46 protein-coding genes, 2 pseudogenes and 1 riboswitch (1 of these 49 running past the window's edge) are annotated in these 57,671 nt (G+C 47.6%); of the genes and pseudogenes, 33 read left to right on the top strand and 15 right to left on the bottom strand.

What is annotated here, in order from left to right:
• The 3 genes from hflX to AC1TPC_RS16485 all read right to left on the bottom strand — a co-directional run.
• Window positions 1-548, bottom strand: the 5' portion of a protein-coding gene (gene hflX, locus AC1TPC_RS16495) for a GTPase HflX (RefSeq protein WP_482067915.1). Its footprint begins 718 nt before the window's first position; the window shows 548 of its 1,266 coding nt (coding positions 1-548); its start codon is at window positions 546-548; the stop codon falls past the left edge of the window.
• Window positions 549-1,020: 472 nt separating this feature from the next.
• Window positions 1,021-3,969 carry a DEAD/DEAH box helicase gene (locus AC1TPC_RS16490; protein ID WP_482067914.1) on the bottom strand — a complete coding sequence of 983 codons (2,949 nt, stop codon included), beginning with the start codon at window positions 3,967-3,969 and terminating at the stop codon, window positions 1,021-1,023.
• Window positions 3,966-5,177 (bottom strand): SWIM zinc finger family protein, encoded by a 1,212-nt coding sequence (locus AC1TPC_RS16485; RefSeq protein WP_482067913.1) that lies wholly within the window; start codon window positions 5,175-5,177, stop codon window positions 3,966-3,968. Before AC1TPC_RS16485 ends, AC1TPC_RS16490 begins: the two co-directional genes overlap by 4 nt.
• Before the next feature lie 211 nt (window positions 5,178-5,388).
• On the opposite strand from AC1TPC_RS16485, the gene AC1TPC_RS16480 reads away from it, so the two are divergent.
• From AC1TPC_RS16480 to AC1TPC_RS16445, 8 genes are all read left to right on the top strand, one after another.
• Window positions 5,389-6,648: an ATP-binding protein gene (locus tag AC1TPC_RS16480; RefSeq protein ID WP_482067912.1), complete on the top strand. Its 1,260-nt coding sequence runs from the start codon at window positions 5,389-5,391 to the stop codon at window positions 6,646-6,648.
• A gap of 111 nt (window positions 6,649-6,759) precedes the next feature.
• Window positions 6,760-6,990 (top strand): hypothetical protein, encoded by a 231-nt coding sequence (locus AC1TPC_RS16475; RefSeq protein WP_053373130.1) that lies wholly within the window; start codon window positions 6,760-6,762, stop codon window positions 6,988-6,990.
• Window positions 6,991-7,140: 150 nt separating this feature from the next.
• On the top strand, window positions 7,141-7,404 hold the full coding sequence (locus AC1TPC_RS16470; protein ID WP_482067911.1) for a hypothetical protein: 264 nt from the start codon (window positions 7,141-7,143) through the stop codon (window positions 7,402-7,404).
• 8 nt (window positions 7,405-7,412) lie between these two features.
• Window positions 7,413-8,534, top strand: coding sequence for a GerAB/ArcD/ProY family transporter (locus tag AC1TPC_RS16465; protein WP_482067910.1), 1,122 nt, complete (start codon window positions 7,413-7,415; stop codon window positions 8,532-8,534).
• Window positions 8,494-9,975 carry a spore germination protein gene (locus tag AC1TPC_RS16460; RefSeq protein WP_482067909.1) on the top strand — a complete coding sequence of 494 codons (1,482 nt, stop codon included), beginning with the start codon at window positions 8,494-8,496 and terminating at the stop codon, window positions 9,973-9,975. Before AC1TPC_RS16465 ends, AC1TPC_RS16460 begins: the two co-directional genes overlap by 41 nt.
• The gene (locus tag AC1TPC_RS16455; RefSeq protein ID WP_482067908.1) at window positions 9,968-11,167 is read left to right on the top strand and encodes a Ger(x)C family spore germination protein; all 1,200 of its coding nucleotides are present in this window, start codon (window positions 9,968-9,970) and stop codon (window positions 11,165-11,167) included. Before AC1TPC_RS16460 ends, AC1TPC_RS16455 begins: the two co-directional genes overlap by 8 nt.
• Window positions 11,168-11,368: 201 nt before the next feature.
• Window positions 11,369-11,548 carry a hypothetical protein gene (locus tag AC1TPC_RS16450; protein ID WP_482068016.1) on the top strand — a complete coding sequence of 60 codons (180 nt, stop codon included), beginning with the start codon at window positions 11,369-11,371 and terminating at the stop codon, window positions 11,546-11,548.
• A 173-nt stretch (window positions 11,549-11,721) separates the two neighbouring features.
• The gene (locus AC1TPC_RS16445; RefSeq protein WP_482067907.1) at window positions 11,722-12,393 is read left to right on the top strand and encodes a polysaccharide deacetylase family protein; all 672 of its coding nucleotides are present in this window, start codon (window positions 11,722-11,724) and stop codon (window positions 12,391-12,393) included.
• On the opposite strand, the gene AC1TPC_RS16440 is transcribed toward AC1TPC_RS16445, so the two are convergent.
• Together AC1TPC_RS16440 and AC1TPC_RS16435 are read right to left on the bottom strand one after the other, a co-directional pair.
• The gene (locus tag AC1TPC_RS16440; protein WP_482067906.1) at window positions 12,390-13,154 is read right to left on the bottom strand and encodes an ABC transporter ATP-binding protein; all 765 of its coding nucleotides are present in this window, start codon (window positions 13,152-13,154) and stop codon (window positions 12,390-12,392) included. The genes AC1TPC_RS16445 and AC1TPC_RS16440 overlap by 4 nt on opposite strands.
• On the bottom strand, window positions 13,154-14,806 hold the full coding sequence (locus AC1TPC_RS16435) for a hypothetical protein (RefSeq protein WP_482067905.1): 1,653 nt from the start codon (window positions 14,804-14,806) through the stop codon (window positions 13,154-13,156). Before AC1TPC_RS16435 ends, AC1TPC_RS16440 begins: the two co-directional genes overlap by 1 nt.
• Window positions 14,807-15,158: 352 nt before the next feature.
• Here AC1TPC_RS16435 and AC1TPC_RS16430 point away from each other — a divergent pair, with 352 nt between their 5' ends.
• Complete coding sequence (locus tag AC1TPC_RS16430; protein WP_482067904.1) at window positions 15,159-15,548, top strand: hypothetical protein; 390 nt, start codon at window positions 15,159-15,161, stop codon at window positions 15,546-15,548.
• A gap of 114 nt (window positions 15,549-15,662) precedes the next feature.
• On the opposite strand, the gene AC1TPC_RS16425 is transcribed toward AC1TPC_RS16430, so the two are convergent.
• The 4 genes from AC1TPC_RS16425 to pyk all read right to left on the bottom strand — a co-directional run bounded on the left by AC1TPC_RS16425 (window position 15,663) and on the right by pyk (window position 18,959).
• Complete coding sequence (locus AC1TPC_RS16425; protein ID WP_482067903.1) at window positions 15,663-16,202, bottom strand: DinB family protein; 540 nt, start codon at window positions 16,200-16,202, stop codon at window positions 15,663-15,665.
• Between the two features lie 231 nt (window positions 16,203-16,433).
• On the bottom strand, window positions 16,434-16,808 hold the full coding sequence (locus AC1TPC_RS16420; RefSeq protein WP_482067902.1) for a hypothetical protein: 375 nt from the start codon (window positions 16,806-16,808) through the stop codon (window positions 16,434-16,436).
• Between the two features lie 266 nt (window positions 16,809-17,074).
• On the bottom strand, window positions 17,075-17,371 hold the full coding sequence (locus AC1TPC_RS16415) for a hypothetical protein (protein WP_482067901.1): 297 nt from the start codon (window positions 17,369-17,371) through the stop codon (window positions 17,075-17,077).
• 172 nt (window positions 17,372-17,543) lie between these two features.
• On the bottom strand, window positions 17,544-18,959 hold the full coding sequence (gene pyk, locus AC1TPC_RS16410; RefSeq protein ID WP_482067900.1) for a pyruvate kinase: 1,416 nt from the start codon (window positions 18,957-18,959) through the stop codon (window positions 17,544-17,546).
• A 105-nt stretch (window positions 18,960-19,064) separates the two neighbouring features.
• Between pyk and AC1TPC_RS16405 the strand changes: the two genes are divergently transcribed.
• From AC1TPC_RS16405 to AC1TPC_RS16385, 5 genes are all read left to right on the top strand, one after another.
• Entirely contained in the window at window positions 19,065-19,847 is a 783-nt protein-coding gene (locus tag AC1TPC_RS16405) for a helix-turn-helix domain-containing protein (RefSeq protein ID WP_482067899.1), read from the top strand.
• A gap of 388 nt (window positions 19,848-20,235) precedes the next feature.
• Window positions 20,236-22,149 carry a threonine--tRNA ligase gene (gene thrS, locus AC1TPC_RS16400; protein WP_482068011.1) on the top strand — a complete coding sequence of 638 codons (1,914 nt, stop codon included), beginning with the start codon at window positions 20,236-20,238 and terminating at the stop codon, window positions 22,147-22,149.
• Between the two features lie 829 nt (window positions 22,150-22,978).
• A complete protein-coding gene (locus AC1TPC_RS16395; RefSeq protein ID WP_482067898.1) occupies window positions 22,979-23,809 on the top strand; it encodes a MetQ/NlpA family ABC transporter substrate-binding protein in 831 nt (276 codons plus the stop codon).
• A 73-nt stretch (window positions 23,810-23,882) separates the two neighbouring features.
• Window positions 23,883-24,911, top strand: a complete 1,029-nt coding sequence (locus AC1TPC_RS16390; RefSeq protein WP_482067897.1) for a methionine ABC transporter ATP-binding protein — start codon at window positions 23,883-23,885, stop codon at window positions 24,909-24,911.
• Window positions 24,901-25,575, top strand: coding sequence for a methionine ABC transporter permease (locus AC1TPC_RS16385; RefSeq protein WP_482067896.1), 675 nt, complete (start codon window positions 24,901-24,903; stop codon window positions 25,573-25,575). The genes AC1TPC_RS16390 and AC1TPC_RS16385 overlap by 11 nt, the downstream gene beginning before the upstream one ends.
• A gap of 89 nt (window positions 25,576-25,664) precedes the next feature.
• Here AC1TPC_RS16385 and AC1TPC_RS16380 read toward each other — a convergent pair whose 3' ends face one another.
• A complete protein-coding gene (locus AC1TPC_RS16380) occupies window positions 25,665-27,107 on the bottom strand; it encodes a DHA2 family efflux MFS transporter permease subunit (protein ID WP_482067895.1) in 1,443 nt (480 codons plus the stop codon).
• Between the two features lie 290 nt (window positions 27,108-27,397).
• Here AC1TPC_RS16380 and AC1TPC_RS16375 point away from each other — a divergent pair, with 290 nt between their 5' ends.
• The 3 genes from AC1TPC_RS16375 to AC1TPC_RS16365 all read left to right on the top strand — a co-directional run bounded on the left by AC1TPC_RS16375 (window position 27,398) and on the right by AC1TPC_RS16365 (window position 31,344).
• The gene (locus tag AC1TPC_RS16375) at window positions 27,398-28,318 is read left to right on the top strand and encodes a PLP-dependent cysteine synthase family protein (RefSeq protein WP_482067894.1); all 921 of its coding nucleotides are present in this window, start codon (window positions 27,398-27,400) and stop codon (window positions 28,316-28,318) included.
• 1 nt (window position 28,319) lies between these two features.
• Window positions 28,320-29,456, top strand: coding sequence for a bifunctional cystathionine gamma-lyase/homocysteine desulfhydrase (locus AC1TPC_RS16370; RefSeq protein WP_482068010.1), 1,137 nt, complete (start codon window positions 28,320-28,322; stop codon window positions 29,454-29,456).
• A 289-nt stretch (window positions 29,457-29,745) separates the two neighbouring features.
• A complete protein-coding gene (locus AC1TPC_RS16365) occupies window positions 29,746-31,344 on the top strand; it encodes an ATP-binding protein (RefSeq protein WP_482067893.1) in 1,599 nt (532 codons plus the stop codon).
• 58 nt (window positions 31,345-31,402) lie between these two features.
• On the opposite strand, the gene AC1TPC_RS16360 is transcribed toward AC1TPC_RS16365, so the two are convergent.
• Both AC1TPC_RS16360 and AC1TPC_RS16355 read right to left on the bottom strand, forming a co-directional pair.
• Window positions 31,403-32,233 (bottom strand): hypothetical protein, encoded by an 831-nt coding sequence (locus tag AC1TPC_RS16360; protein ID WP_482067892.1) that lies wholly within the window; start codon window positions 32,231-32,233, stop codon window positions 31,403-31,405.
• 163 nt (window positions 32,234-32,396) lie between these two features.
• The gene (locus AC1TPC_RS16355) at window positions 32,397-33,203 is read right to left on the bottom strand and encodes a DUF6597 domain-containing transcriptional factor (protein ID WP_482067891.1); all 807 of its coding nucleotides are present in this window, start codon (window positions 33,201-33,203) and stop codon (window positions 32,397-32,399) included.
• Between the two features lie 132 nt (window positions 33,204-33,335).
• Here AC1TPC_RS16355 and AC1TPC_RS16350 point away from each other — a divergent pair, with 132 nt between their 5' ends.
• The 12 genes and pseudogenes from AC1TPC_RS16350 (at window position 33,336) to AC1TPC_RS16295 (ending at window position 46,743) form a co-directional block, all read left to right on the top strand.
• Window positions 33,336-33,785 carry an SRPBCC family protein gene (locus tag AC1TPC_RS16350; RefSeq protein ID WP_482067890.1) on the top strand — a complete coding sequence of 150 codons (450 nt, stop codon included), beginning with the start codon at window positions 33,336-33,338 and terminating at the stop codon, window positions 33,783-33,785.
• Window positions 33,786-33,955: 170 nt separating this feature from the next.
• The gene (locus AC1TPC_RS16345) at window positions 33,956-34,735 is read left to right on the top strand and encodes a Cof-type HAD-IIB family hydrolase (protein WP_482067889.1); all 780 of its coding nucleotides are present in this window, start codon (window positions 33,956-33,958) and stop codon (window positions 34,733-34,735) included.
• A 162-nt stretch (window positions 34,736-34,897) separates the two neighbouring features.
• Window positions 34,898-35,158, top strand: coding sequence for an ATP-binding cassette domain-containing protein (locus tag AC1TPC_RS16340; RefSeq protein ID WP_482067888.1), 261 nt, complete (start codon window positions 34,898-34,900; stop codon window positions 35,156-35,158).
• 399 nt (window positions 35,159-35,557) lie between these two features.
• A riboswitch (cyclic di-GMP riboswitch) is annotated at window positions 35,558-35,643 on the top strand.
• A gap of 116 nt (window positions 35,644-35,759) precedes the next feature.
• Window positions 35,760-37,448, top strand: a complete 1,689-nt coding sequence (locus tag AC1TPC_RS16335) for a pyridoxal phosphate-dependent decarboxylase family protein (protein WP_482067887.1) — start codon at window positions 35,760-35,762, stop codon at window positions 37,446-37,448.
• Window positions 37,429-39,159, top strand: coding sequence for a methyl-accepting chemotaxis protein (locus tag AC1TPC_RS16330; RefSeq protein WP_482067886.1), 1,731 nt, complete (start codon window positions 37,429-37,431; stop codon window positions 39,157-39,159). Before AC1TPC_RS16335 ends, AC1TPC_RS16330 begins: the two co-directional genes overlap by 20 nt.
• A 302-nt stretch (window positions 39,160-39,461) precedes the next feature.
• The gene (locus AC1TPC_RS16325) at window positions 39,462-40,280 is read left to right on the top strand and encodes a protein-glutamine gamma-glutamyltransferase (RefSeq protein WP_482067885.1); all 819 of its coding nucleotides are present in this window, start codon (window positions 39,462-39,464) and stop codon (window positions 40,278-40,280) included.
• Window positions 40,281-40,327: 47 nt separating this feature from the next.
• Window positions 40,328-40,453: pseudogene (locus AC1TPC_RS16320) on the top strand (MMPL family transporter); the annotation flags it as partial.
• Window positions 40,454-40,684: 231 nt separating this feature from the next.
• Window positions 40,685-41,560: a helix-turn-helix domain-containing protein gene (locus AC1TPC_RS16315; protein WP_482067884.1), complete on the top strand. Its 876-nt coding sequence runs from the start codon at window positions 40,685-40,687 to the stop codon at window positions 41,558-41,560.
• A 132-nt stretch (window positions 41,561-41,692) separates the two neighbouring features.
• A complete protein-coding gene (locus AC1TPC_RS16310; protein ID WP_482067883.1) occupies window positions 41,693-42,646 on the top strand; it encodes an ABC transporter permease in 954 nt (317 codons plus the stop codon).
• Between the two features lie 22 nt (window positions 42,647-42,668).
• Window positions 42,669-43,561: pseudogene (locus tag AC1TPC_RS16305) on the top strand (carbohydrate ABC transporter permease).
• 59 nt (window positions 43,562-43,620) lie between these two features.
• On the top strand, window positions 43,621-45,270 hold the full coding sequence (locus tag AC1TPC_RS16300) for an extracellular solute-binding protein (RefSeq protein WP_482067882.1): 1,650 nt from the start codon (window positions 43,621-43,623) through the stop codon (window positions 45,268-45,270).
• 486 nt (window positions 45,271-45,756) lie between these two features.
• Window positions 45,757-46,743, top strand: coding sequence for a YhdH/YhfP family quinone oxidoreductase (locus AC1TPC_RS16295; RefSeq protein ID WP_482067881.1), 987 nt, complete (start codon window positions 45,757-45,759; stop codon window positions 46,741-46,743).
• Window positions 46,744-46,819: 76 nt separating this feature from the next.
• On the opposite strand, the gene AC1TPC_RS16290 is transcribed toward AC1TPC_RS16295, so the two are convergent.
• Window positions 46,820-47,230 carry a DUF4395 domain-containing protein gene (locus AC1TPC_RS16290; RefSeq protein WP_482067880.1) on the bottom strand — a complete coding sequence of 137 codons (411 nt, stop codon included), beginning with the start codon at window positions 47,228-47,230 and terminating at the stop codon, window positions 46,820-46,822.
• A gap of 499 nt (window positions 47,231-47,729) precedes the next feature.
• Here AC1TPC_RS16290 and AC1TPC_RS16285 point away from each other — a divergent pair, with 499 nt between their 5' ends.
• Genes AC1TPC_RS16285 through AC1TPC_RS16270 form a run of 4 tightly spaced genes read left to right on the top strand, consistent with a single transcriptional unit; the run spans window position 47,730 to window position 55,289 of the window.
• Complete coding sequence (locus AC1TPC_RS16285) at window positions 47,730-49,493, top strand: CHASE2 domain-containing protein (protein WP_482067879.1); 1,764 nt, start codon at window positions 47,730-47,732, stop codon at window positions 49,491-49,493.
• Window positions 49,490-52,936, top strand: coding sequence for a FecR family protein (locus AC1TPC_RS16280; RefSeq protein ID WP_482067878.1), 3,447 nt, complete (start codon window positions 49,490-49,492; stop codon window positions 52,934-52,936). The genes AC1TPC_RS16285 and AC1TPC_RS16280 overlap by 4 nt, the downstream gene beginning before the upstream one ends.
• 23 nt (window positions 52,937-52,959) lie before the next feature.
• The gene (locus AC1TPC_RS16275) at window positions 52,960-54,432 is read left to right on the top strand and encodes an SMP-30/gluconolactonase/LRE family protein (RefSeq protein WP_482067877.1); all 1,473 of its coding nucleotides are present in this window, start codon (window positions 52,960-52,962) and stop codon (window positions 54,430-54,432) included.
• A 35-nt stretch (window positions 54,433-54,467) separates the two neighbouring features.
• Entirely contained in the window at window positions 54,468-55,289 is an 822-nt protein-coding gene (locus tag AC1TPC_RS16270; RefSeq protein ID WP_482067876.1) for a class I SAM-dependent methyltransferase, read from the top strand.
• A gap of 432 nt (window positions 55,290-55,721) precedes the next feature.
• Here the strand turns inward: AC1TPC_RS16270 and AC1TPC_RS16265 are convergent, their stop codons facing one another.
• Both AC1TPC_RS16265 and AC1TPC_RS16260 read right to left on the bottom strand, forming a co-directional pair.
• Window positions 55,722-55,916, bottom strand: coding sequence for a sporulation protein Cse60 (locus tag AC1TPC_RS16265; RefSeq protein WP_482067875.1), 195 nt, complete (start codon window positions 55,914-55,916; stop codon window positions 55,722-55,724).
• A 151-nt stretch (window positions 55,917-56,067) separates the two neighbouring features.
• Complete coding sequence (locus tag AC1TPC_RS16260) at window positions 56,068-57,288, bottom strand: acyltransferase family protein (protein ID WP_482067874.1); 1,221 nt, start codon at window positions 57,286-57,288, stop codon at window positions 56,068-56,070.
• Window positions 57,289-57,671: the final 383 nt, after the last annotated feature.

Below are 57,671 nucleotides of genomic sequence, written 5' to 3'. Positions count from 1 at the left end.
GCGACAAGCTTATCCAGCTCAGCCTGCAGCGCGGTAATTCTCTCCTCGATGCGCCTGCGGTCAAGCTCCAGCTTCGTTTCGCCGGCGCCCCTATTTTTGAGACCAGCCCCGCCGCCTTGCCGTCCTAATGATGCGCGCAGACCGACCAAGCGGGGAAGCATATACTGGAGCCGAGCGACCTCGACCTGAAGCTGGGCTTCTCTTGTTTTGGCACGCTCCGCAAAAATATCTAGGATCAGAATCGTCCGGTCGATGACCGTCCGCTCCAAAGCGGCCTCTAGATTGCGAATTTGGGAGGGAGACAGCTCATCGTTAAAAATAACGACATGTGCGTCATGCGCTTCAAGCAGCGCAAGCAGCTCCTGTATTTTGCCGGTCCCGATATAATGGGAAGGGTTAATGCGTGCTGCCTTCTGGCTAAGCTCATCGACTACTTCTATATAACAGGCGGCAGCCAGATTGCGAAGTTCCTCCATGGAGTAAGCAAAATCAGTTTGATTTTGAAGCTGAACACCGACGATAATCGCCTTTTGCTGCGGTTGTTCCATTATTCATCATCCTCTTAAAGGTTATTTGGTCAAACAAAAAAAACACAGGCAGCTCTGCCTGTGTTCACAGTTATGGGTAAGAGGATATCAGATAAAAAAGGGTCATCCATGAGCAATAGAACAACGAAGCCGGCCCGAAGATTAGGCGAAAAATCACCTATCACAAGTGCTGCGGAGCTACGGTTCTTCTATGCATATGGAAATTCCGTTCCAAAGGCGAATACGCAAGAAAGGGCTGTTCCCTTCACGCTTTGTCGTATTCCTAAATTTATGGGTTCCTTTAAAATGGCAGACCTATCCTGAGTCCTCTGCACACAGGCAGAGCTTTGGCGCTATTCAATTAGCAGCTGCGCAAAGACCTAACTCGGATATAGTCTATCACACGAAACCCTCCGTTCATTTAAATTAGAAACAGTGTAGCACAATCAATCGCCAAACGGCAAGTCGTAACCGAATAAAATAATGGGATAATTTAGGAGTCGCTCCAATCCTGACGCAGCGTAAACAGCTCCTTCAGCGCTTCCGTCGATAGCTCCGTAATCCAGCCTTCGGAGCTTGCGATCACGTTTTCGCTAAGCTGCTGCTTGTTCTCCAGCATCTCATCGATACGTTCCTCAAGTGTACCGAGCGAAATGAATTTATGCACCTGGACATCGCGTGTTTGCCCCATGCGGTAAGCGCGATCGGTCGCCTGATTCTCGACGGCGGGATTCCACCAGCGATCGAAATGGAACACATGGTTAGCCGCTGTTAGATTAAGCCCGACTCCTCCGGCTTTGATGGACAAAATAAATACGTTTGGCTGCTCGGTAGGCGGCAGCGCATTCGATTGGAATTTCTCGATCATTCGATCCCTCGCCAGCTTGGACGTGCTGCCATTCAAGTAAAGGATCGGCTCCTGCAGCACTTGCTGCAGCACCGCTTTCAGCAGCTCTCCCATCCCGATATACTGCGTGAAAACAAGGCAGCGCTCCCCCTCGTCCCGTAGCTCTCTCACCATAGCGAGCAGCCGTTCGAGCTTTGCGGAACGGTTGATTAACGTCTCCGTATCCATCTCCGCGCCAGCCGAAGCGGATACCTCAACAATCTGCTCCTTCGCCAGAAGCATCGGATGATCGCATATTTGCTTAAGCTGCATAATCGCAGATAGTATGGCGCCTTTGCGTTCAATACCTTCAAGCTTTTGCATGCGGTCCATAAGCTGATTGACGGTTTGATTATAGAGTGCCCCCTGCTCGGCTGTCAGGTGAATGTAGGTTTTCATCTCGTTCTTATCCGGCAAATCGAGCTGGATTGCCGGGTCCTTCTTCTTGCGGCGAAGCATAAACGGCTTGACGAGCTTTTGCAGATCTGCGGTACGCTCTGCATTGTGTTCTTTCTCGATCGGGTTGCTGAATCGCTGCTGAAAACCATGGGCGCTGCCTAGAAATCCCGGGTTCATGAAGTCGTAGATCGACCACAGCTCAGAAAGGCGATTCTCAATCGGCGTGCCGGTCAGCGCGATCCGATGCTTGGCTGACAAGCTGCGCACCGCCGCGGACTGCTTGGTCTGCGCGTTTTTAATATTTTGCGCCTCGTCGAGGCAAATCGCTTCCCAAGTGAAGCTCTTAAGCAGCTCCTGATCAAGCGTTGCCGTTGCAAATGAAGTAAGAATGACATCAACATGCTGGATTTCCGCATGAAAAGCATCGCCCTCCAGGCGTCTGCTGCCATAGTGAAGCATAACGCTCAGCGATGGCGCGAATCGGCTGATCTCCTTCTGCCAGTTGCCGAGAACCGATGTCGGGCAAATGATTAGTGCAGGAAGCCGATTATCCGTATGTGCTGTGCTTTCCTTGAGATTCAATAAATAAGCGATAAGCTGCACGGTTTTGCCAAGTCCCATATCGTCAGCGAGACAGGCGCCAAGCCCGAAGCGCCGCAAGAAGGACAGCCAAGCAAAGCCCTCGCGCTGATAAGGACGCAGCTCTGCCTTCAGCCCAGCAGGGACATCAAGCTCAGGCCACTCCGACTTCTGGCTGAGCTGGCTGACGAGCTTCATCAGATGCTCGTTCAGCTCGACCTCCAGCTGGATGCGCTGCGCTTGCTCCAAGTCTTGTTCAGGCTGCTCATCCTCTTGCCCTTCGCTGCTGCTCAGCAAATGCAGCTGTAGCACATCTTGAAAGGACAGTCCCTCGGAGCGGTCTATACCAGCCATCGCTTTACGGATCTGCGCGAGCAACGCGGGATCAAGCGATATCCATTGACCGCGGAAGCGGACCAGACGCTCATTGCGGGCAACCAGCTCGTTGAATTCAGTCTCGGAGAGATCGGTCTCGCCGATCGCGATCCGCCAGTCAAAGTCAATCAGCGTATCAAGCCCGAACAAAGACTCGCCGGTACTCTCGGCACGGGTGCTGACCTTGGCGCGAAGCCGCGGCTTCTTGCGGCTCGCGGTTTCCCACCATGCGGGAAACAGCACCTGCCAGCCAGCTTCCAACAGCCGTGGACTGTCCACAGCTAGGAAGCGCCATGCAGCGTCATTTGCCATGGGGGCGTTCAGCAGATCCTCTGCATGCCCGGAAAGCAGCTCTTTAGGCAGGCTGGCGCGCAGTCGATTCAGCCAGCCGGCAGAGCGCTCGCGCACAGCATTCGTCCAGGAAGCGGGCCATGAACCGAATGCTTCCCCCGTTTCCGACAGCCGGACCGGCGCAAGCACCGCTTGGTCGAGCTTGTCCTGCAGAACGAGCTTAAGCTGCCAAGGTGTATCCATATCCTCTGGCTCTATGAGCTGCAGCAATGGACGGAATGGGGCTTGATCGGCTTTCCAGCCTATCGCGATGAGCCACGCCTGCGCATCCAAGCCCGCAGACGATGCTTGATTCTTCGCGAAGAGCAGCGGATATTCTCTTCGTAAATCGGCCGCAGTCGTTTCCGTCCCATACCAAACGTCGAATAGGGCAGCAGAGAATGCCGCTTGCAGCCCTTCCCGAGTCGCGTCGTCCGCGTTAGCAGCCTCAAGCGCTGCTTGTATTTGTTTCTGTAACGCCGCGTTATCCCAAGTCCATTGCAGCTTTCCCGCCCTGTAGGCAGAGAAGCTTGGCATATAGCGCTTGGCTTCGATTTCCGCAGCCAGCAAAGGCGCAAGCAGAACGAGCTGCTCCGCAAATTCTCCCCAAACCCACTCCACATGCTCAAGCAGCTTCATTTCCGCGAAGAAGGGAAGAACCTGCTCGGCAGGAAGCAGAACGAGCTCCAGTCCCTGAACCTGCTGAACCGCAAGCTCCGTACCGTAGAAGGAGGCCTCGTGCCAGGCGAACAAGCTTTGCTTTAAGCGGAGGCCGGTTAAATAGTCGTCCGTGCCGCTTATGCCATATAGAAGGGCGTCGCCATGCGTCGTTAAATTAACATGAACCGCAATGGATTTTGTATGTATGCTCATGGAATTAGTTTTCCTCTCCGGAGCTCCTCCTGCAAAGCGCGAAGCCGGCTGTTGCGTGAGGCGAAGGCCGTAATATACGTTTCCCAGCGCTCCTCGTCCTTCATTTTTTTGTATAGCTTAGCGAGCCGTTTAAACAGCTTTACCGCCGCTTTGTAGCCGTCTCTATTTTTGAGCAGAACATATCTCTCCGCTGCCTGATGAAAGAAGGGAAGCAGCAGCTCAGGCGCATGTTTCTCGATTGGCGCAAATACGCTGACGCGATACTCCAGCGGCTCGCTGCTTGTACTTAGCTGATAGTCGATCCACTGCTGCCATTTGGCGTGTCGGAGCAGCTTTTCTACATAGATGGCGTTCGTATAAGGCAGCATCTGAATAAGCGGCTCCCACATTTGCTGCTCCGCACCGGGAATATGTTCAATGACGCTATCCCAGTAGTGATAAAAGCTTGTCAAACTATTCAGCCGTTGATTCTCCATAAAAGGAGCAGCGGCAACAAGCCATTTCCTTAGGCGCTGCCACTCCTTTGCCTCTTGTATCACGGCTAGCATCGGGAACAGATCCTCGGGACGGACGGCGATGCTGCCGCTCATTTCCTTCAGTTGTGCAAGCGCTTCTTCATCGCGGCGCAAATAGAGACATATCCAGCTTTGAGCAAGCAGCCACGGGTAACGGGAAAGCGTTGAGCCAAGCTCATCCGGTGCCTGCTTAAGCAGCTGCAGCTCGTCCGCAAATAGACTTGAATCATGCTGATAGGGGGAAATCCAAAAGCGCCAAAGCGAGATATACGAATGGTAGAAATATAGTTTGGTGCTGGCTTCCGTCAGCATTTGCCCTCGCAAATAGGCGAGTATGTCGTTTATGCGCTGCCAGTAGCTCGGCTCATCGGCGACTTCAGCCTTATTTTCAAATATGCGCTCAAGCGCCTTCACCATATCGGAAATAGCGGCATGCGTGTGAAAGCCGATAAAAGAACCCGGCTTCGAAGCATGGTTCGGTGCCTTGTTCAGCAGCATCGCCAGAACATAAAGGTGGGCGCTCAGCTCGAACAGGCCACTGCTGGCAGGAGAAAGCGCAGGTTTTATTTGGTTAATGGACGATAAGGCTTCCTTAACAAAGGAAGGGTTCCGGGTATGATCAGCCAAGTAGGCGGTACGCTGCTCAAACAGCTCGTGCCACTTGGCAATGCTCATGGTATCAATTGGTTTCATGACGGATAGGTCTCCCGAGCGAATTAGGTTTATTTTCGAATAAGGTTATTATATCATTTATCTAAAGAAGCTAGGCGAGCTATTGAAGAAGTTGGACTTGCGGTATAATTATTTTTAATATCCAATTTCTCTTTATTTTATGATATATTAAGAAAAAAGTAATTTCTAAAAAAGTAATTTTTATGAAAAGTTGATGGGCATGGGGGTACTTATGCTAGGTTATTTTAAAGATTTTGTATTGAACATATTTATCATATGCTCCCCGCTAGCTTTATACCCGTATATCCATAAAACCAAGAGCAACGTGCTTCTTTATCGTTTTTTCGTGAGCATCCTCTTTTCGCTCGCCATTATGATGACGATGTCTTTTCCCATTAATTTAAATGGCTTAATCTATGATTTCAGGTCGATTCCACTCGCAATCGGCGCACTTTATGGCGGACTGCATGTATCGATATTTTTGTATGTGGTGCTCATGCTGTATCGCAATTTTCTTCACAGCCCAAATGAATGGGTGTATGTCATCTCAATAATCCCAAGCTTTGTCGTTTATCTTTTCCTGTACAAACGCTTTCGTTCATTACCAATCGTTCGGAAGATAGCTGTGGTCATCTTGTATTGCTCACTCATTAAGCTGTTAACCTTTTCGACGTATCATTTATTAACAGGGCAAATGGAGATGCTGTTTATAAAGCCAACGGCTACCTTGCAAACATATGTGCTCCAAGCTATAATTGCGGGGATTTGCGCATATATCATCCATATTCAGGATCAATTTTTTCTGATGCAGGAGGAGATGGTCAGGAGCGAGAAGATGAAAATTGTCGGTGACATGGCCGCATCCGTGGCGCATGAAATTCGAAACCCGCTTACCACCATTAGAGGGTTTATTCATTTATTTGCTACAGCTAATCTCGAAAATGAAAAGAAGGAAACGTATAGAAAAATATGCTTCGAGGAACTAGACCGTGCGGAGCTGATTATTGCGGATTACCTCTCGCTCGCCAAGCCTGATCCTGAGGTCGTCGAAGCGATCAATATCAATGAAGAAATTCATTACTTATCGAATGTACTTATGACCTATGCGAACTACCACAATATTCAAATTGATGTCGATACAACAGAAGAGCATGATTTTCACATACAAGGAGATCGATATAAGTTCCGTCAGGCACTCATCAATATTGGCAAAAATGCGATCGAAGCCATGCAGGGCGGCGGTTTATTAGAGCTTAAAACGGACATTCGCAATGATCATGCCCTTATCATATTAAGCGATAATGGGAGCGGAATGGCGCCGGAGCAAATGAAGAGGCTTGGCACGCCTTATTACTCCACTAAGGAGAAGGGAACAGGCCTTGGAACGATGGTTTCCTTTAGCATTATTAAGAAGATGAACGGAAAAATCGATATTAAGAGCGAGCTGGGAATAGGTACGGAGTTTTATCTCAGCTTCCCGAAAGCGAATTGAAATCTTTTTTTTGATAAAATTTTCATCCTGCTAAGATTATCGCGCCGTTCGTGCTATAATTAAGAGGTGCAGTCAATAAAAATCATTGACTATGGTAAAGGAGTCGGAAATATGCAGGTAGTATTTGAAGACTGGGATCAAAAGGTTAAAAAGACGTTTAATGCGACCAGCAAGCAGGTTGTATTGACCGTAACCGAGGCCGGTGATCTCTTGGGCCTTACAAAGGACCAGATGAAGGTGTATGTGCTTAAGCATAACCTGACGAAGGTTGCGATTAATCGCAGCGTCCACAGATATCTATTACTGAAAAGCGAAATAGATGAGATCCTAGGAAAAGCCTAATATGTACGATCAGCCACAACCTCCGCTGAGGTTGTGGTTTTTTGTTGTTTCATAAAACGCGAGGCATGCTGCAATTTTGTACATAATTACCATCGATTTTGTGAACTATAGGAATGGTACATACATGCATGGGGAATGGGGTTGTTCAAGATGACGACTATAGGCGTAGCAGCTGCGGCTATCTTGGCTTCGCTGCTTCTTGCTCTTCTTGACATGGGCGTATATCGCGAATCCTTTGGACTTGCGTTCCATAAGCAGTCTCTGGCTTATAATAGCTGGCAAACCTATTTGATCGTAATAGGTGCTTTTATCCTTGCCCAAATTCAAGATTGGCGAAGCCATAAACGTTCTAAAGGCAGGCAGCATTCGCAGCGAATAAGAGGCGAGCAGCACCGTGATAGGAATAAGCGATGACCAATAAAATGACTATGTTTCAAAGCTATAGCCTCATGCTTGTTTTACTATTAGGCACGTCAATCCTCTTTGGGACTCCAAAGCTGGTGCCGGATGTATGGCTGGTTCAAGTCATTACCATCGTTCCAGCGCTCTTATTGTTTCTGTTCTATACGACTATGGTTTCTTCAGAGTCGCCGAAAGGGCTGTACGCCCTCTTGGTTGCAGCTTGGGGCAGCATACTTGGAAAAGCGTTTGTACTGTGCTACACCATTTATTTTCTATATATTGCAGCACGGAATGTTAGGGATATGCTGGAATTAGTCATGACCACGCTATTGCGTATAACGCCACAGGAGATCGTTGTCGTGCTGTTTGTACTCGCAATCGCTTATGCAACGTATGGAGGCACGCTGGCATTAGGAAGGTTATCGGAAGTTATTATTGGACTGATTATTTTGTTTTTTATTGCAATAGCTGCTCTTTTGCTCTTGAGCGGGTCGCTAGACGTGCAAAAAATGCTTCCTTTTTTGTCCAAAGGAATCGTCCCCGTTATCAAGACTAGCTTCGAAAGCTCCTTGTGGTTTCCTTATGGGGAACTGATCGTGTTTCTCGTTTTGTGTCCGCGGATGGGCGGGAAAAGCTTATTTCGCAAGGCTGGAGTGAGGGCGGTTATAAGCGCAGGCATTATGTTAGCCTTCTCTGATTTGCTGCAAATATGGTCGATGGGGATGGAGTACGAGAAGTATTCGACTTTTCCGCTGCTGGATGCGGCAAGGCTCATTAATGTATTGGATTTTATAAACCGCATGGATGCTCTTGTTGCCTTGATCACTATTTTCGGCGTTTTTTTAAAATGCACCGTTTTTTTATATGCAGGCGCCAAAGGGTTGTCTTTCGTATTTCGGAGGTCAAGCCGGACTTACATCTATCCGCTCGCCATGTTGATTGGAGCAATGTCAATCATCGTCACGAAAAACTTTGCTGAGCATTCGGAGGAAGGGCTTCATTTTGTGATCTATTTCCTGCACATTCCGTTTCAGTTTGTGCTTCCGCTCCTTACGGGAGCTTTGATTTGGATTCGTTCTAAACGAAAGGGAGGCAATGCGAGTGAACCGATCAAACCAACCTTCACAAAGTCAGATGGATAGTCAGTCTATCCAGTCGATCGATCAAGTTCGCTCCTATGTAACGGATATTTTCGGGAGTACGGACGACCTTGCCGTTGTGGCGGTTCGTGTCGGAGAAACGAGCGGGCTGCTCTGCTATTTGGAGACGATGACGAGCGTCCCTTTTATTATGGATAATATCGTAAGGCCGCTATCGCATATGAATGCAAGTGAAGAGGTTAACAGCACCGAGGCGATGCTGGAAGGTTTGATGGAGCAGTATTACGCAGGGTTGTCCTGTGAGCTTATAAACGATCTGAAGGAGCTTGCGCATAAGCTGGTTGCCGGTTATGCCGGCTTAGCGATTGATGGAGCGTCTTCGATACTTATGTTAGACGTGAAGAAGATGGATAACCGAACGGTCGCTGAGCCTACTTCACAGGGCGTCGTAAGAGGGCCAAAGGATGGCTTTACCGAATCCGCGGAAACGAATATGAGCTTAATCCGCAGGCGTTTGATCAATGAGAAGCTGCGCTTTGAAAAATATGCAGTAGGCGCAAAATCGCGTACTGCCGTGTACATAGCCTACTTGGAGGGAGGAGTCGACTCCAAGGTGCTGGATAAGATCAGGAAAAGGCTGCAAATGAGTCAAATGACGAGCGTGATGGATTCCGGCAATTTAGAGGAGCTTCTTAGACCAAGAAGCTTCTCTTTGTTCCCGACTGTATCCAGCACCGAGCGGCCGGATGCGGTTTGTTCTTCCATCCTGGAGGCGAAGGCCGCTATTATTGTGAACGGCAGCCCGTTTGTGCTGGTTGTTCCTGCGGTTATGAACGATTTTTTCAAGTCGCCGGAGGACCATTATCAGTGGTTTGCTTTCGGTACCTTTACGAGGCTATTGCGGTACTTAGCTTTCTTCTTCTCGCTGTTCGTTCCTGCCATCTATATAGCGGTAACGACCTTTCATGCAGAATTGATACCAACGGTGCTGCTGACAAGCATAGTGGCGCAGCGGGAGGGCATCCCTTTCCCGGCCGTTATCGAAATCTTATTAATGGAAATTACGTTTGAAATCCTGCGCGAGGCAGGAACGCGTATGCCTCGGGTCGTCGGGCAAACGATATCCATCGTAGGAGCCTTAGTGCTCGGCGAGGCAGCCGTTCAAGCGGGAATCGTATCGAGCATCAACGTCATCGTGGTGTCGTTGACCGCTATCTCCGGCTTCGCTGCTCCTATTTACACCTTCGGCACCAACGTTCGCCTTTTGCGGTTTGGATTTATTTTTCTAGCTGGGCTGCTGGGGCTCTATGGCGTTATTTTGGGGGCTGTCTTCCTGTTGGTCCATTTGGTTAGAATACAATCCTTCGGCGTTGCTTATCTGTCTCCGCTCGCCCCGTTTCGGGCCAGCAATCAGAAGGATGCGATCTTGATCTTTCAGACACCCTTGCCCGATGAGGGGATTGGAGGGGAGAGCCGTGAATAAAGCAGCTGGACTTCTTCTTGCCGTATGTATGTCAGCCGCCTCGCTTTCTATAGCAGGCTGCTGGGACAGTACGGAGCTGAATAAAACATCCCTTATTACAGGGATTGCCTTGGAGCCCGGAAAACATGGCAAGCTGCGGCTCACCGTGGAGACGATGATTCCTAAACGGCCGGAAGAGAGCAAGGAAACAACGCCGTCCATCGTGCAATCCTTGGAAGGGAATTCGCTGCCCGATCTTTTGGTTCGGTTCAACGAAAGCTTGGATCGCAGCCTGCTTATCTCCCATATTGACGTTATTATCATCGATGAACGGTTGGCTCGCCAGGGGATTCAGCATTTATTGGACCCGCTGCAGCGCACGAGATTTATTCGGGAGGATGTCTTAGTCTTACTCTCGGAAGGCGTTCACGCCTCCCAAATTTACAAGGTTCTTTATCCTAGGAACTTGCAAGCCTCCTCCAAAATTGTCTCTCAAATAAAGAGCTACCGTTCCTCAAGGGGAGGTGTTCCCCAAAGCCGGCTATACGATGCCTCGGGAGCCTTTTTGGCCGAAGGAAGAGAGCTGATACTTGGTTCAATCTCGCTTAAGGGCTCCATGAAGGGTGCCGATAAAATAGAAAGCATTAAGATGGTTTCGCCGAAGGCATCCATCGTCATAACCGGAGCGGGCATCTTCTCAGAGGACAAGCTAAAGGGCTTCATTTCTGTCGAGGAAAGCAGAATGGTGATGATGGCGAGCAATCAGGTTAAGACGACGATCCTTGCCATTCCGTATCGTAAGCATGATGTGTCTATCCGCCTTCGTCATATTGATTCTGATATCAAAGCTTTCGTGGATGAGGGGAAAGTGAAGCTTCAGGTTAAGCTGGAGGCAGACGGCGCGGTTTCAAGCATTGACGAATCGATCGATATCACGAAGATTTCGGGCTACGAGTTGCTGGAGAAGCTGGGCTCGGATTATATGGAGCAGCAAATGAGCGAAGCGATTCGAAGCATACAGAAGAGGTTCGGCTTGGATGTATTCGGCTTCGGAGAGCACATGTATCGTATGCATTATGCGCAATTCGCTCCGCTCGCCGGAAGATGGAATGAAGTATTCGCGAGCACACCAGTAACGGTTAAAGTCAATATTCGGATTCGTCGCTCCGAATTGAAGACGAACCATATCAGAAACGAGGGAATTGGGCCTTAGCTCACATGATCTGGAAGAGATAGGGACGTTAAAAGGAGGATATGGCAGGATGTTTTCGAATAGCTGGCAGTAGTTTCCGCTCATTCCTCCTTAGACGGGATTATTAGATATAGCGCAGCCTGATGCGGTTTTCCAATAGGTTTAGCATTCGTTATACTTATATAGACCGATTGGAAAACATAAGCTGGAGGGTGATTTTACTTGACTTACATGGACATGTTAGGACGTCGGAGCATTATTTTGAAGCGGAATATTGGCAATTTAGTCATTAAAGACAACAAGCAAGGATTAAGCGCGCAGGAAAGCAATTTTTATCAAAATATGATTAAAGAATGGCATCAGAACGAGAGCGAATTGAACGCGGTTCGAAAGCACCCGTGATGGATAAGCAGGAATAAAGGCCATGGAAGGGGTTGTTTTGCAAGGCTATAGCCTTGTGAAGCAGCCCTCTTCATTTATATGGATAATAAGCAAAATCAACTTCGCGAGCAATATAAGGTATAATACATAGATGATGTGATTTGGCAGAAATAGATAAACGGAGGTTTCTTGCTATGTTGGCGGTTGATAGAGCGGCGTACCTCACGATGGATGACGGTCCTGCCGAAGATTTTATGGAGAAGGTCGAGTATTTGAACGGAAAAGGAATACGGGCGATTTGGTTTTGTGCCGGCGAAGCGCTGGAGAGGTTTTCGGAAGAGGCTAAGCATGCGATTAAGACGGGACATGTGATTGGCAGCCGCGGCTACGATTGTGCTGACTTCTCTGCAATCAGCTTATTGGATGTGAGAGGACAGCTGGAGCGATCCGATAGAATAATAGAACGGTTATATGCGGAGGCAGAGGTTGAGAGGCCGTCAAAAGTATTTCGATATCCGTATATGCAGGATGAGACGAAGGATGAGCATTTTGCAGCGATAGAGCAGCTGTTGGAGCAGCTCGGTTACCAGCACCCATCCTTTGAAAATATTCAATGCGCTGCGCCAAGCGAGGCGAGCCTGAAGCCGGGAATCCATGTTTCTTGCACGCTGGATACTTTTGATTTGGGATCGGACGGCGCTCTATGCGAATCGAGCGATTCACAAGCCTCTAACGGAAGTGAGATCATTATGATCCATGACTGGATCTCGGCGGGGCCTTTCAAGGCGCTCGTAGATAAGCTGCTTGCGAGGGGTGTGGCCTTTAGGCTGCCGAAGGAAATGAGCCTGAATGTACAATTGATTTAACACGAAGACTCCTCCGATTCGGAAGACATCTGCAGCAGAGCTTCTTCCAGTGTTTTTGAGTCATTCGCAAGCCTTTTGAGTTCAGTAATTTGACCGTTGAAAATGGTTCTTCCGTGATCGATAACAACTATGCGATGGCAAATATCCTCAACAACGTCGAGTCGATGGGAGGACAACAGCACGCCTGCCTTCTGATCATTGGCATACCGGGTAAGAAAAGATTTAGTCCCTTTAGTTGCGACTGCATCGTAGCCTGTCATTGGCTCATCCAATATTAATGCGGGAGGATAATGGATGACTCCGGTAATGAGCGCGACCTTCTGTTTCATCCCATTGGAAAGGGTCTTAATAAACTCATTCCGCTTATCGTTCAGTTGGAAGGCGTTCAGCAGAGCGTTCATCCTCTCTTGCACGATTCGGTCGTCAAGTCGATGCAAGCTGGCAGTAAAGCGAATCATCTCCTCCACAGTTAGCAAGGGATAGAGATAATAATCAGAAGGAACATAGCCTAATTTCCCACTGTCACAACCCGAGTTTTTCCTAGATGTGCCCTTGTTTTCAACAGGAGCGATAGTTATTGATCCTTCAGATGGCTGCATGAGTCCTGTTATGCATTTCAGCACTGTTGTCTTGCCTGCACCATTATGGCCAAGAAGGCCAACAATCTCTCCTTGCCCCACCTCGAATGCAACTTGTTCAACGGCAGGCTGCTTGGTCCCTTTATATTGAAATGAAATATTGCTTACTTGAATAGCTGGCATTATAGCTTCCACTCCTTCCACCAAGTTCTTCTGAGCAGCCATGCCGCTGTGGCGCTCCATAAGGTACAAGTTAGCACAAGTCCCAGCAGAGAAACCAAGAAAAACATACTTTCATCAAGTCGCTTGCCAAACAATAGGGCTCCGCTCGTTCCGATAATCGTGATGTTGAAGAGCTCGAAAGTTCGAGTCAGCAACGACTCCAACAATCCCGCTTTCTCGGAGGTGTTAATTCGAGATTCATCCTCCCAGTCGAATCTGGGGAACATAGCAGTTGAGACCACTGTGCCTAGGCTGGATATTACATTAATCAGCAGCATACTGATTAAACTTACGCCGAACATTGCAGGTGTAATATCCATAACGGCTGCGAGTATGAGAGTCGAGAACAAGACTAGACCGGTAATCAGGGAGAGATGAAGCACCAGTTTGGAGATAATTATGGCATGAGGCTTACGCAAGTGAGCGAGCAGCACGGACATCATCATGCCTTCCGCATCTACGCTTGTTACCCTGGCCACAAGATCGCTGGCGAATGATGCTAGGAATAACTGAGCAGCGAATAGAGCTGAGAAAGAGAAGGCGGAGTACTCTATCCATCCTAATTCGCGTACAGCAAGTCCAATTCCGCCGAGTGCCATGAGAACCATGATAAAGGCCTTTATCTGAGGGATGACTCGGTAGCTGTCGCGTGAGAGGAGAATAAGATCTTTGAGCACGAGATTGCGAACTCGATTGCTGCCGCTAAAGGTGACGGCAAGACGTCCTCGAGACCTCCGAAGCCCTTCCGGCAGATTCGTTTGCAAGGCTAGTAATTTGCCCTCATTCTTCGCTAATAGCAGCCAGACGAGCATCCACAAGATGAGGACTAGAAGGAAGAAGATAATCTCGCCTTTATATAACAACCAGTTGGTCGGAATGGCCATTGTCCTTATTAGTCCAAGCCACCCTGTCATACTGTTCATCTCAAACGGAAACAAGAAGGAAATATCTCTCTTCACCGTCCACTTCACGATCATATAACACACGGAGGAAACGAACAGTGACTTTGCAAGGAAGAATGCTAGCTCGGAGCCGAGGGAACGCTTACGGCTAGGGTTGTAATACAAGTAATTCAGCAGCAGTACGATGGTTCGAAGGGCTAATGCCCCAGCTGCTAAAGCAAACAATCCATATGTATACCAGCCTACTGGGATTGAATTAGCGAATATTTGATTGAAAGATATGGATGCTCCTAGTACAACTGGCACGAGAGAGAAAAGGAACTGCCAGGGAAAGACGTCTATCAGCTTAGCTAGCTGCATGATCGTAATACGTCCGTGATGAACGTTAATAAACGCCCAATCCTTGGAGTGGAAGGCTCGAATATAGGTCTCTTGATAAGTTCCGCAAGCGAACGTCACTCCGAGGAACAGGTAGATAAACGAGAAGGCAATGCTAATGTGGTCCCATTCCGGAACAAGACCTCCTGCTCTGCTTAACAGGAAGAGCGCGTGGAACAAATAATAGGATAATAAAACGACAAGAGTTGGCGCGCCAATGAATAAACATACAATGTGATAAGTATTGAACCGAGCTGATACGCTGAATTGGCATACAAACCAGCGGAAGTAAAGCAGGTGCTGGAGGTGAAGCATCGTTAATAATTCCCTCATTCTTTACCTCATCCTGACTAAAAAGTATAGTAAGCAGCGATAATCTTGAATGACGCATCCTGTCCAAGCTGCTTAAGAATATAGCTTCGTATAAATTCTGTATTTCATATTTCTTTTCCAGCCTCATTATATTACAGTAAGTTCCAGTAAACTACTGATATAATATGAATATTTTGTATGTAAAACCACTATCGTTACCTATTAATTTGGGATCTCAGGAGAAGCGGTTACAGCTGGTTTTCTATTTTGTATTCAGAGTACACGCACTCTTCTTTGATCTGACCGAAACAAAGTAAGCGCTTTATACGTTTAATAAGCAAGAACGTTTTTTATAGGAGAGGGGTTACCTCAGATGAGCTGGATTCCCGCGGAAAGAAGCAGTGGGTGGTGGCTGTTAGCCGGAGCATCTTCCTTGCTAGTCAGTATTTTATTGTGGATTATTCGCTTTCTCCTATTAGGTCAGCCATTTACCGGTATGCATGCTTTTCGATTTATGGTGCTAGCTATTATACTGTCCTTTTTATTCAGCTTTACTGGCTGGCTTGGGGCGAGGCGGCTATGGCTGATCTCTAACCTTGGCTTGCTGCTCGGTCTCATATTAATGGCTGTATATTCGCGAAATATGACGGGCTGGGAGGATCTGGTCAGCTTCCTTGTCTTCCTTGAAGCGGTGGCGGCAGGCTTTGTTATAGGCTTGATCATTGAGGGCGTCTTTCTCATTCGGAGATTCACTAAAAAATAGAGAGCAGTCCATATCGTGTACAGACAGCAGCACATGAGCCGACCTCGGGCGAGGTCGGCTTTATTTGTATTCACTTGACTGAATCGAAGCTTGGCGTATAAGACGTCCTTTGTTCTAAATGGAGGGAGCTGCGGGAAAGCTGGGGTTTGCTTCATCCTGGTACATAAACAGTCCATATTCCGTCATAACCGAGGAATAGCCCATTTGACGCAGCATAGCAGACAGATTGCCGCGGTGGTACGTTCCATGATTCACAACCTGTATAATAAATTCGGAATATCTGGTGTTCAAAATTCCGGCGTAAGGATTATCCAAGACAACCTCTTTCTCCAGATCCTCATGCTCGCTAATAAGCGTTTTGAATTTGACAGACAATTCGTTGTACTTCACTTCCAGCTCCTCAAGGCTGCAAGCCTCCGCATCCTCTTGGATTTGAATAGAAGCTTCCATAGCTTCATTCATGCTTTTACCCATTAGGATGTCCAGCCAACCGCAATCAACTTTGTATATATGGGCCATGACCTTCGAGACCGAAGAGAACACGCTTTGAATTTCTTGATTGTATAGATGGCGAGGAAGCTCCTTTAATCGATTAAAAATAATTTGATTTGCCCATACATGAAAGTCGTAAAATCTCACCGTGTGATGTGTCATTTTTATTACCTCCGGTTTTTAAATTTATGTATTTTACTTATGAATTCATCTTACTATGGTAACGCTGACAACATTATGTCAGGGTTGTAGAGCCGAAATGAAGAATTTATACGGCGAGAAATCAAAAAGACGACTTCAATTATGGCTGAGTTGAAAGTCGTCTTTAAGGTTTTATATAAGCAAATGGTTATGCCTTATGAATATGGTGGTCTTTTCTCGTTGTATCGCATGCTATAGCACTTGCACGCCTTCCAAGGCGACCTTAATTCTTCCATTCGTCTCCAGAACCTTGACCTTTACTTTGTGGCCAGGCTGATACTGTGGATTGTTCACCATATCAATGACTGTCTTAACGATAGCGCGGTAAGGCTCCGCATGCTCTCTTGGTATCGTTAAACCAATAAAAACCTCGGGATACCCGTTAATTTCCGTATTGGTTTGCCGAATGGAGCTTACAGTGGCATCGAATGGAATGCCGTTCTTCAAAATATGTTTGACTTCAAGGTTATCTTGGAATGATTGCCTGATGACCATGAAGGCGAGCAGGCAAAGCGGAAATGAAATTAGGATGACGACAACCAGGGATATGTTTTCACCAGTACTCACGAAGCACCAACTTTCATAGATCAAGATGGGCGTTGCTTCTTAAAATGTTATGGCTTATCTAATATCTTATCTAATACTATGAAAAGCATAGCATAACAAGCACCACTTGGAAATATTTCCAAGGTCTTATAATTGAATAGGTACTAAAGCAACTGTGAAAAAGGACAAAAGTCTATTCTGTTCAAAACAAAAAGACTGTTTCGTATGGTCATTTGACCTGAAACAGCCTTCTTGAAGACCAAATACCTATAAAATGACATGTCGTGTTAGAGGAAGGGGGTTCTTTTCACGAAGCTTTGAGCGAGATGGTCGGCATGCAAATCCTTATCGTTCTTCTTGTAATTTTCCAATACATCAATAAGATAATCGTCGGCGGGGTTGTTGGAGCGGAAAATAAACTGCTCGCTATTCTCGATATGCACATCATGGCCGCACTGCTTCAGACATGCCTCATAATCCTGAATCGTAGGCTGCGTATTTTCTTCTAAGTAGATGAGCCCGGTAAGCATCTTCGTTTCCGTGCCGTGAATAATTTTGAAATGGACGGTATATTCTCTTTTCACGCCTATTCCTCCTCGGATTCATAACGTAAAGTGTTGTTATTATTATATTAAGCTCTGCAAGCCGCGCGGAAGTATGTACATTGTGAAAGCTTCATGAATGTCTATCGATAGCAAAATAGAAAAAAGCTGCGCAGTCCTTGGACAACGCAGCTTCAAGCAGTTAGCGATAAAGTTAGACCTGTGCCACCTTGATTAGGTTGGTAGCGCCCGCTTGGCCGATTGGGACGCCTGCGGATAGGACAATGATGTCGCCTTCTTCAATCAGCCCGGTCAGCTTGGCATTGCGAGTCGCAGATTCGAACATTTCGTCCGTTGTCGTTACGACGTCGCCTTTTACCGGAATGACGCCCGATAGCAAGCAAATCTTCGGCAGCACATGGTCATGCTGCGTAATCGCAATGATCGGTGCCATCGGACGGTATTTGGATACCATGCGCGCAGTAAAGCCGCTTTCTGTCGACGTCAGAATCGCTTTCGCGCTGAGCTCAAGCGAGGAGCTTACGACGCCTTGGCTGATGACCTCGGTGATGTTTGTGCTTTGTTGTGCGCGTTTCTTGTCGAATTGCTCTTTGTAGTCGATCATGGATTCTGCTTTCTTCGCGATGGAAGCCATCGTCCGCACGGACGGAATCGGATATTTGCCGGCAGCTGTCTCGCCCGAAAGCATCACAACATCAGCGCCCTGGATAACCGCATTCGCAACGTCGCTCACTTCCGCTCTTGTTGGGCGCGGGTTAACCTGCATCGATTCCAGCATATGTGTAGCAACGATAACCGGCTTGCCTACGAGATTGCATTTGTTGATCATTTCACGCTGCATCATCGGAACATCTTCAATCGGCACCTCTACACCAAGATCACCGCGTGCGACCATAATACCGTCTGAAGCTTCAATGATCGCATCGAGGTTGAGCATGCCCTCTTCATTTTCGATTTTGGAAATAATTTGCACATGACCCGCATTCGCTTCCTCAAGAATGTTGCGGATCTCCAAAATATCCTCTGCTTTTCTAACGAACGAAGCGGCAATGATCTCAACATTATGCTGGATGCCAAAATGAATATGCACCACGTCGCGCTCCGTCACGCCTGGCAATGTCGTTTTGATACCTGGCAGGTTGACGCCTTTGCGCGGTTTCAGCGTGCCGCCGCTAATGATTTTGCAACGAATCTCCGCTCCTTCTACGGAAAGTACGGTAAGGTCAACGAGTCCGTCATCGATCAAAATCCGGTCATTCGCCTTCACAACAAGCGGCAGCTCGGCGTAATTAACGGGAAGACGAGTCGCATCGCCCAGCACATCTTCGGTCGTAAGTATCAGCTCTTCACCGATAACCAGCTCGCAAGAAGCTTCCTTCAGCTTGCCGATCCGCACCTCTGGTCCTTTTATGTCCATCATAATCGGCACGAAAGTGTTAAGCTCCCGCGCGGCTTGCCGTATATTATTCATTCGCATGACATGATCTTCTAATTCGCCGTGAGCCATATTCAGTCTGCCAACGGTCATTCCTGCTTGGATCATTTCTTTGATCGTCGAAACGGAGTCGCAAGCGGGACCCATTGTACAAATAATTTTTGTTTTTAGCATGTTGTAGGCCTCCTCGTTTTTTTCATTGTAACGCTTATGCTCGAAAGAGAATGAGAACTATAGTACAATGAATGTATTATAGTACAATGCTAGGGAGTGTGCATCATGATAGCCATTTCGGATGCTCATCAGGATAATGGAGCAGCTTGGTACGAGGAGGGAGGGGGGCGTGAGCACTCCTTTCACCTCTCGCTTGTGACGTATGGGAAATGTGTATATTGGGTGAACGAGGAGAAGGTTATTTTGGAAAAAGGCGACGTGCTCCTCATTCCAGACCATATTCCGTTCTATGGCAAAAGCATCCCAACGGTTGTGCATACGAAATACGTAATCAACTTTAGAAGAAACACGGCGGAATGCGGACTAACGCTGCTTCAGCTGCAAGAGCCGTATAAGCAAAGGCTTGGCTGCTTTGAGGTTGTGCAGGAGCGGCTGCGGGGAATTCTGAACCAGCACAAGGAAAAACCTGCCTACTATGAGCTGATGGCGGAGGCGCTGCTGATTGAAGCGCTAGTCTATTTGAATCAGGAGAAGGACCGAGGCATGATCTCCTCCGAGAAGCATCGGCGCGTAGACAGCATGAAGCAGTACATTTCCACTCATTATCGTGAGAAGGTAACGAAGGAAGAGCTGGGCGATGTCATTAACACGACACCCAATTATGCCGCTACCTTGTTCAAGTCGGTCACCAATCAGACGATCAGTGAATATGTACATAATCAACGGATGAAAACGGCGATTTACATGCTGACGGAATCCCAGCTGATGATCAGCGAAATCGCCGATTATTTAGGCTACAATGATGTTTCTTATTTTTACCGCATATTCAAGCGAAGCACGGGCAGCTCTCCGTCCGACTTCCTGCATGAGCGATCTTCCACCGAATAATAACGTGAACCTGCTGCGGTTGACAGATCAGAATGTTCAGATTACAATTTACCCATAAATAGGCATCGACCAAAGACATGATTATCAATGCGAGCTGTCCAGAGAGAGAGGCTAAGGCTGAGAGCTTCTCCAGCAATCGATTGTATAATTACCCCTTTGCAGCCGTGCTATGGAACCCGCTGATGGAATGAGCGGTTGTAAATAGCACCGTGTCATCCCCGTTATCGGATGCTCAATAAGGATCTTGCTTAAGCGAAGTGTCTGGCAGTCAGCCAGTTACATATAGCAGCAGATCGAATGAGGGTGGAACCACGAGCTGAACGCACTCGTCCCTTTGTGGGAGAGATGTGTTTTTTTGCGTTCTACTAATTCGATCGGAGGCTGCATGATGAGTATTGCAATTACATTACCGGATGGAACAGTTAAGGAGTATGAGCAAGGGACGACCGCCTTGCAAATCGCTGAGTCGATCAGCATCGGACTTAGAAAAAACGCAGTAGCGGGCAAAGTGAACGGCAAGCTTGTAGATTTGAACCAGCCTATTGACGCTAGCAGTCATGTAGAGATCGTTACGCTCGAGGGAGCAGATGGGCTTGCGCTTTATCGCCATAGTACAGCTCATGTTATGGCACAGGCCATTAAGCGTATTTATGGGGAGAAGGCTGTGAAGCTCGGAATAGGCCCTGTTATCGAAGATGGCTTCTACTATGATATCGACATTGAGAAGCCGCTGTCGATTGATGATCTTACAGCAATTGAAGCGGAAATGAGCAGAATCGTTCAAGAAAACCTGTCCATTACAAGGCGGGAAGTAAGCCGCGTGGAAGCGACGGCGTTTTTCGCCAGGATGGAAGAGTCGCTTAAGCTGGAGCTGATCCGCGATTTGCCTGAGGCGTCTGTCATAACGCTGTATGAGCAAGGCGAGTTTGTCGATTTATGCCGAGGGCCGCATTTGCCGTCCACTGGGTGGATCAAGGCGTTCAAGCTGCTTAATGTCGCCGGTGCATACTGGCGCGGAAATTCGGACAATAAGATGCTGCAGCGGATATACGGCACGTCCTTCCCGAAGAAAGCGCAGCTTGATGAGCATCTCCATCTGCTTGAGGAAGCGAAGAAGCGCGATCACCGCAAGCTCGGCAAGGAGCTTGAGCTGTTCATGTTCTCCGAGGAAGCGCCGGGCATGCCCTTCTATCTGCCAAACGGCATGACGATTCGTACGGAGCTGGAGAACTTTATCCGCGAGCTGCAGCGGCAGCGTGATTACGAGGAAGTACGGACGCCGTTTATGATGAACAGGCGGATGTGGGAGCAATCGGGCCACTGGGACCACTATAAAGACAATATGTATTTCACGGACGTTGACGATACGAGTTATGCGCTTAAGCCGATGAACTGTCCGGGGCATATGCTTATTTTCAAAAATAGTCTGCATTCCTACCGGGAGCTGCCGATTCGCATTTCAGAATTCGGTCAGGTTCATCGGCATGAATATTCAGGCGCACTAAATGGGATGATGCGCGTGAGGACATTTTGTCAGGATGATGCGCATATCTTTGCCCGCCCAGATCAGATTGAAGAGGAAATTAGCCGTGCGATTGCTTTGATCGATCACGTATATGGCGTATTCGGCTTCGAATACAAGATTGAGCTCTCGACAAGGCCGGAGGATTTCATGGGCTCAGAGGAGCTGTGGGATCAAGCGGAGCAATCGCTGAAGAGCGTGCTGGATAGCAGCGGCATTCCGTACCGGGTGAATGAAGGAGATGGCGCGTTTTATGGGCCGAAAATCGACTTTCACATTATGGATGCCCTGAAGCGCAGCTGGCAATGCGGCACGATTCAGCTTGATTTCCAAATGCCGGAGAAATTTGATCTGTCTTACATTGGCGAGGATAGCCAGAAGCATCGTCCCGTTGTCATTCACCGCGCCGTTTATGGCTCAATCGACCGCTTTATCGGGATGTTGACAGAGCACTTCGCAGGCGCGTTCCCGCTATGGCTGGCTCCTGTGCAGGTGAAGCTGCTGCCTGTCTCGGAGAAGTACATCGATTATGCTCTGCAAGTGAAGCAGGCGCTTGCCGAAGCGGGCATCCGGACGCAGGTGGATATTCGCAACGAGAAGCTTGGCTATAAAATCCGTGAGGCTGGGCTTGCGAAGGTGCCATACACGCTCGTACTAGGCGAGAATGAGAAAAATGCAGGCATGGCGGCGGTAAGGAAGAGGGGTGAGGGCGACCTCGGTACGGAGTCGGTCAGCGAGATCGTGCGGCGTATAAAGGAAGAAATTCTTGCTAGGTCATAAATGTCTTAAGCCGGTGATTGAAATAGCAACTTTCGCGCTTTGTGAAGGGTGCTGAGAAAGCAGTATTATCGGAAAACGAAATGCTATTTGAGGGATTTGAATAGGATCCCCGACATAAGAGCGAGCCTTTGAAGCGATTCAAGGGCTCGTTTTTTCGCACTCACCCGCTCACTTCCCGCCGAAAATTCTCTGGCTGCGAAACTAACGGGAAAAACTCCCGTTATTTCAAGGGATTTCAGGCTAAAATCAGAAATAGAGGGAATTTCTCCTGTTAATATTCTAATTTTTATCCTATTGGGGTAAAATTACTACTTTTAACGGGAGAATTTCCATCTAAATGGTCCGTTTTCCTCCATTTTGAAAATTTAACGGGAGAATTTCCTGCTAAATCTGTCCACTAGCAAAGGGTCTAACCTCATGGATAAAGAGGATACTGACCTACAAGGATACTGACCTACAAGGATGCTGACCTACAAGGATGCTGACCTACAAGGATACTGACCTATAATGATGCGGTCTTACAAGGATGCTGGCATATAAAGATGCCTGGTTAATTTGATTGCAGTAGGTTAGACTACACTTCTACCATTTACCCAAAACTGGAAGCGCTAGCATCTAAATGATAAATAAATCGTTGACAGAAGCCTTCTATTTAATCTATAGTAACTACATTGGAATAATGAGGAATTGAGCTGATTAGACGACTAAAAGCTCTTATTTTACAGAGAGGCCACACTGGCCGATTTCTGTTTAATAAGAGCTTTTTTGTTTGTCTGGAAGCTTAATGGTCTTGAACATCTTGAACATTATGAAGCAGGGGGAGTTTGGAATGAAGCAAAAAATGGTATTCATCGTGCTGACGCTGGCGTTAACGCTCGCACTTGCAGCATGCGGCAACAAATCGGGCGCGAATGAGGCGGCGGGCGATGGAAATGGTGAAAAGGCAACGTTAAAGGTAGGCATATCGGCAGGTGTCGAGGAAGAGATTTGGGCGCAGGTGAAAGAGGTTGCTGCAAAGGATAACCTCGATATCGAGCTCGTTGTATTTAATGACTACGTACAGCCAAATAAAGTGCTGGCAGAGGGCGAGCTTGATGCCAATGCGTTCCAGCATGAGCCGTATCTGGATCAATTCAAGAAGGATAACAACCTTGATATCGTGAAAATCGCCAATACGCTTAATTTTCCGATCGGCTTCTATTCCGAGAAAATCAAAGCGGTGTCGGAAATCAAAGAAGGCGACGTTATCGGCTTGCCGAATGATCCAACGAATGGCGCTAGGGCGTTAATTCTATTCGAAAATGCAGGCCTTATTAAGCTGAAGGAAGGCGTTGGCATTAAAGCGACCGTACGCGACATCGCGGAGAATAAGCTGAACCTGAAATTCGAGGAGCTGGATGCAGCGTTCATTCCGAAGGCGCTCGGCGACTTGACGGCAGCGGTTATTAACACGAACTACGCGGTGGAAGCGGGCTTTGTTCCAACGAAGGATGCGATCTTCATCGAGCCTAAGGATTCGCCTTGGGTCAATATTATCGCAGTAAGAACCGAGGACAAGGATAAGCCCGTATTCCAAAGACTCATCAAAGCGTATCATTCCGACCAGGTGAAAAAATATGTAGAAGAAAAATACGGCACTTATATCGTTGCGTCTTGGTAGTTAGGTAAAGGGTTAGGTCTCTTCTTAAACGAAGGGACCTTTTTTAACATTTTAGCAGAGGAGCATTCATACCGTGATCTGGATCGAGAGTGTAAGCAAATCGTATCAGCAAGGCAATCAAGCCGTCCACGCGGTGAAGGATGCCAATCTTCATATTCGCAAAGGCGAGATATTCGGCATTATCGGCTACAGCGGGGCAGGCAAAAGCTCGCTCCTGCGCTGCATCAACTATTTGGAGCGCCCTTCTACGGGCATCGTTCGCGTGAATGGAACGGAGCTGGCGAAGCTGAATGAGCAGCAGCTGCGGATGATGCGGCGCAAGATCGGCATGATTTTTCAAAATTTCAATTTACTGATGTCGAGCACCGTCTATCAAAATATAGCCGCACCGCTCGTGCTCGCAGGCGCGCCGAAGAAGCAAATTGAAGCGAGAGTAACCGAGCTGCTGTCGCTTGTCGGACTTGAGGATAAGAAGGGAGCGTTCCCCGCCCAATTGTCGGGAGGCCAGAAGCAGCGCGTAGCTATTGCAAGAGCGCTTGCCAATGAGCCGGAAATTTTATTATGCGATGAGGCTACGTCGGCGCTCGATCCGCAAACGACCGATTCCATATTGAATCTGCTGCAGGATATCCATCGCACTTACGGCATTACAATCGTGCTCATTACCCATGAGATGTATGTCGTAAAGAAGATCTGCGACCGAGTGGCGGTGATGGAGGATGGGGTGATCGTGGAGCAGGGTACCGTTCTGGAGCTGTTCACAAATCCGAAGACGGATACGACCAAAAAATTCACCAAAAGCGTATTTGATGTTGAATTGCCGAAGGAGCTTCTGCCGATAGTCTCAAGTCATGCAAAAAAGGGCCAGCTGCTGCGCATCTCTTTCGTCGGGGAGACGGTGAACGAGCCGATTTTAGCGGATTTGACGGTGCGCTTTCAGCTCCGGCCGAGTATTTTGTACGGCAATATTACGAAAATAAAAGACACCGTGTTTGGCTGTCTCATTATAAGCTTGCCTGGTGACCAGGCTATCGTACAGGAAGGCATCGCGTATATGGTCCAAAATGGCATGCAGGTGGAGGTGATTGAGCATGCTGAATAGCTTCCTGGACAGTCTTATTGAAAACCGGGATCTCTATACGGAGGCGTTAGGCGAAACGGCGGCGATGGTCGGCTATTCCTTGTTTTTCTCGACGATCATCGGCTTATTTCTTGGCGTGAGCCTTGTCGTGCTGCGACCGAATCATATTTATGCGAACAAAACGCTTTATTATTTGTTGAATACGTCAATAAATATCGTTCGTTCTGTACCCTTTATCATTATTTTGATAGCAATCATTCCGATTACGAAATGGCTTGTACATACGACGATCGGGGTCAAGGGAGCCATCGTTCCGCTTGTTTTCTATACGGCGCCTTATATTGCTAGACTTATTGAATCGGCTCTGCTGGAGGTTAACCCCGGCGTAATCGAAGCTTTTCAAGCGATGGGCGCGTCGCGGCGGCAAATTATTTGGAAGGTTATTTTGAAGGAAGCGAGGCCGGGCATTGTGCTGGGTCTGACCATCGCTACAATTGGTCTAATTGGAGCAACAGCGATGGCCGGGGTGATGGGTGCTGGAGGCCTCGGCGACGTGGCGATTCGTTACGGGTATCAGCGCTGGGAGCCCGATGTGATGTACGTATGCGTCAGTATTCTTATTCTGCTGGTGCAGCTGATGCAATCGCTCGGCAATCGAATATCGAAGAAGCTGCGCAAGCATTAAGCCTAGCACCCTCAGAAAATATAGGACTGTTTTGACGCTGCAGGTTCATACATCCGCCGCGTCAAAACAGTCCTGTTTGGGTTTGAAAATTAATCGCTGCGGGAAAGCTGCCGTTTGCGAAGCAGCAGGGCAAGCGGCAGCGCCGCTACAATAATGACAGCCGACAAGAGGAAAGCATCATTAATGCTCATCGTATAAGCCTGCAGGCCACTCGACTCACTTTCCGAGGAGCGAGCTTGATGAACAGCTAGCCGAGCATAGAACAACGAGGTGAACAATCCAAGCGCCATAGCGCTAAACACCTGCCTTAGCCAATTAATGAGCGCCGATGCATGGCCGGACAGCTCCTTCGGGACGGCCATCATGCCGGCGTTGGTTACAGGCGTCAGCGCGAGTCCAGTTCCAGTGTTGCGGATCGCGATGATGAGCATAATCGTAAGCAAGCTTGTGCTGAGCTGGAGACGGCTGAACATATACGTTGTCATAATGAGAATGGCGCTGCCAACGATCACAAGCGCAGCGGGACCGAATTTATGGTAATATCGGCCGGAGAAGAAGGTTGCGCAGGTTAAGCAAGCCGCCCCCGGCAAGAACAGGAGGCCGATATGGAATGAGCTTAGATCATGAATCTCTGCCAAATAAAGCGGGACGAAGTAAATGCCCGAATATAGCGCAACGGAAAGGATGAGCGAGATAATCAAGCTTGCCGTAAACGTCCTGTTGCGAAATAAGTGAAGCTGGAGCAATGGCGCTGGCGTGCGAAGCTGGTGTATAACGAACCATACCGCGCTTCCGGCACCCACAACTAGGCATATCCAAAACGCGGCGGACTGCCAGCCCCAAGCGTAGATATTGCCGAAGAGCAGCAATAGCGACAAGCTGCCAAGAGCAGCGAGCGCAAGGCCGAGACGATCCAGCCTGGTTTCCTTATTAATAGGATTGGAAGGGAGAATCCGAATGCCGATCATAATCGCTGCAATGCCAATAGGGACGGTCACAAGGAAGATGAGATGCCAGTCATAGTCCTGCAGCCAGCCGCTGATCGACGGGGCAAGCGCCGTTCCAAGGATGGTGGAGAACGACCAAATGCTTACCGCAATAGGCTGCTTCTCGGCCGGAACGGTCCGATAAATCATGGCCAGTGATACAGGCTGAATAAGTCCGCAGAAAATGCCCTGCAATATTCGAAACGCAATGAGCGCGTATATGTTCCATGAAAGGGCGCACAGCACAGACGTAATCGTAATGCCGGATAGACAAAATAGAAAAACCTTTTTTCCTCCAAACCGATCCCCCGCATAGCCGCTGACAGGCGCAATAACGCCGCAGGCGAGCGAGAACCCCGTCACAATCCACTGCACCTTTCCCAAATCCGTTTGAAAAATGTCAATGAAGCCGGATAACGATACATTAAGCGAAACGACATGATACATGCCGACGAATGAGCCGAAAAAGAGGGTCGCTAGTGCAGGCCAAAACGACTGCTTTGCAGAAAGGGGCTTGTTTAATTTCTCGGTTAGTCCCGCTGACAATCGTTCACCTCCTATTTTTATGAAGAAAAATCGATTGGCTCTGAAGCATAAAGGGAGTATAGCACATTGGAATAATGAGCCATTATTGAAAAGTTGTATTAAGCGATAGAACTATTTATGGTTCACCTTAAGAAAAGGCATTGCAGCTCTAGGCAGGGCCGTTTAAAGAAGGTTTGCAGGGCATAACACAAAGAGAAGCAGCTTCATATGATGAAGGGTATAGACCTAAGGTATGGACCAATCAACGGATGAGCGGAAGAGGAAATGGGATATCGCGGGAGGGACTGCGGATGGCTGTGTATCAAAATGTCCACGAGCTTATCGGCAATACGCCTCTGGTTGAGCTTAAAGGGTATGTGCTTCCAAACGGCGTACGCCTTTATGCGAAGCTTGAGTGCTTAAATCCGGGGGGAAGCGTCAAGGATCGCCTTGGCATTCAATTGTTGAATGAGGCATTCGCAAACGGGCAATTGCAGCCTGGGGGCACGGTTATAGAAGCAACGGCAGGCAATACAGGCATAGGGCTCGCTCTGGCAGCAATCGGACGCGGCGTGTCCACGATCTTTGTTGTGCCAGACAAGTTCAGCATCGAGAAGCAGCAGCTGATGAGGGCGCTTGGCGCTCATATCGTAAATACGCGAGCGGAGCTTGGCATAATAGGTGCGGTTCAGAAGGCGGAGGAGCTGTTGAAAGAAATTCCAGGCGCCTACTCGCCGAGACAGTTCTCGAATGAGGCTAACCCTGCAACCTATTATAAAACGCTCGGCCCAGAGCTATGGCGGGAGTTGAATGGGGAGATTGACGTTTTTGTCGCCGGAGCAGGCTCAGGCGGCACCTTCATGGGAACTGCAAGGTATTTGAAGGAGCAAAGTCCACATGTGAAGACGGTTATCGTGGAGCCGGAGGGCTCAATCCTTGGCGGCGGAGCGCCAGGCCCGCATAGAACGGAGGGAATCGGCGTCGAGAAGCTGGCCTCGTTCATGGACAGCTCGTATTTTGATGCGATTCATACGATTAAGGATGAGCATGCTTTTGCAAGGGTGAAGGAGTTGGCGCAGCTTGAAGGTTTGCTTGTCGGCAGCTCGTCGGGCGCCGCGCTGCATGCCGCATTGCTTGAGGCAGAGGCCGCTGCGCCCGGCAGCCGAATCGTTACCATTTTCCCAGACAGCAGCGAACGGTATTTAAGCAAACAGATTTATGGAGGTGCTTAAGCTGAAGCGGAAAACGAAGCTTATTCATGGAGGCAATCCCTTTGATCCGCATACCGGTGCGGTTAGCGTTCCGATCTACCAAGTGAGCACCTATAAGCAGGATGATATTGGCGTTCATAAGGGCTATGAATATTCGCGCACCGGCAATCCGACGCGCCATGCACTCGAGCAGTATATTGCCGATTTGGAGGAAGGTGCACGGGGCTTTGCCTTCAGCTCGGGAATGGCGGCGATCAACGCTGTTTTCTCGCTGCTGAACGCGGGGGACCATATTATTTTGACCGATGATGTGTACGGGGGAACGTATCGGATCGTTACGAAGGTGCTCAGCCGGCTAGGCATTGAAGCGACCTTCGTGGATACGACGAGGCTGGAGGACATCAAAGAAGCGGTTCGTCCGAATACGAAGGCGCTGTTCGTGGAGACGCCAACGAATCCGCTGCTTAAAGTGACAGACCTTGCAAAAGCAGCCGACTATGCCAAGGCCAACCATTTGCTGTTTATCGTCGACAATACGTTCAGCACACCCTATTGGCAGACGCCGATTGCGCTTGGGGCGGATATTGTGCTGCATTCAGCAACAAAGTACATTGGGGGACATAGCGATGTAGTGGCAGGTCTGGCTGTTGTGAATAGCGAGAAGCTGGGCGAAGAGCTTCATTTTGTGCAAAATGCAACAGGCGGCGTGCTTGGTCCCCAGGACTCGTGGCTGCTTATGCGCGGCTTAAAGACGCTTGGCCTTCGGATGGAAGCCCATGAGGAAAATGCACAGGCAATCGTTTCCTATTTGTCGGGACTTGATTCCATTAAGAGCATCCACTATCCTGGACTGCCGAGTCATCCGCAGCATGAGCTGGCAAGGCAGCAGGCGCGCGGGTTCGGCGGCATTATATCCTTTGACGTAGGGAGCGCGGAGCGAGCAGCGGAGGTCATCCGTAAGCTGAAATATTTTACGCTTGCCGAGAGCCTGGGGGCGGTGGAGAGTCTTATATCTGTACCTGCCAAAATGACACATGCCTCGATCCCCCGCGATCGGCGGGAGCAGCTAGGCATTACCGACGGTTTAATCCGCATATCAGCAGGCATTGAGGATAGCGAGGATCTGATTGCAGACCTTGCGCAAAGCTTGGAAGCATAAACCATCATTTATGAGAGCGGCAAAAGGGATAGGCGCATAGCTTTTGCCGCTAAGATTCATGCAGCTGCCCGAAAAAGCGGCTCCACTATGGCTCTCTAAGCCATAATGGAATCGCTTTTTGATGGCATTTTTTATAGACATGCCCGTTTCAAATGTTGAATTTTTTTTACTCTTTTCTCATTTTGGTGAATCCCGTTAAATATAAACGATTTTTAATAAATCTGGGAAGGATTGTGAACGGTATAGCTCGAATATTGGTTAATGTCCAACTATATGGAAGCATGCCCCTATGGAAAGGTTAATTGAAATGTCAAATAACGATAGAATCATAGAATCGCATAAACATTGCGTGCTGCTAGGCCTTAACCCAGATGAACTCCCCATTTATACAGAATGCTATTCTGATGCGGAGCTGGAAGCGCAGAGAGGCCAATATAGAGAAGTTATCGAGGTTATCGGTTTTTTTGTGGAAAAATTTCTGTCCTCCGTATCAGGAGACCCTTTCTTTATCGCCATTTCAGATCATGAGGGCTATATTCTTGAATTTAAAGGGAATTCCTCCATTATCGCTACGGTGCGTCAGTTAGGTATTGTTGAAGGATTGCGCTTCTCGCAAGAGATCGGTACGAATTCGGTCGATTTATGCATACGCAGCAATGGGCCTATTCAGCTCATTGGCGAGGATCATTTCCATAAGGCGCTGCATCAGCTCGCCTGTTATACGACACCAATCTACAATAAGGATAACGGGCAGCTGCTCGGAACCCTCTCCTTGATGACTGGTATACAATTCACCCATCCTCATCTGCTTGCTCTTTTATGTACGATCGTCGACTCCATTGAGCGTGAGCTGCTGCTTAGAAGAAATAATACCCAGCTTCAAATCTTGAATCAGGTTCTTCTGAACACCAATTATTATGGCGTGGTCATCACAGATGCGCTCGGAACGATTATTGACATGAATGATAACGGTGCCGCCATACTCGGCAAAGGTACGGACTGGAAAGACAGCTGTTTAGGGACAAGCGTATTTGAAAGAAGTAGTATTGGACCTTATTTCGAACAGGTTATTAGCAGCAGGGAGTCATGCATAGGAATAGAGGTTGCATTGCAGGTGGGAAATTTACAGCACCATTACATGCTCGATGTGGTGCTGATCTATGATAATGAGCGAAATCTTACAAGAGTGGTTGGCAGTTTGCGGGACATTACGGAGATGAAGACGACGGAGGAGCTGCTGCGCAATACGGAGAAGCTAGTGTTTGCAGGCCGGATTGCCGTCAGCATCGCGCATGAAATTCGCAATCCCATGACTACGGTTAAGGGGATGTTGCAATTGTCCAGTAAAACAACCAATCCTGATTATTACAATCTGATGATGTCTGAGCTTGAGCGGATGAACGCCATTGTCGGCGAGTTTTTAATATTAGGAAGACCGCAGGCGGTACAGTACAAAGATGAGCAATGCTCTATGATTTTGCAAGATGTGCTTTCCGTGTTTGAAATGCAGCTCGAAATGAACGGCATTCAAATCCATTGCGATATTCAGGAACGGAAGACGATTCAATGCGACCGTGATCAAGTAAAGCAGGTTATTTTAAATATTATGAAAAACGCGATAGAGGCTCTGCCCTTCGGTGGGGAGATTCGCATTCAGCTGGATGCGGTCAAAGGCTTTCAACGGATGCGGTTTGCCGATAACGGCGTTGGCATGACGGATGAAGTGCTGCAGCGTATTGGACAGCCCTTTCATACGACTAGGCGTGACGGGAACGGACTAGGCATGATGATCGTGGACAAAATTATTTCCTCTCATAATGGTCGCCTTGTCATATCAAGCGAGCTTGAGATAGGGACGACGGTTGAAGTATGGTTCCCGAGCGAATAAGACATAAGATTATGCAGAAAGCGCGTTTCGGTTGCCGAGACGCGCTTTCTGCTGCGCATCATTGCGATGGGGCGGCGATCTGCGCATCGACCTTTGCAAGGATGGCCATCGTCTGCTGCTCATATCCATATGTGTTTTGCTTGAGATCGTTAATCTGCTGCAAATAAGCGAGTATTCTTATAAAGGAGCTTTGTGTCGCTGTAACATCTCCTTTTTTGATCACTTGGTTTAAAATGGAGGTCTCTGTAGCAAACTGTTTTTTTGTACGGCTAACAGAGCTGTTGCCAGCTTTGATCTTTACTTTGATCGAATCGATGCCGCTCAACTGATCTCGAAGCTTTTTGATCATTTTAACCGTGTTTGCTTTCTCGCTCCTAAGCGCTGCTTCCTTGCTGCGTATATCAAGCTTGGCAAGCGAAACGGCAGCTTTAGTCGTTTCGACCTGAGGCCTCAGCACATTGACAATTGTTTTGTCCTTAAACGATTTAGCGATGCTCAGCTGTTGATTTAATGAATCATAAAGTCTAAATAAAGGCTCGTTTTTCATTTTGACCTGGGCAACTGCTTCTTCAAGCTTCAGCAGCTTGTCCGCGTTTACATCTTTTATTCGCTTGCGTGTTGCGAGTATGGCCTCTTCATTCTGATAATGCAGCTTGCTTATCCTCGCATCCCAGTCGATTGTCAGCCGCTGTATAGCTTGCAATTCGGTATATTGCGACGTTAGCTTGGCTGCGGTCGGTTTATCCGCAGCCCCTTTCATTTTGTCAAAGGCGGTTCTGACGGTAACACCAAACTCGAATGAAGCGGCTGCAAGGCTTGCTGGATTTACAAGCGGAAGCAGGAGTATAAGGGCAATCGATAATGCGGCAAACCTTGAGACAAAGCGCATAATGTGAAGCCTCCTTTGATTTTGGCAAACAACGCAAAAAAAGCACCTGCAAGATAGGCGCTATGCGCCATCTCTTACGGGTGCTTCCATCGTAAGCCGTACAATTTCATTGATTTCTATCAATATACAGGATGCTCCGGGCCGCCGTCAAGCGATTGGATAACTATAAGGCAGACGGTTTGGCATACATATCCGGCGTTTTGCCGATCATGGATTTAAAATCTTTAATGAAATGGGATTGATCGTAATAGCCGAGATCGGCAGACAGCTTAAGCGGGTCGGGATGGCTTCCAGAATCTATGGCTTCAGCCGCATTCTGCAAACGGTACAGCTTGATGACCCACTTTGGGCTTATCCCAACATACCGGTTAAATAAGCGCTGGAGCTTTCTTTTGTTCAAATTGAATACTTCGCATATTTGCTCCACCTTGGTCAACTCGCGATCCTCCTGGATGCGCGAAATGATTAGGTTGATAAGGGTAATCGCATCATCCTGCCTTGGCAGCCGCTGTAGAAAAAGGGCTTCCGTGAGCGCGATTTTACTCGTTGTATCAGCCGTGGAATGAAGCTGCTGCTCGTAGCTGAGAGCTTCTATGCCAAATACAGCTTCAACCGATAAGGCCTGATCCGTAAGCTTGGAGAGCGGCGACTTGATAAAAGGATAGAAGCCGCCGGGCAAAAATTTAACGCCGAATACTTGTCCCTTGCCTTCGAGCCTCTTCGTATACATGCGGCTGGCGACGCCATAGATGCCGCTTCTATCCATCTCCATAACCATGTTGACGCAAGGATTTGGAACGACATCCTGCAAATAGGGAGGATCGCCCTCCAAATTCCAGCTCACGACCCAGTAGTGCTTAACGAAAGGGCGAAGCGGCTCAGAAGGGGCATATCGGGAAAGCTGGAATTTCTTCTCGCCCTCGTTCATCTGCAAAATACCCATGCTGCGCGTTTGGTTCGTTGTATTCATGAATGAATCACTCCTATTGGTCGTTATGTCGCGTTTTTACAATACTAGCTACTTGTATAGCGGTATACTGCGAATAGAAAGCGCAGCCGAGTACAAGCAACCCTATATCGATTCTGAGAAGGAGTGTATGACATGGAGTTTAAATATGAGTTTTATATCGGTGCAACGCCCGAGAAGGTATGGTCTGCGCTTGTGCTGCCGGAAGGAACGCGTCAAACTTTTTTTGGCTGCGTTATTGAATCTGCCTTTGAAACAGGGTCGTCCTATAAATATGTCGGCCCAGGTACAGATGGTGATGAGACCGTTCATATCTATGGTACTATTTTAGCATATGAGCCGGGTAAAATATTTACCGTTTTAGAGCATCCAGGTCCTTCTTACAGACCGAATCATGCGGAACTGGAGTCCACGATCAGCTTCACATTAGAAGAAGTTGGTGCGACAACCAAGCTTACTGTAGTCAATAATAACTTTACCGAAAACCATCCCTCGCTGGAGACCGTCGATAGCCAGTGGTGGATGATACTAAGCAATATAAAAACGTTTATCGAGACAGGCAAAGGATTGGACTTCGGTTGGTAAGCATAAGGGAAATCGATAACGAGGCTGCTCCAAGAGGTAATGACCTCAAGGGACGGCCTCATTTTTTTTCATTCGGTGCAAGAAGATTCCTTTTAAGGTCTTGATTCTTTATACTGTATAAAAAGGACAGGCGGAATACGTCTGCGACTACGGATAGGAGAGAAGACGGAATGGGCTATAAAATCGTTTTTTTTGATATCGATGGAACGTTGATCAATGAACAGAAGGAAATACCGGCGGATACGATCAAGGCGATCGCGGAGCTGAAGGAAAGCGGCGTTGAGCCGGTTATCGCTACGGGCAGAGCGCCATATTTCATTAAACCGCTCGCTGAACAGCTAGGAATTGAATCATTTGTATGCCTTAATGGCGGTTATGTTGTTTACAAGGGAACCCCGCTCTATAGACGCGAGATCGAGAAGAGCCGGCTGGAAGCACTCGTTAAGACAGCCGCTGAGCATAATCACGGACTCGTATTTGAAGGCGAGCATAACTATTTCGCGGACAAAGAGGATCACCCCTTTATTATTGAATCGGTCAAATCGCTAAAGGTTGATCTGCCAGGCTACAACCCGGAATTTTGGAAGACGGATGGCATCTATCAAGTGTTTCTCCACTGCGAAAGCCATGAGGAGCATTTGTATGACGGGCTGCATACGGAATTAAAGCTCATTCGCTGGCACCCGCAGGCGATTGATGTCCTGCCCGCAGGCGGATCAAAGGCGCAGGGTATCGAGGCGCTGCTGGATAAGTTAGGCCTTACTGCGGCAGATGCAGTTGCATTTGGCGATGGGTTAAACGATAAAGAGATGCTGGAGACGGTTGGATTCGGCGTCGCTATGGGCAACTCCCACCCCGAGCTGCTGCCATTTGCCGATTATGTGACGACGCATGTTGATGAGCAAGGAATTCGCAATGGTTTAATAGAAGCGGGATTATTGCAAAAGTAGATTCATTCCTGCCTGCCATTTACCGGTTCATATAAATACAAAAGCAGCCCTGTCTCTTCGTGAGACGGGGCTGTATGCGTTTCATGGACAGGAATGGAACTTTCTGGGAAGACTATTCGTAGATGATCTTTAGAGTGCGACATGAAAGGCGGTTATTTACTGATGGATAGTACGAGCAAGCAGGAGTATGTGCTTCGCGTCGCGATTGCGGAGGCAGGCTATGAGGAAGAAAAGCCGGCTATTCGCAGCATTAAGCTGGAGGTAGCGCCTGGAGAGCTTGTTGGCCTGATTGGTCCTAACGGAGCGGGCAAAAGCACGACGATCAAGACAATTCTAGGGATAATGGCATATGTAAGCGGAGAAATCGAGATTGGCGGCCAAAATAAACGGTATTCCTATGTGCCGGAACAACCGGTATTCTAAGAATATTTTACGCTGTGGGAGCATCTGCACTTGGCAGCATTGCTTTGCTTAATCTTATGGGGCTGTATTAGCCTGCTAGCGCTTCGCAAGAAAGCTGTTTAATGCACGTTATGCAACAGAAATGATTACAGAAAAAGCGGCCTTGATCAATCTATGATCAAGGTCGTTTTTTTGAAAGGAACCGAAACCGGTTAGGTTTATTGCTTGGCGGTTTTTTTGCTTAAACGACCACTCACGACGAGGTACATGAGAATACTAAAGATGAATCTGTCGAATTATGATGAAATACGATGAAGATTATTATATAAGTGTTGATCTTATAACTGGAAAATAGTAGAATGTTCCTAAATCAATCCAGTGATTGCCAATATTGTCTAGGGAAATTATGGGCATTTAAAATTGAATATCAGGCAAAACCACTGAAAAGTGGCGACGCAAAGCTATAGGGACTACTTCTGAAGAAGAAATGTCAGCCAGTTGCAAATCAAGCAAGCCGTATAGCTGTGACTATGAGCCTGTATCCTTTTTACTTATGCTATTTTTTCCTTTGAAGTATTCTACTGGGGATTATAGAAATAGCAAAGAGAAAGAGGGATAGTTAATGGAGAAAATCATTACATCTGATATTCGCAATCTTTTCCCTAGCGATGACGGTAACTTAAAACAACGTAATAATTTTTTAGAACTAATTAGTCAAATTGTAACGGGTGTAGATGAATTAAAAGATCCAGAATCGGTCTATCTTAAAGGTCAAAAAGATCGGGGGCCTGCTTTTTACAGTGAAATCGTGAAAGAAAGCCGCATTCCTAGTACGGGCCAACCGCTTCAAGACGTAAATAAAGAGCTGCTGAAACTTCTTTATGCTCACCCTTATCATACGAAGTATTTTCTTACGAACATTTTACCAATGGCGAGTATTCCTGGCGTACTTGGCATGTTGGCTGCTTTTATGGTAAACGGGAACAATCTTTGGGATGTATATGGTCCTGCGGGCGCTGAAGCTGAGGTCAAGGTTGTCACAATGATGTCTAAGCTTGTTGGATATAACGCTGCAGTAAGCGGAGGATATACGACTTGGGGAGGCCAAGGCGCTATATTTACTGCATTGCGGTTAGCCATCAACAAATACTCGTCTGCTGCTTCCAAGAGCGGAGCGCCTAGCCATTTATACTCCTTTTGCTCCGAAGCGGCACACTACAGCCTATATAAATCGATGGAAGCAACGGGTCTAGGCAGCGATAATCTTATTAAAGTGAAAACGAACGAAGACAGTTCGATGAATGTGTCGGATTTGAAGGAAAAAATGGAGAAAGTCATTCAATCCGGAGGAATTCCTATCTTTATTGTTGCGACTACGGGAACGACCGATGCAATGGGGATAGATGACCTTGAAGAAATTACGGGTATGACTGTTCAGCTTGCAAGAGAATTTGGCATTCCACGTCCGCATATTCATGCTGACTCGGCTCTTGGCGGTTTTTTTGCCTTTTTTAACGAATATGATTTTACACTTAATCCGCTATCTTTTCATGAAGAGGTTTTGACCAGCTTAAAGGGAATTCAGAGCCGAATGAGGCATCTGCATTTGGCGGATTCGCTCTGCTTCGACTTTCAAAAGCTTGGGCAGACGCCATATTCGACAAGTTTGTTTTTAGTTAAAAATGCTGCGGATTTGAAGCTCGTAGATTTGGACCCGGACGAGACTCCATACGTTGGACATCGCGGTTATGGGCAGTACCACACCAGCTATACGCTGGAATGCTCAAGAATGGGCAGCTCAATCAGCATATACAGCGCGCTCCTAGCATTTGGAGTTGAGGGTTATCAACGGCTTCTTGCTCAGTTTGTCGAGGTCAACCTAGCGTTCCGACGTACACTCACTCGCGAAATCCCGGAAGCCATCATCGTTAATCCGGATAATGCTGGCATTATTACACTTTTTCGAATTTATAGCAACGGGCATAACGGCTATGAGAGCGAGCTTAGCGGGCAGCAATCCTACGACCAAGTGGATCAAACGAACCAATTAAATGAAATTCTTTTTGAAATTCTCGGCAAAGAGAGAGGGAAGATGTTCTTTGGCGATACAAAGAAGCATCTCTACGTGCCAACCTCTGATGGGAAACGTCTCGCCTTGTATGCTACAAAACTGTTTGTCATATCTCCATACACACAGCTTGAGCACGTTGAAGAAATCGTTAACTATTTAAAGTTGAGAGTGCAAGAGACATACAAAGAATATCGGTGCAAACATCCTGGAGGTATCCAACATGAAGAGGTCTATCATTAATTTTGCATGGTTTAAGGAACATCTTTCTGTAAAAATCGCAACTAGTATCTTTATTCTTCAGCTCATCACATGTATTGCCTTTGCTATATCGGGTTACATCGTTAATCAGAACTTGACAGAAAGTTTAATAGACCAGTTCGATGAACGTCTCAAGACCGACATTCAAATTGCTACAGAAGCCTTCTCATCCATACCAGGTACAGAAGTAGAACTGGCTAGTGCAGAGGATCCTAACTATGCAAAAGTAAAAGAGCAATTCGAAGCATTAAAAGTAGCTCATAGTTTTGAAAATATTTATATCTTGTCGAGGAGTCAAGAAAATGAACGTATTCTGATTCTATCGGGTATCCCTGATGATTTTGGCACTCCGTATCCATTTACTTCTGAGATGAAAGAAGCAATGAGCGCTGGCAAGCTTGTCCTTAGCCCAATCTATCAGGATGAGTACGGTACGCATAAATCGGTCTTTGTACCGCTAGTCAATCAAAAAGGGGAAGCTTACGGAATTCTAGGCATTGACTTAGATGCTTCTATCGTACCCAAAACGGCTTCGTCGGCTAAGCTGACTTCCTTCATTATTACGATTGTCATGTTTGTTGTAGGCAGTCTCCTAGCAGTCGTAATCAGTAGAATTATTACAAATCCACTTCGTAAATTGATGGTTGCAACGGAAAAAATCGCCAAGGGTGATTTGCAAACGACTATAGCTGTGACTAGCCGTGATGAGATAGGGAAGCTGGCCGGTTCCTTTGACTCGATGATTCAAAGTCTAAAAAACCTTATTCATCAGGTTATCGCTTCCTCTACTCTAATAGCGGATACGAGCCATCATCTGCACCAGTCAGCAAGTGAGTCCACAAATAGCGCGGCGATGGTCGCGGATTCAACTAACCGGATGAGCGATGGCATCAACGACATTGTTGTCAGTGTCTCTCACAGCAATACAACCATTATTGACATCAATTCCGAAATCAAGAGCGTATCGGGCGGCATGAAGGATATGCAAAGTATTGCGGGCCAGGTACAGGAGCAATCGGAACAAGGGCAAAATTTGGTTGAGCATACGCTTCAACAGATGAATGTCATTAAGCAATCGATGACGCACTCCCAAGAAGCGGCAGCTATGCTTGATGAGCGCTCCAAGGAAATTAGCGAAATTATTACGATCATCTCAGACATTTCATCGCAAACCAACCTGTTAGCTCTAAATGCTTCAATTGAAGCTGCTCGTGCGGGAGAAGTTGGACGTGGATTTGCCGTTGTAGCGGGCGAAGTGAAAAAGTTGGCAGCGCAGTCCGCAGAAGCTGCATTGTCTGTAACGGAGCTCATCTCCAGCACCCAAGACAACAGCAGGCTAGTGATTGAACGAATTGCAGAAGGCAGCGAGGCGGCTGATCAAGGCTTGACGTGGATTACAGGAACGTACGATAACTTTAAAGACATTCATAGCGGCGTAACGCATTTCTATGCACACACGGATCATATGCTGAACGCTCTGGATAAGGTAGACGGCTCCTTTGGATCGATATCCGGGGCTATGCAGCAAATTTCAGGCGTTACGCAGGAACAAGCAGCAGGTACGGAAGAAGTTGCTGCTGCAGCAGAGCAGCAAAGTGCGGCTATGCAGGAAATATCCGCAGCAATCGCACAGCTCTCTTCGCTCGCTGTTGATCTCAAAGAGTCAGTCAAGCATTTTAAGATTGAGAAATAACTAGAAAGTGCGCATTTCTTAGTTGGTTGTAAAACTCTTTTCGGTTCCGGTACTTCCGAAGGAAAGCTGCCAAACTAAAGCATATGCTGAAGAAATGAAGAGAACCGCTGATCCTTAGATCGGCGGTTCTTTTTTTTTATTGCACACGAATGCTATTTTTCTCTTTCAATGCTTTCCTTACACGTTGTAGATTCGACTGCATGCTGCAAGTGATTTCGGATTTGCGGAATCACTTCTCACAAAAAAGATTTTCACACGTACAATAACCTAATGGAAAATCGAAAAAATGGAGGAGAACGACGGTGATACTTGTTTCGGGTAGTCCTACGTTTTCGCTTAATCCGCTTACGCTGTCAGAGCTGGAGAGAAGAATGCTGCAAGCCAAGCAGAGAAGTCGGGTTGTTTATCGGTATCCGTCTGTCGATGCATTGGAATTTGAGCTGAAAATGCGAACGCATATCGTAGAGGCAGCTAAAGCGCTATACGCGGGCGGAGCGAACTTCGCGACCTTCGAGGGATCAAAGTGCAATGAGCGCTATTGGACGCGGACGGAAAACGGCGGCTTTCAGCTAAATGGAGGCGTATTGCCTTCTGTTGGTATAAACGATATTTTTGAAAATGGGCATCTGTATGGATTTGAATGCGCGGGCGCAATTATCATTATATTTTACAAGGCGGTGCTTGATACGGTTGGAGAAGCGGTGTTTAATACGTATTTCCAAAACCTGTTTCTACGGGACTGGCAGTATGACCGCGATTTGCGCTTAATTACGACTTATAATAAAAACGAAGCTTATCCCGGAGATGTGCTCTATTTTAAAAATCCAGAGCATGACCCGGAAACGCCGGAGTGGCAGGGCGAGAACGTCGTTATGCTGGACGATAATTTGTATTTTGGGCACGGCATCGGCATTGAATCGGGACAGGATATTATTGCCGCCCTAAATCGCATGCGGAGGGAAGGCAGTACGATATCAGCATACCTTCAGGACTTGGTCGTTACGCCGGATTTCGAGTACTTGCGCGGTCTTTCGGTGAGGGATGCTTGGTGGGAGGCTTTGAACGAGGAACGGGAATACCCGGTCGTTGGGACGATTGGCGGCGAGTACCTTTATTTATAAATCAGTATTATGATTAATAATTCAAGCAGTTGGACCAGATGAGGCAGGAGTTGTTTCTATTCGGCTTCATGATGGCGTTAGGCATCTTGATCGATACATTCCTCGTTAGAGGGATGCTGCTGCCAGCTTTGATGACGGTTTTGTTTAAACGGAAAAATAAGTTAGCGTCCTGACGGATTCGCTTAGCTTGATGAGGAAGCCCCTATGTTTTGGGGTTTTCTTTTTTATTCATCGGCGTCACATATATGTTACTTTTATGAGATAATATTTTAGTAGATGTAAGGTTATTTGACACAAAATAAGATAAAATGGATGAAAAACAGACATTGTAAAAAGTATTTTGCGTTATATGCATGTTAATTAACAGCGATCATTTGAACATTTGAAGCGAAGGAGTGGTTACGATGACCTTATTGCGAAGCGGGAAAATCCCGAGGGAAAAGCTGGAGTTAGCTAAGCATTATCCTATTCAGGTGGTGGATACGATAGGCGTTACCGCTTACTATCAGAAGCTTCATTGGCATGATGTGTTGGAGATTAATTACATTAAGTCGGGGACGGGCTATTACATTATCAACGGGCGAACCTTTGAGTTCCAGCAAGGAGACATTCTTCTTATTAATTCCAATGATTTGCACTGCGCATATGAGACGAAGGACTTGGTCATGCAAGTCATATCGTTCGAAGCCTCGTGGTTTCTTAGCAGTCTAAGGTACGATCCGGAAATTTTGTGCCCGTTCAAGGAAATGGGCGTGCATTTTACTAACCTGCTTGATCGGGAGGAGCCGCATATGGACCTGCTTAGAGGGCTGCTTCTTGAGCTTCAGGAGGAGCATGACAAGGGCGGAAGCTCATACGGCTCTGTTGTTTATTCCAATATGCTCCGCTTTCTCGCCTATGTGAACCGCTATTTCCGCAGGGAGGTTGTAAGGAGAGGCAAGGACAGCATCGGACCCGCGAAGCTGGACAAAATGCGCAAGGTTATTAACGACATGGAACAAAACTTCGCTTATCAATGGACGCTCGAGGAGCTTGCGGGACTCGTTTATTTAAGCCCTTCGCGCTTCAGCGAGCTATTCCGGCACGCGGTCGGGACGCCCCCTTTGCTGTATTTGATTCATATTCGCTTGGAGCATGCAGTCAGGCTGCTTGAGAGCAGTGATATGAAAATAACGGATATCGCACTGGAATGCGGTTTTCGCAGCCTGTCTAATTTTAATCGCTTATTTAAGAAGCATGTTGGTGCATCTCCCAAAATATCAAGAAGACGCACAGGATGAAAACAGTAAGAAAGTGCTGGTTAACAATCGTTTTAGAGGAGAATGAGCTCATTTTGGAAGCTAGAATAAAGAAATAGTAAATATGTAACGCAAAACGTCATCTTATCTAACATACAAAAAGGAGGGGAAACCATGCTGCAAACCGATATTCGTACAGAGCAAAATGTGTACAAGCAGACGGGAAGCATAAGACGATTCATAAAACAGTGGGATGTTCAACTCATGGTTATACCGGCAATGCTCTTCATTTTTGTATTTAGCTACCTTCCCATGTACGGGGTTCTGATGGCTTTCCAGGACTACAGCATTTTCAGAGGCTTCCTTAATAGCCCTTGGGTTGGCTTCAAACACTTTGAAATGTTTTTTCATGCACCAGAGTTTTGGACGGTCATGCGCAACACATTGGTGATCAGCTTGCTGAAGCTTGGCGTAGGATTTCCGGCGCCGATCGTACTCGCGCTGATGCTGAACGAAATCAATAACCGCATGTTCAAGCGCATCGTTCAAACGATCAGCTATTTGCCGCATTTCCTCTCTTGGGTAATCGTGTCGGGCTTTGTTGTTTCCTTGCTCTCGACGGACAATGGGAGCTTGAATATATTGCTGGTAAAGCTTCATCTCATTAAAGAGCCGCTTAACTTCATGTCTATGCCAGAGTATTTCTGGGCCATTCTCGTTACGACTGGCGTGTGGAAGGAAATCGGCTTTGCTTCCATCGTTTATTTGGCCGCTATCGCGGGCATTAATCCTCATTTGTACGAGGCGGCTTCTATTGACGGAGCGAGCAAAGTGAGACAAATCGTGTCGATTACCGTTCCTTCCATCATGCCCGTAATCGTTGTGTTCTCCATATTGGCAATCGGCAACTTGCTTAATGCCGGGTTCGAGGATATTTTGCTGCTGGCGGGAAACCCTGTGCTGCGCGATGTAAGCGACGTTATCGATACTTATGTCTATAGGGTAGGCATTAATAATTCCCGATTCTCTTACGCTACGGCTGCCGGTCTGTTTAAAGCGATTATTAGTGTCGGTTTGCTAGCCGGGGCTAACTATTTGGCTCGCAGGTCAGGAAACAGCTTGTGGTAGAGAAAAAGAGGGAGGCAAAACGATGAAACTATCCTTAGGCGACAAAACATTTATGACAGTCATCTATCTCTTATTGTTTGTTCTGGGCTTTACTGCCTTCTATCCTTTTTGGAATGCTGCGGTTGTCTCTTTTAATGCGGGAACCGATACGATGCAAGGTGGAGTTACATTCTGGCCGCGCGTGTTCTCTTTAGAAAATTACGAGGTTGTGTTCAAGGATAAGCGGCTGATCGACGGCTTTATCATTTCCGTTCTTCGAACGGTTGCTGGAACCGTATCATCCATCGCCGCTACGGCAATCTTCGCATACGGCATGACTAAGCGCAATTTGGTCGGCAAAAAGTTTTATATGATCTTTTGTGTACTGACGATGTACTTTAGCGGCGGTTTGATTCCAAGCTACTTGCTCATTCGTGAGCTTCATTTGATGAATTCGTTCTGGGTTATGGTCATTCCGGGCATTATCAGCGTATGGAATATGATTATATTCCGGACGTTCTTTATGGGCATTCCGAGCGGGCTTGAGGAATCGGCGCAAATCGACGGCTCCAGCAACTGGGGCATATTATTCCGCATCGTTCTACCTCTCTCGGGACCGGTCATTGCGACGCTGTCGTTATTTACTGCCGTATATCACTGGAATGATTGGTTTTCACCAAGCCTTTATATATCCAATATTGACCTGCTGCCGATTCAAACGAAGCTTCAGCAAAATTGAATTCCAATATCATGCTCGAGCAGATGTCCCAAATGGATTCGGCGGCGCAGGGGCGCATGAATGCGATGAGGCAGGTAACGAGCAAGTCGTTGTCCATGGCTACGATGATGGTGGCTACCGTCCCGATTTTATGCGTGTACCCCTTTGTGCAAAAATATTTTGTGAAGGGTGTACTTATTGGTTCAATGAAGGAATAGCAAAGGGTTCAAGGCGTTAGCTTTAACCATAGATAAACATGCGGAAGGGAGTTTTAGAGATGACTACATTTAATAAAGCTTTTCAAACTGCATTGTCAGTTACACTTGTTGTCCTATTGGTATTGACGGGTTGTTCAAGCAACAACAAGGGGGGAAATACCGGAGCGGGGGAAGCTGCAAATGGGCAGCAAGAGACAGCCCCGGCTTCTTATGTTTTGGGAGAGCAGCCGCTTGAATTCTCGTTCTATGGACATTATGACTGGTATACGATGCCGCCTTGGGGCGAAGACCTTGCGACCAAGTGGATAAAGGAAAATAAGAAAGTGAATGTGGTGCCGATCAGCTCGGGAGGCGCCGCTAAGCAAAAGCTGAATACGATGATTGTCTCGCAAGAGCTTCCGGATGTGATCTGGATGGAGCGTGATGCGGATGTTGAGAAGCTTCGCTCGGAAGGGATGCTCGTCCCGTTCGACGATTATTTGGATAAGTACCCGAATTTGAAAAAATGGGCTGGCGATGCCACGCTTGATATGCTGCGCTCGCCGGATGGCAAGCTATATCAGTTCCCGAACTGGTATACGACGCAGCCTAACGGCAATGCCGGTTACTTGGTTAATAAGAAGATTTATGAGGAGCTCGGCTCTCCAAGCCTCGAAACGACGGATGACCTGTATGCTTACCTGCAGCAGGTGAAGGCGAAGTATCCGGATGTTGTTCCGCTCGAAGTAGGCCAAGCCGCGGGCGGCGTTGATATTCTAGTATCTGCTTTTGCGGAAAATCGTCCTAATTCGTACAGTTCGATGATGGCGGTTCCGTCGGGTGATAAGCTTACTTCCCTCTTTACCGATCCTGTGTACCGTGAAGCGCTTCAATATACAAGCAAATTATACAGGGAGAAGCTGATCTCGCAGGATTCTTTCACACAGAAGCTGGAGCAAGTGGAGCAAAAGGTTATCACAGGAAAAATAGCGGTGTACGCAGCTTCCAGTCCTACTGAATTTGGAGCAAAGGGGAATGCGCTGCTCAAAGCGAAGGATCCGTCCGCAGGCTATATTATGGTGTGGCCGGTGCATAAAGCAGGACTCGACAAAACAAAAATATTCCCTGGCGATTACAAGCAGCTGGGTTGGAATGTAAGTGTAATTACGAAAGCAGCTAAAGATCCGGAAGCAATCTTCGCGTTCCTTGATTGGTTCACGGGTCCAGAAGGACAGCGCACGATTATGTGGGGTCCAGAGGGTCTGTACTGGGATGGGGCGGATACGGATGAAGCGCCGTTATTCACCGATAAGTTTACAAGCGATGTAGAAGGCCGCGAGGCTCTGATGGCATCTACTGTGAACTTTCAATGGAACGGCAATACGGTGTACGTGGATAAATCGAAGACGAAATTCGAATCAACGCTTCCAGCGGAGAAGCGGAGCTGGGAGACTTATTGGCAATCCGAAATTACATGGAAAACGCAATATAATACGACGGAATTCGTTAACCTGGAACCTGCAGGCGATACGGAGGCGGGTATCGCTGCGCAAAGCGTGCTCGATATTTACGAGAAGGCGAGAGCCGCAGCCGTTATGAATGCAAAATCGGACGAGGAAGTAGCTGGTATTTTGGATAAGGCGGAGGCAGATGCTCAGAAAGCCGGTTATGAAAAGCTGTTGGCGTACAAAACGGAAAAATGGCAAGAAAACGTCAGCAAGTTGAAATAAAGCAGATGGCAATTTGCGTCATGCGCTAATGTCATTCTGCAGCAGCGGGGTTGGAGGCCGTGTCCGTTTCGATCAAGAAGCGGGCTGCCCCAAAACCGAGTGGGGACGTCTCGAGGCGGCAAGGCTGCCGGGACGTCCTTTTTTCTGTTCAATAGCGATATCGCAATCCATTGCAATAACTGTTACTGTAAAGGTAGAAGAGGGAAAACGACTTTGTAGAGTACTGGTTTCACAAGCGAAAGATTCACACTCTATGTCGCCGAAAGGTGGCTGGGCATGTCCCGGTATCATTAGCTTGCGCTGCACGGCAGGATGCGACAGATGACGGTATAAGCCTGATGGATTAGCTTCAATTGAGGGTTGCGTGAGCCAGATCAGCCGTATTATAGTTTGCATAAGTGAAGAATTATCTGGATAGAGTCTATTCGATAAGCAGCAATTGGATCATCAATTTATTATTTTGAACCTATAAATGGAGGTGCTTGTATGTCATCTTTTAGAGCGCTTGTCATCAATAAAATAGATAATGAAATGATTGCGGAAACAAAGCAAATGGTGGTTGACGATCTGCCGGCAGGAGAACTGCTCATTCAGGTTGCGTATTCCAGCGTGAATTACAAGGATGCGTTAGCCTGCTCGGGAAATGGCAGTATTGTGAAAAGTTATCCATTTATACCGGGGATTGATTTGGCTGGTACGGTTATTTCAAGTGCAGACAAAAATTTTCAAGCAGGGGATCAGATAGTGGCAACTGGATACGGTCTAGGAGTCAGCCATTTTGGCGGATACAGTGAATATGCCCGGATACCGGCTGCTTGGGCGCTGAAGCTGCCGAGCGGACTTTCGATGAAAGAAGCGATGATACTTGGAACAGCGGGCTTTACGGCAGCATTATCCGTTTATGAGCTGCAGCATAACGGGGTTCGACCGGAGGATGGACCTATTCTGGTCACTGGAGCTACGGGAGGCGTAGGCAGCGTGGCTGCCGCAATTGCTGCAAAGCTCGGCTACGAGGTGGCGGCGAGTACCGGGAAGCCGGATAAGCATGAATATTTGCTTGGTTTAGGCGTGAAGCGCATTCTCTCAAGGGACGAGCTTGAAGTTGATACGAAGCGGGCGCTGGATAGACAGCTTTGGGCAGGCGCAATTGATTGTGTCGGAGGCAAGACGCTGTCATCGCTTCTTCCTCAAATCCAATATGGCGGTGTCGTCGCGGCGAGCGGTTTAACAGGCGGATCAGAGCTTTCGTTGACGGTATTCCCTTTTATCATTAGAGGGGTTCGGCTGATCGGTATTGATTCGGTTATGGCAGGCATGAATGTACGGAAAAAGATGTGGGAGCTGCTGGCCGGCGCTTATAAGCCGCATATGCTGGACGAGCTGTGCGAGGAAATTGAGCTGGAACAGGTGAGCGAGCAGGTGGATATTCTACTAGCAGGACGGTCAAAAGGCAGAAAGGTTGTTAAGCTTTAAAGAAAGGGTTACATGCTCGATGAGATGCTGCGAATAACAGAGCCGGATAGTTTAAATGATGATGCTAACTTCTATTTTATCTCCGTGCGCGGAATTGCTTGAGCTGATAATAGAGGGTGCAGCCAATGCAATATCCGAATATTGCGCTCAGTGCAGCCGCTCCCATCATTCCGGCAAAAATATAACCAGCTACGGACCAGCCGAGCGTAAAGCTAAGCAGCGAACAGGTGAGGAACCCTGCACCGAGTGAGTTGTTGAAGCGTTGCAGCTCGGCTGCTTCCGTTTGAGCATTCGTAATCCGTTTACCGAGAAATGGACGCGCGACAATAATAAACAAATTTGCTTTCGGTCCGAAGATCAGTCCAGCCACCTGAACAATCCAAAGCGCAGCGACGAGCCAAGGCGAATGCAGGATAATCGCAATGAGCAGGACGGCGACGATACCGGCTTGATTGCTGCGAACATACGGAATTGGAATCTCCTTCATTTTCAAAACCAACTTTCCTTATTGGATTTTATATATTTAATAGTAGTGAATGGAAGGCTATTTGGCAATAGAATATGGAAAATTTGATTTTTGAGTGGAATTTGGGTGCGTGAACAGCAAAAAAAATAATGACAAGATAACTTTCGACAATATTCTATTATTTTCACTCTTCATATATAATAGATTTATATAACTTTAGAACTAATTTTACATAATAAGAGGTAGATTAATCAGTGAATGAGGAAACGGCGTTGACGCAGCGATTAATTACAATTTCACTAAAAAAAGAGTTGTCAGATAATACCTTCCTCCATGGATATTTTCAAGGAAATCCTCTTACCTCCGAATGGAATGCCCTCGCAAGCGACTTGAAGCCCGTACTTAACAATATGAGCAAGGAACGATATGTTGTATTCCAGTTTCCGATAAATTTTCGATCGGGTCCATGGCGAATGAAAGCACGATGCAAAGCAGGGCAGCAAATTCGAGGGGTGTTATTGTGAAAATAAAACTCGTACATATGATTGCGCTGCTGACGGCTTTGGCAGTGTTCCTCATGTATAGAGGGACGCTCGATACGATGGATTATTTTTTTCAGGATCGATTCATGCAGAAGGAAAGCGCAGTTGATACCCGCATTGCGATTATTGCGATTGACGAGGAAAGCATAAACGATTTTGGCAGTTGGCCGTGGAATCGCAGCGTGCACGCGCAGCTTATTGATACGCTTGCCGAAGGGGAGCCTGCGGTCATCGCGTTTGACGTTACCTTTCCGGCACCATCGGCGGATGATCCCGCCTCTGATGAGGCGCTCATTGCAGCGGTGTCGAATGCGGGTAATGTTGTCATGCCGGTCTTTGGCACATTCGCTTCCTCCGCTAAGCGGGGAGGGATTGAAGCGCTTGGCATGTCAGAGCCGTTCCCTGCACTAAAAGAAGCGGCTGCTACGGTCGGACACATCAATACAATACCGGACCGTGACCGAGTTGTACGGGATTCCTTGTATAGTTTCGCTAATAAAGGCGAGCAGGTCGAGAGTTTATCTTGGGTTATTTATAAGATGTTCATGGAGCGCTCCGGCAAACAAGTGAATGCGGACATGCTTCCGCTGGACGCTTTTGGCCAATTCCATATTCCATATACGGGGCGGTCGGGACAATATGAAGCGATTCCTTATTCAGCCGTTCTTAGCGGCGACGTTCCGGCGGATTATTTTAAGGATCGTATATTGCTAATTGGACCTTACGCTACCGCATTTAAGGATGATTACCCGACTCCGCTGCAGGTAAAGAGCCCCATGTACGGGGTGGAAATACACGCAAATATTATTCAAGCGCTGCTGGAGGGTGACCTCAAGCATGAGCTCGATTGGAAATGGAATGCGCTCGTTCTGCTCATTGCGGCCGCGCTCGCCTACTTCCTGTTTCGGAAGTGGAATATGGCCATTTCTTTTTTGGCTGTCGCGGCAATCATCGTTGTGTTTGTAATCGGGAGCAGCTACTTATATAGCCAGGGCTTTATTATTTCGATAGGTTATGTCGTCCCGCTGCTGATTATCAGCTGTATTGTCGTCGTCGGCTTTCATTACGTGGAGGAGCTGCTGGAGCGGCGGAGAGTGACGGATATATTCGGCAGATATGTCGCGCCGGAGGTTGTGAACCAGATTTTGAAAAACGGCGAAAAAGGCTTACAGCTGGGCGGAACACGCCGTGAGCTGACCGTGCTATTTGTTGATATTCGCGGCTTTACGCCTCTCTCGGAGAAGGCGGAGCCGGAGGAAATCGTTGAAATTTTAAATGAGTATCTCGATCTCGCGGCTAACTGCATTTTTAAGTTTGACGGCACGCTGGACAAATTTATTGGAGATGCGGCTATGGCTATTTTTAATGCGCCGCTGCTGCTGGAGGATCATCCAATGCGGGCAGTGGAAGCGGCATGGGCGATGAAGGAAGGGTCGGCAGCGCTTGAGCGCAAGCTGATCGAACGGTTTGGGTTTGGCGTTAAGTTTGGACTAGGCATTCATACAGGGCCTGCCGTCTTCGGCAACATCGGCTCGAAGAGCCGGATGGATTATACCGCAATCGGCGATACCGTCAATACATCGGCAAGGCTGGAGAGCAATGCGAAGCCTGGGCAGATTATTTTGAGCGATGCCGTTTATCAGGTCGTAAAGGATCGGATTATAGCCAAGTCGCTTGGCGAAATCAAAGTAAAAGGAAAAGAGCAGGGCATATCAATCTATGAATTGGAGGGATTAAAATGAAGACATTCAGGCTTTTTGTCATCATGCTGCTCATCATCGGGCTTATTATGCCTACCTCCGCCTTTGCGAAGGATACCGATAAAACGGGAAAAATTACGCTTGTTGACGGTAAAGTTGAAGTGAAAAAGGGCGGAGGTTCCAAAAAGTTCAAAGCTTTCAAGGGGATGGCTATAACGAAGGGCGACGCGATTGTGACCGGCAGTGACGGCAAAGTGTCGATGGATCTGGATAGCGATAAAGTAGTGACCATCGGCGTAAATACGACACTCGTTGTAAGCGAGCTTGTTAAGAGCGCTAAGGCGCTGGGCGGCAAGACAAGCCTTAGCCTGCTGAAGGGCAAGGTGCTCGTTACGATTAATAAGAAGCTTGATGGGGATTCGAGGTTCGAGATCGAAACGCCAACGGCTATTATGGGCGTAATGGGTACCGAGTTTACCGTCGCACACGAGAACGACGAGACCTATGTCGGCGTATTTGAAGGTGCAGTGAAGACGAACCATGGCGAAGAGCTAAAAGATGAAACAATCGTCACTCCGAATGAGCAGCTGCAATTGGATGAAGAGGGGACGGGTGATAAAGAGGAACTGGATTATCACGACCTCCCGCTTATCGGCTTGGAGCATTTTATTAAATTGCTTGAAGAGAATCAGAAGGCTGATAAAACGCTGCTTAATGAGGTAAAAGAGTTTAGTGATACGAAAAAGCAGGAAGAGAAAACGGAGACTGCGAAGCCGACTGGAGGCGCGTTATCCGACAACATCGTTATATTTGAGGATAGCACGGGACAATCGGGTAGCGGCGGCAGTGGAGTGACGTCGTCAGCCACACAGGCTCCGGCGCCAACTGCGTCACCGACACCAACCGCGTCACCGACGCCAACTGCGTCACCGACGCCAACTGCGTCACCGACACCAACTGCGTCACCGACACCAACTGCGTCACCGACGCCAACTGCGTCACCGACGCCAACTGCATCACCGACGCCAACCGCGTCACCGACGGCAACGCCAACGCCGACGCCAACTGCGTCACCGACGCCAACCGCGTCACCGACGCCAACTGCGTCGCCAACGCCAACTGCGTCACCGACGCCAACTGCGTCACCGACGCCAACTGCGTCACCGACGCCAACTGCGTCACCGACGCCAACACCAAAGCCAACACCAACACCAACACCGACGGCAACGCCGACGCCAACACCGACGCCGGCACCAACACCAACACCAACGCCGACACCAACGCCGACGCCGACGCCGACGCCGACACCGACGGCAACGCCGACACCGACGGCAACGCCAACTGCGTCACCGACACCGACACCGACGCCGACGCCAACGCCGACACCAACGCCGACGCCAACACCGACGGCGACGCCAACGGCAACGCCGACGCCAACACCGACGCCAACACCAACGCCAACACCGACGGCGACGCCGACGCCAACACCGACGCCAACACCGACGGCAACGCCGACGCCAACACCGACGGCAACGCCGACGCCGACGCCGACGCCAACGCCGACACCAACGCCGACGCCAACACCGACGGCAACGCCAACACCGACGCCGACGGCAACGCCGACACCGACGCCGACGCCAACACCGACGGCAACGCCAACACCGACGCCGACGCCAACACCGACGCCAACACCGACGCCAACACCGACGCCGACACCGACGCCAACACCGACGGCAACGCCGACGCCGACGCCGACACCGACGCCAACGCCGACGCCAACACCGACGGCAACGCCGACGGCAACACCGACGCCGACACCGACACCGACGGCAACGTCGACACCGACACCGACACCGACACCGACACCAGTTCCCATACCGCCGGTGTTGGATGTGAATGCTTTTTATAGTGATCTTTACTCGTACATGATTGATGACAAAACGTTTATCTTGCCGTTTACGACTTTGATTGCCTACAACGGCGTTAATGGAGCATTCCCTGCTGAAGGCTCAGAGGTCGTTAACCTTGAGGTGTATCAGACTGAAGCAGAAGCATATATAGACAGTCCTATTGTTCAGAAAGTGAAGGTAGATTCCAAGCACTCGAATCGATTGATTGTTGAATTATCTGAACCTGTGGCGTATGGTTCAAAGCTTCGCTTGACGGTTCGCGGAGGACAATTAAAAAATAAGTCAACAAATGACATTCAAGCAGCGGATCAAGTGACAGTCAGCGCGCAGAACGGCGAGGGCTTCCGGTTTAAGCTTCCTGAACAGAACTTTGAGTTTAACTATCAATACGGATTTGGCATGGATGAGGATCATGCGGTTGTCAACATAAAAACGCTTGGCTACGATATAGCAACAGCAGCGGGAAGCGAAGCTAATATATCAATTGAACAAGTTTGCCCTTCTGAGAACATACCGATTACCGGGCATAACGGTTATGAATATCAATGTAAGCAAGGTAAGATAGATTTCACATGGGATGATGTATATTTCTACCATTTGATGGATCGTTCGGCTGCCGTGATCATTAAAGCTAATTATTTTAAAAATGAATACCGCATGCCTGGGAAATATCGTATGTCTATTACATTAAAGGACGATAACGGCTATGCCATAAATGAGCCTATTGTTGTTGATGTTAATGTACTAGACTCGAATAATGCGTACCCTTCTTGGTATTCGCCTGTCGCTCCAGAGCTTATTCCGGAAAATGTGTATATGAGGGATGCTGGCACAATCGTTATGCCATTTACGACAGAGCTCGCTTGGAATAATTTGATTCCATCTCCCGGGAACTTCTCGGATTTAGTCGAGATTAAGCTTTATCATAGAGAAATAACTAGACTGCCACTCTGGTCCAATAACAGCACGGATACTTTTAGTGGCAACGGCAATGACGAGTGCATGGGTGCGGTATGCAGCAATTGTGATGAGGAAGAAGAGGGCTGCAACAACGAAGAATCCTATGAAGCTCAGATCGAAAGCATGGAAATCGAGGGGAAAAATTTAATTATAACGTTAAAACAACCTCTTGCTTACGGCAATGAGATTAAAGTCACCATAAGTGCTGATGTCCTGCGTACAAAAAACAGCAATCGCGTGCAAACGAAGAAACAGAAACTAAATAACCATTTAAGATTCGTTGCTACAGTTGATTCACAGAATAACTATTATTGGATCGGTACAGAGGATTTAAAGATCATGATCAACACCTATGATTATCATATCTATGATTTGCAATTTGAAAGTTTTTGTTTTATAAATTGTGATGCTGAATACGTTGTTGAAAAGATTAACGACTTGTTGAATCTAGAACGGATAGGCGATCAATATAGGTTAACGGTCAAAAAAACGGAATTAGATAAATTACGGCCTGGTACTTATGGCATTCATTTTAAGGTTAAAGCCCTCAATGAAGGGGGACAGACAGAGGATATAGATACCAAATATATTCGAATTTATGTTCAAAGCCGGTGATTTGCAGAGAGGAGGGGAACGCAATGAAAAATAATTATAAACGATTAGCAGCAGGAACGGTTCTTGCTGCCGTATTATTTGCAACAAGCCTGTCTGTCTCGGCGGCTCCAGCGGCAGATGATGCTCAAACGGGAAGTTTAGCTCCGGCAGTAGTTTCATTTGTCATGGAGAAGATTGGCCAGCCCACCGGGCTCTCGGCGACACCGGATGGCGGCATCATCGTTGTCAGTTCAGGGAGCAATCAATTGAGCAAGTGGCAAAATGGAAAACTGTCGCCTGTAACGTCTCCGGCAACCGCCGCGGGATATTTGGATGGGACGACGGCCAGTTCAGCCTTTAATCAACCGTATGACTCCGCAGTGAACAGCAAGGGCGTCATCTATGTGAGCGATACGGAAAATCATGTTGTTCGCAAAATCGTAAACGACCGCGTGTATACGGCTGCTGGAAACGGCAAAGCGGGCAGTAAAAACGGCAAATATGGAGAAGCGCAGTTCAACACGCCAACGGGTCTTGCGATTGACGCCAAAGATAACGTTTACGTAGCAGATTCGCTTAACAACGTTATTCGCATGATTTCGCCAGAGGGTGTAACTACTACATTTGCTGGGAGTGTTAATGAAACGGGCGGATACAAGAACGGAGCTGCAGCCGAGGCGCTTTTTAACGAGCCTATGGGCCTTGTGTTTGATGAGAAGGGCGGCTTGTACGTAGCGGATGGCGGCAATCATCTTATTCGTTATATTTATGAGGGAAAAGTGACTACTTATGCCGGAAAGCCGACAGCCGTCGATTCGCTTACAGGCTACATGGCAGGCGGTTTTGCGAATGGTTCAGGCGGTGAAGCGCGATTTAATCGGCCAAGGGGGCTTGCTTATGCTGCCGGCGTACTGTTTGTTGCTGACAGTCTGAATAACCGTATTCGCGCTGTGCAAGCCGATCGGAAAGTGATTTCAATTGCAGGCGTGAGCAAGCCGGGCAATAAGGTTGGGGCGGCAGATGCGGCGCAATTTAATCAGCCTTCCTCGCTGCTTTATGCGGCGGGCAAGCTGTATATTGCCGATACTTTAAACAACAGCGTAAAGGTGGTTGCGGTTGATGCGAAGGCGCTTAAGCCGATCCATTCAAAAGACGAATTAATTGCCGGAACAGAGCTGCTTCCTGCTAGCAAGGAAATTCAGGTCTGGCTGGAGGGCAAGCGCGTGAAGTTTCCAGCCGCACAAAAGCCTTATAAAAGCGGAGACAAAACGTATTTGCCTGTCAAAGCCTTGTTTCAAGCATGGGGAGCAGAATTGAAGTGGAATGCTGCTGCGAAGGAATTGCGTCTTGCCAAAAAGGATTGGAAGCTTGCGCTTAAAGCCAATGCGAAGCGTACGGTCGTTATTGAGAAGGGCATCATGTACGTAGAGACAACCTATTTAGAGGATGCGGCATCGTTCTTGATTGCGCAAGACACTGAATTCAATGCTATTATTATTAGCAGCGAGCAGCAATGAGCTCAGCTCCTTATACCAGGAACGGAGGCTGTGAAATGACTTCAGGAAGCCACTTGCAAAATAACGTAGATCGTTTCTCCGGATTTGAAAATGATTATGACCAGCATCGACCAAAGGCACCTGCGGCAGTTGTTGAAATTTTGACAGGCTACCTGGGCCGGAAGCCAGCCCTTGTTGCTGATGTCGGCTGCGGCACGGGCTTATCCTCCTTTGTGTGGAACGAGCATGCCGAGCGGATCATTGGCTTTGAGCCAAATGATGATATGAGGGGCAAGGCGCTCTCTCGCCTGTCGGAGCTAACGGATGCAGAGCATATTTCCTTCGTCAAAGGCTACTCTGACAAGCTTGCTTTGGAAGCGAAGAGTGTCGATATCTTAACGTGCTCACAGTCGTTTCACTGGATGGAGCCCGTCAGCACGCTTCGTGAATTTGCACGCGTTCTTAAACCGGAGGGTGTATTTGCAGCCTATGACTGCGATTGGCCGCCGACGCTGCATTGGTCTGTTGAGGCGGAGTATAAGCGGCTTATCGACCGGAGCGAGGCGATCATTGCGAGCAATATTGCGGAGAAGGACCGAGCAAGCAAGCGGGACAAGGAACAGCATTTAACGCAAATTAGAGACAGCGGCTTGTTCCGTTTCTCGAAGCAAATTGTATTTCACAATATGGAACGATGTGATGCGCAGCGTTATGTTGGCTTAGCGCTCAGCCAAGGCGGCGTGCAGGCCGTGTTTAAGCTTGGCTCAACGGAGCTTGTGAAGCCGATTGAGGCGTTCCGAAGCAGCGTGGACCAGTATTTTGCAGGCAGAGAGCTAGAGGTTATGTTCAGCTATCGGATGAGGCTGGGCGTGAAATAATGCCCTTTTTACAAAAGTCGTTTTAGTAGACAACTCAAAGAAGCAAGTCGCTGGCGCCGTAAATGGGCAAATGCTGCTTGCTTCTTTTCTATTTCCTGTTGAAAAGGGATGAGAGGACTACGGTTTTGTGAATATTCCACTCTTTAACCTATATAATCGATCGTTAGTAAAGTCGTTCATGGCTAACCTCCGTACGATATAAGTGATAACGGCTGCAACACAACTGCTTCTACTGTTTGATGAACAGATAAACGGCATATCCGATAGCCGTGGCTAATAAACCGATTGTTGCCGTACAAGAGAGGGCGAGGAAGAAGGTCTCCCACTTGTCTCTTTTTATGCCTCGAATGTCCTTTGCCTCAATCCCCTTTTTCTCCAATGGTGCCGGATTAGTTTGACGGGGCTTAGTGATGGGATCACCCGCTTTCTTCTTTACTTTTCTTTATTTTGCTTATAAACAACTAAGATCGTGCTGCGTTGATAGGCGTTGCCGGATGTGGCGGTTTTAATCATGGATCCGTAACAAATGTTAATGACTTGGTCGTCGCTCAGCTCCGCCAAAAACTCATTTGCTCTCTTTTCGGCAAACACCGTATCTGTATCGATAAACTCCTTAACCTGTATCATGTTTGTCTCACCTCCCCTTGCTAGATAGACAGATAGGCACCTCGCGAAAGTCGCGAAATGCCTTCTGACGTCCACCATAGCATTGAGAGGTGCAAGTGTCAACTTGGACGGGCGAGGACTGGGAAAGTTAGCCTAAGGATATGTGTCCGATCTATGCGGTCATCTTTTTTTCAACTCTTCGAGCTAGTTTTAACGCATCCCTTTTTTCAACTTTTCGAGCTAGTTTTAATGCGCCTTGATCAATATATTTCATATAATAATGCGACAAAATAAATAAGGGCACCATGGAAACCATAAACGTAATTGCATAGGCAAGATTATAACTAAAATGATGAATCACTTTACTAAACAGGAATGCGGAGAACGTATTTAGGAAAGTGAAATGAATGAGGTAAAGGGAAAATGAAATCTGTCCTAAATAAACAAACGGTTTCCATCCAAACACCTGCTGCAGCACTTTTAAACGAAGCAGAGCAAACAAAATCATAGCAGAACCTAGGGTTCGTGCAAGAAGTCGTGGATCGATGTTAAATTGAATCCATTCATTGATATTTTTTGTCCACACTTCTATGGGTTCGTACATAGTCCCGATTAATGGAGTATAAGGCGCCGAACCTAAGTAAATCCCCATTAAAAGCACAAGTACTGCCGTTATTTTACGTTGGACCCATTTGTGCTTGAGCAAATCGGCAAGCAGCATTCCCCACAAAAAAGCGACAAAATAGGTTTGAATAAACGCAATGGATAAGACCACATACACAATCCATCTTTTTTTCACTCGTCCAAATAAAGCAAGAAAAGCGAAAATTAAAAAAGAACCTAATAGCTCATAGCTCATTGTCCAAAGGACGGGATTGTAAGGATGTGCTTTAAAACGGAAAAACGGATCAAAAATAGCAGCCTTAATAACGGTATATACATTTGTATCTAAAGCGTAGTAGTTCTTTTTCATATCCGTCCATGTTGTTCCCCATATTTCTTGGAGATGAAAGGCATTCGTAATAATGGCTAAATAAACAAGCAATACGGATACCGCTGCCGGCACAGCAAGCCGAATGTACCTTCGTATGGCGCTGGAATGCAACAACTTTTGAAAGGTCTCGCTATCGAGCTCATTTTCAAACATTTTGACACTGAGCACATAACCACTTAGCACAAAAAACAAACAAACGGCAAATTGTCCATTAAAAAATAAATTAATCGGAGAATGTCCGTACCAGATGTCCCATTCAAAATGAGCTTGTTGCGGTCTTCCATTTAACGCAGCTGGATAAAATACTTGTATGTAGTGCGAGATAACCACGGCAAATGCCGCGAGTCCCCTAATGCCATCCAAATAGAATATCTTTTTTTCAGATGTCTCTTTATTCATTTATTTCCCTTCTTTCATGAATAAATTTACTATAACATGAAACGGTGCGCAATCAAATGTGCATTGTATACCATTTTTTTATCTTAATACCAAACACTACCATATAATTGCAGTACTACACCTGTCATTCTAGGTTTATTAGTCGGCCTAACAGGACAGCTTATAGTATCTGGCTCTTCGCCACTAGCAATTATTTAGGCTGAAATGACTGCTTTACACTTCCAGAAAACCTATGAAAACCCGGTATAAAAGGGGCAAAGGGAGCCCCGTCGCTAGAGTATTGGTTTAATGGAAAAGTTAAGTTTACCAGCGAGCAAGTATACGAGCGCGATGATGTTCTTATGGGATCGAAATCCACGTGCCTTTCGCTTTGCAGCTTGAAA

Source organism: Paenibacillus sp. Y280 (assembly GCF_056786335.1).
The sequence above is the reverse complement of the archived record's forward strand: the minus strand, read 5'-3'. Positions and strand labels throughout refer to the sequence as shown.

What these genes read in the sequence shown, in the direction of transcription:
- thrS (WP_482068011.1), top strand. Translation starts at nt 20,236, where the DNA reads ATGAGTATTGCAATTACATTACCGGATGGAACAGTTAAGGAGTATGAG.
- AC1TPC_RS16405 (WP_482067899.1), top strand. Translation starts at nt 19,065, where the DNA reads ATGATAGCCATTTCGGATGCTCATCAGGATAATGGAGCAGCTTGGTAC.
- AC1TPC_RS16435 (WP_482067905.1), bottom strand. Translation starts at nt 14,806, where the DNA reads ATGAGGGAATTATTAACGATGCTTCACCTCCAGCACCTGCTTTACTTC.
- AC1TPC_RS16270 (WP_482067876.1), top strand. Translation starts at nt 54,468, where the DNA reads ATGACTTCAGGAAGCCACTTGCAAAATAACGTAGATCGTTTCTCCGGA.
- AC1TPC_RS16295 (WP_482067881.1), top strand. Translation starts at nt 45,757, where the DNA reads ATGTCATCTTTTAGAGCGCTTGTCATCAATAAAATAGATAATGAAATG.
- AC1TPC_RS16315 (WP_482067884.1), top strand. Translation starts at nt 40,685, where the DNA reads ATGACCTTATTGCGAAGCGGGAAAATCCCGAGGGAAAAGCTGGAGTTA.
- AC1TPC_RS16310 (WP_482067883.1), top strand. Translation starts at nt 41,693, where the DNA reads ATGCTGCAAACCGATATTCGTACAGAGCAAAATGTGTACAAGCAGACG.
- AC1TPC_RS16475 (WP_053373130.1), top strand. Translation starts at nt 6,760, where the DNA reads ATGCAGGTAGTATTTGAAGACTGGGATCAAAAGGTTAAAAAGACGTTT.
- pyk (WP_482067900.1), bottom strand. Translation starts at nt 18,959, where the DNA reads ATGCTAAAAACAAAAATTATTTGTACAATGGGTCCCGCTTGCGACTCC.
- AC1TPC_RS16260 (WP_482067874.1), bottom strand. Translation starts at nt 57,288, where the DNA reads ATGAATAAAGAGACATCTGAAAAAAAGATATTCTATTTGGATGGCATT.
- AC1TPC_RS16395 (WP_482067898.1), top strand. Translation starts at nt 22,979, where the DNA reads ATGAAGCAAAAAATGGTATTCATCGTGCTGACGCTGGCGTTAACGCTC.
- AC1TPC_RS16275 (WP_482067877.1), top strand. Translation starts at nt 52,960, where the DNA reads ATGAAAAATAATTATAAACGATTAGCAGCAGGAACGGTTCTTGCTGCC.
- AC1TPC_RS16350 (WP_482067890.1), top strand. Translation starts at nt 33,336, where the DNA reads ATGGAGTTTAAATATGAGTTTTATATCGGTGCAACGCCCGAGAAGGTA.
- AC1TPC_RS16480 (WP_482067912.1), top strand. Translation starts at nt 5,389, where the DNA reads ATGCTAGGTTATTTTAAAGATTTTGTATTGAACATATTTATCATATGC.
- AC1TPC_RS16425 (WP_482067903.1), bottom strand. Translation starts at nt 16,202, where the DNA reads ATGACACATCACACGGTGAGATTTTACGACTTTCATGTATGGGCAAAT.
- AC1TPC_RS16465 (WP_482067910.1), top strand. Translation starts at nt 7,413, where the DNA reads ATGACTATGTTTCAAAGCTATAGCCTCATGCTTGTTTTACTATTAGGC.
- AC1TPC_RS16365 (WP_482067893.1), top strand. Translation starts at nt 29,746, where the DNA reads ATGGAAAGGTTAATTGAAATGTCAAATAACGATAGAATCATAGAATCG.
- AC1TPC_RS16335 (WP_482067887.1), top strand. Translation starts at nt 35,760, where the DNA reads ATGGAGAAAATCATTACATCTGATATTCGCAATCTTTTCCCTAGCGAT.
- AC1TPC_RS16300 (WP_482067882.1), top strand. Translation starts at nt 43,621, where the DNA reads ATGACTACATTTAATAAAGCTTTTCAAACTGCATTGTCAGTTACACTT.
- AC1TPC_RS16440 (WP_482067906.1), bottom strand. Translation starts at nt 13,154, where the DNA reads ATGCCAGCTATTCAAGTAAGCAATATTTCATTTCAATATAAAGGGACC.
- AC1TPC_RS16430 (WP_482067904.1), top strand. Translation starts at nt 15,159, where the DNA reads ATGAGCTGGATTCCCGCGGAAAGAAGCAGTGGGTGGTGGCTGTTAGCC.
- AC1TPC_RS16345 (WP_482067889.1), top strand. Translation starts at nt 33,956, where the DNA reads ATGGGCTATAAAATCGTTTTTTTTGATATCGATGGAACGTTGATCAAT.
- AC1TPC_RS16265 (WP_482067875.1), bottom strand. Translation starts at nt 55,916, where the DNA reads ATGATACAGGTTAAGGAGTTTATCGATACAGATACGGTGTTTGCCGAA.
- AC1TPC_RS16485 (WP_482067913.1), bottom strand. Translation starts at nt 5,177, where the DNA reads ATGAAACCAATTGATACCATGAGCATTGCCAAGTGGCACGAGCTGTTT.
- AC1TPC_RS16490 (WP_482067914.1), bottom strand. Translation starts at nt 3,969, where the DNA reads ATGAGCATACATACAAAATCCATTGCGGTTCATGTTAATTTAACGACG.
- AC1TPC_RS16355 (WP_482067891.1), bottom strand. Translation starts at nt 33,203, where the DNA reads ATGAATACAACGAACCAAACGCGCAGCATGGGTATTTTGCAGATGAAC.
- AC1TPC_RS16330 (WP_482067886.1), top strand. Translation starts at nt 37,429, where the DNA reads ATGAAGAGGTCTATCATTAATTTTGCATGGTTTAAGGAACATCTTTCT.
- AC1TPC_RS16385 (WP_482067896.1), top strand. Translation starts at nt 24,901, where the DNA reads ATGCTGAATAGCTTCCTGGACAGTCTTATTGAAAACCGGGATCTCTAT.
- AC1TPC_RS16360 (WP_482067892.1), bottom strand. Translation starts at nt 32,233, where the DNA reads ATGCGCTTTGTCTCAAGGTTTGCCGCATTATCGATTGCCCTTATACTC.
- AC1TPC_RS16340 (WP_482067888.1), top strand. Translation starts at nt 34,898, where the DNA reads ATGGATAGTACGAGCAAGCAGGAGTATGTGCTTCGCGTCGCGATTGCG.
- AC1TPC_RS16470 (WP_482067911.1), top strand. Translation starts at nt 7,141, where the DNA reads ATGACGACTATAGGCGTAGCAGCTGCGGCTATCTTGGCTTCGCTGCTT.
- AC1TPC_RS16280 (WP_482067878.1), top strand. Translation starts at nt 49,490, where the DNA reads ATGAAGACATTCAGGCTTTTTGTCATCATGCTGCTCATCATCGGGCTT.
- AC1TPC_RS16445 (WP_482067907.1), top strand. Translation starts at nt 11,722, where the DNA reads ATGTTGGCGGTTGATAGAGCGGCGTACCTCACGATGGATGACGGTCCT.
- AC1TPC_RS16375 (WP_482067894.1), top strand. Translation starts at nt 27,398, where the DNA reads ATGGCTGTGTATCAAAATGTCCACGAGCTTATCGGCAATACGCCTCTG.
- AC1TPC_RS16290 (WP_482067880.1), bottom strand. Translation starts at nt 47,230, where the DNA reads ATGAAGGAGATTCCAATTCCGTATGTTCGCAGCAATCAAGCCGGTATC.